This is a genomic window from Psychrobacter sp. I-STPA10, assembly GCF_021012795.1.
In the GTDB taxonomy this organism is placed as follows: domain Bacteria; phylum Pseudomonadota; class Gammaproteobacteria; order Pseudomonadales; family Moraxellaceae; genus Psychrobacter.
In genome coordinates, this window is the sequence record NZ_VFYU01000015.1 from 115,344 (window position 1) to 173,014 (window position 57,671).

Here is a 57,671-nt window from a genome sequence, read left to right on the forward strand (position 1 = left end):
TATAAAAAAATGCTTGATATGACAATATGACACCATTTTGATTGACTATCCCATTAAAAATAACAAGTCAACGTAAGACCATAAGTAAAGCAAACGAGTTTGGCAAAGAGTGGCTTTTTTTATCCCATTGGTATTAATTACACTTTGCTGTCATTTTTTACTTGCAGTTCGCCATGCAAGATTTATACTGAGAAGACATTTTTGCCTTATTTTTTATATTTGCTAAGTTTTTGCATCATATTGAGGATTACAATGAAAAAAATATTAACCACAGGCATTATGGTTGCCTCACTCAGCACGTTTTCTCTGGGTACATTAACTGGTTGTAGCACCACAACCAATACTGCCGCCATTGGTAGTGAGCGCCAGCAGCTATTATTAATATCCAGTGAACAAGTACAACAAATGTCTGCACAAAGCTATAATCGCATGCTTGCCGAGGCACGGGCAAAAGGTGTGCTTGATACCAATCCTGCTCAAGTTGCTCGCCTTAAAAGAATCGCCAATCGTCTTATCTCGCAGGCAAATACTTACCGTGATGACGCCGCTCGTTGGAACTGGGAAGTGCATACCATACGCTCAAATGAGCTCAATGCATTTGTGATGCCTGGTGGTAAAATCATGTTTTATTCTGGTATTGTTGACCGCCTAAACTTAACTGATGATGAAATTGCTGCCATTATGGGACATGAAATGGCACATGCGCTACGTGAACATGCTCGTGAACGTATCTCTGGTCAAATGGCGACACAAGCAGGCATTGGTATTGCTGCCAGTGTTTTTGGTCTATCGCAAGGGCAAGCACAATTAGCAACCATTGCCGGTGACCTTGGTATTAGCCGTCCCCACAGCCGTACTCAAGAAGCTGAGGCAGACAAGATTGGCTTAGTGTTACTTGCCAAAGCAGGTTATAATCCAAAAGCGGCCATCTCTTTATGGCAAAAAATGCAAAAAGCAGCTGGCGGTGAGCCACCACAATTTTTAAGTACACACCCATCAAGTAGCAATCGCATCGCTAATTTGCAAGCATTACTACCACAAGTCATGCCCTATTATGAGCAAGCCCGTCCCTAGTTTTCGAGCAAAACTGTCTTAATATTGAGTCAGGTTTTTGCAGTTTATACCAACGCAGCCAGTGTATAATATACTGGCTGCTTTTTTATATTATTCATTACCATAACGTCAGGGCAAAAACATTTGGAGAAGGCTATGAGTGTTGCCAATCAGTTAACCGAGTATTTACAAGCTTTAAAGCCGCAGCATTTGCAGCTTATTAATGAGTCGATGAATCATGCCGGCTATTTTGACGGCAAAGAAAGCCACTTTAAGCTCATCATCGTCAGTGATGATTTTGCAGGTAAACGTCTGGTGGCTCGGCATCAACAAGTTTATACCATCGCTGAGCCATTATTGACCTCGCAGGGTGGCTCTATCCATGCCTTAGCGATTCATGCCTATACACCTGATGAGTGGCAAGCGTTACTCGCCAGCGAAGGGCAAGCACCTGCCAGCCCGCAATGTGCAGGACAACGCAAAGCCTAATTTTATCGCAATTACCTCACTCTTAACTTATTTTACTAATTTGATATATGACCCCTCCCAAACCCTCCCCTTGAAGTAAGGGGAGGACTTAAAAGCCAGTGCCTCCCCCTGAGGAGGAATATAGCGAAACACTGTTTCGCCCCTGAAGAGCGTTAATAAATAGTCCAGTGGACTATTTTAGAGATGCAAGACGAAAAGCTGTGCTTGTAGTACAAGACAAGAGCTATGCTCGCCTAGTAAGTGGGAGGCTAGGAGGGGGTTGAAGTTGAGAGTGAGGTAAGCAACTAGAAATCAATAACCAACATTTATGATTCGTTATTAGCAAGCCCATCGCTCGCCAAAGGATTTTTATGAAACACTTACACATGCTGATGGCATTTTTGACCATCGGTTTATTTGTCTATCAAAGCTATTTGGTATTAAGCCGCAATGACCGTTTAGGCAAACGTGGCAAAATCATTACCCATATTTTTTATACCTTACTCATACTCTCTGGTGGTTGGATGCTGACGCTATTAATGTCGGTCAATGCCCCAGTACAATGGGTATTTGCAAAGATTATTTTGCTGATTGCCGCGATTAGTGCCAGTATCAAAGCATTTCGTGCTTCAGCAACCCCAGCACAGCAAAAAATGGGGATTTTTATCACTGCGGTGGCGTATGTGGGTATTTTGTTTTTGGCATTTAGTAAACCTGCCAATTTCTTTTGATGCTAAACTAACCACATGGATATAATTATCAAACAAATCAATTTGCAAGATTTTGGAGGCACAGTCATGACACAACATAAAACTTTAAGAAATGGATTAATGACAACTGCTGCGCTTATTGCCCTTACTGGCTGTGCCACCACCAGTAATATCAGCCCGCAATATGTCGCTCCCAGTACTTATCAAGGCTATGACTGTGCAGGTTTGCAACAAGAGATTAATCGTATCGATAGCTATATTGCACAAGCCAAAAAACAACAAACCACATTGGCCGCCACTGGCGTGGGGGTTGGTGTATCGGCAGGACGTTGGGGTATTTCACCCAATATTACCTTTGGTATTGGTAAAAGCAGCAACTCACAAGCCCGTGATGCCAAGCTATCTCGCTTATTTGGTGAACGAGATGCTGCTATACAATCAGCGCGCCTAAAAAAATGTGCCTTTGTTGCAGGGCAAAAAGTATACGGTGAGCAGTAAAATAGCGGTTAGCTATTTTTTAAGCGAACTGTTTGGCTCATTAATTGACTACTGACTAAACCCATTAAGCAATCCATTAAGTATTGGCTAATGACGTTTTTTTGCCAATACTTTTTTCCAACTGTCATCTAGCTCGTTGATGGCAAGCCACGGATTGATAATATCAGCAGCAATCTTTTGTTTTGCGTTCGTCAATGCCCATAGTTGTTTTAAAGTGGCAAATGGGTGTGGTCGCTCAATTAAATAGACAGGCACGCCACTGGCAATCATGCCGTCTCTTGCCACTTGATAATACCAACCAGCGATGCCCTGCGCTGTTATCCAAGCGGCAATGTTGTCTCTGCCCAAATACTGCCCAATTTGGTCATTAATTTTGTAGCAAGGTCGGCGTGGTTGCACAATACGCAATTGTACTGCCTGCTTTTCCTCTGCAAACTGCGCATCTTTATAGTGATACTCATCACCAAATTGAAAGACGTCGCCAATGCAAACCGTATCTTCGGTCATGCTTGGCATACCTGCCACCGCCTCGGTGGTGATGTTCTCCCCCAGTGTACCGACCCGTACTTTTAAGCCAAACTGAGCATTGATTTGCTCATAAGTCTCTACTGGCATTTGATGTACGGCTTTGAGTGGCCCGCCATGATGACGACGGTCGGCTTGTTCGTCTTCGATAAGCCCCATAAAATTCACTGCCATCACCCCATCAATGGGGGCTTTGTTAATGGCACTTGCCTGCTCTCGGGCAAAGGGCATGGCTTTTCCTGTACGCACACAAGTGACTGTGGCAATGGGGGTATGCGGGTCAATATTATTAAAACTGGTATGCATGTCAGCGATATTCCTTATACATATTATAAGTATCTATGAGTCCCTGCCCTATCCCATCTAGCGTAGACTGGTTACCCATTGCATGATTTGTGCGCTTGGCAATGCCCCTGATTGACGCGCAATTTCTTGTCCATGTTGAAAGGCAACCATGGTCGGTAGGCTACGAATGTTATAAGCTGCCGCCGCTTGCTCATATTGGTCGGTCTGCAATTTGGCAAAGACAATGTGCGGTAAAGATTGCGCTGCTGCGGCAAATTGCGGTGCCATCATCAGGCAAGGCTGACACCAGCTTGCCCAAAAGTCGATGATGGTGAGCATGTCATTTTTCTGCACGATTTTAGTTAGGCTTTGCGGATTTAGCACTATCGGACTGGCGGTAAATAAGGCTTGATGACATTTGCCACAGTTGGGCTGGGGGTTGCTATTGAGCTTGGCGGGGTCGATGCGATTGGTGGCAAGGCAATGTGGGCAGACAAGATGGCTGTTGGTTGCGCTGGGGTTTTGTTGGCTCATGGGGGTTCTCTTTTGCTTGATGGCTTTAAATATTGATGGTTTGGAATTTAACTGTTTTAGGTGCTTAGTATGATGGTAAGTTTAGTATGGTGGTAAGTTAAGATATTTTCTAGTTTGCCAGCTATCCTATTAGTTAAAGATTCGTAAAACGTGGCTGACATAAGGCTTTTTAGCCCCTGAGTGAGGATTAAGATAAAGCACTGCTTTATCCCTCACGCAAGAGAAAATGCCTTAAAGGGCATTTTCTGATATGCCAGTTATCCTATCGATGGTTAAAAAGTCGTAAAGCTTAGCTCACATAAGGCTTTTTAGCCCCGATAGTAGCGGTATCCTGCTCGGCTAGGCGTGTTGCGAGGGCTAGAGCTGAGACAGTGTCGAGGCAATAGCAATGTTTCAGCTCGTGCCATCGCCACGCCTAGTTGGGCAGATACAAGCGGATAGCGGGATTGGCTGCGACTGTTTTGCACCACTTTATACTGTTGTATTATAGTACGATGATACGCTAGGCTCGGCAAATATTTGTGATGTGGTGTGGGGATATTCGATGGTAAAAGGGTTGCGGTGGCTAGTGCCTAAATGGCTGCGTGAATATGCGCCAAAGCAGTTGCCAGCCGATGTGGTGGCAGGTCTGGTGGTGGGTATTTTGGTAATTCCGCAGAGTTTGGGCTATGCGGTATTGGCAGGGTTGCCGCCTGTGTATGGGCTGTATGCGGCAATTTTGCCAGTGCTGGTGTATGCGTGGGTGGGCTCAAGTAATGTGCAAGCGGTTGGCCCTGTGGCGATTACTGCCATTATGACCGCCAGTAGTTTGCAGCCGTTTGCACAGGCTGGCAGTACGCAATATGCGTTGATGGCAAGTTTGCTGGCGTTGATGGTGGGGGTAATGCTGTGGCTGGCAGGGCGGCTAAAACAAGGCTGGATTGTGCAGTTTATTAGCCGCGGGGTGTCGGCAGGGTTTGTTAGCGGTGCGGCGGTGCTGATTATACTCAGTCAGCTTAAATATGTGACGGGGGCTAAGATATCAGGTAGTACGCTGCTACAGTACGCCAGCTCGCTTACACAGCATTTGGACTCAGTGAATGTACCAACTTTGCTGGTGGGATTGACGGCTTTGGGGTTATTTTTGCTCAACCGCTATGGCAGCAGCTGGCTGTGGCAATCGTGGTTGTCAGATAATCAGGCAAAATGGGCGGGGCGTTTGTTTCCGTTATTGTTGGTGGTCACTGCGATTGTGCTGTCTGCGTTGGGGGATTGGGACAGGTTGGGTATTGCGGTGATTGATGCTGTACCTAGCGGCTTTCCGTCGTTTCGTCTGCCTTATGTGCCGTTAGTACACGATGCGCTGGATTTATTACCTACGGCAGCTTTGATGGCGTTAATCGCTTTTGTGTCGAGTAGCTCGGTGGCGAGTACTTATGCCCGCCAACGGGGGGAACATTTTGATGCCAATGAGGAGTTAAAAGGCTTAGGGCTTGCCAATATTGCTGGCGGATTTTTTCAGAGTTTTCCTGTAGCAGGTGGGTTTTCACGTACTGCGATTAATGTGGATTCGGGAGCGCAAACGCAGCTGGCAAGTGTGATTACGGTGGCGGTGATGGTCGCTGCTTTATTGGTACTGGGCACACTGATTGCGCCTTTGCCCTATGCCCTACTTGGGGCGATGATTATGGCATCTATTATTAGTTTGATAGATGTGCGTACCCTACGCTCGGCATGGCGTTATGACCGCTTAGATGCGCTGAGTTTTTTGGCGGCATTTGTGGGGGTATTGGCGTTTGGACTAAACACAGGACTGGTATTGGGGTTGATGGTGTCGTTTGCCAGTCTGATTTGGCAATCTAGCCAGCCGCATATTGCTGTGGTCGGACAGCTTGGTGAGACGGGGCATTTTCGTAATATCAACCGCCATAATGTAGTCACCTTTCGCAATTTGCTGATTATGCGTGTCGATGAGAGTTTGTTTTTTGGTAATAGTGAGTCGGTGCATAGCCAGATTCAAGCTGCGGTGACAAGCCACCCTGATGCTTGTGAGCTGATTCTGATTATGGCAGCGGTAAACCATATTGATTTGACCGCTCAAGAGATGCTGATTACTTTAAATAATGAGTTGGTGGCAATGGGTTGGCGGCTGCATTTTAGCTTTATCAAAGGGCCTGTGATGGATGTGATTGAGCAAACGCCAGTGATTGGTCAGCTATCAGGGCAGGTATTTATGAGTACGGTGGATGCGGTTAATCAGTTTGCTGATAAGAATCCATGATATGACCTAATCTGTCTTTGTTAGGTTGCTGCCTTAAATTGCTATCTTCAATTGCTGCCGCAAATTAACGGTAGCGCCGCTTAGGGATAATGGTTATTATAATCATATCTTTATCATTTGAATCATTTAATAAATAAGACTTTTATGCCTGCTAACTCTGATATTACTATTTATAAACAAATTTACCCAATCCAATGCCCCACGTTAGTACAGCTTGGCTATTGCTCGGTGATTAATATTCGCCCCGATGGTGAGTGTGAAACGCAGCCAAGTAGCGATGAGCTAGCGACTGCGGCAGAGCAAACCAACCTTGCCTATGTGTATTTGCCGTATGATTGTGACCGTTTAAGTCGGCAGACGATAGAAGCTTTTGCCAAACACTACCATGCGCTACCAAAACCCATCATGCTGTTTTGTGGTACGGGTAATCGGGCAAAACTCTTGTATCAAAGTGCGCTGATGCAAGGATTGCTATAATCTTAGTGAAATGAATAAAATAAATGAACAACCTTTTATCCACAACTTTTAATCATAATAAGGAATCATAATATGACGCATCAAGTCAGCTTTGCAGGACAAATCACCCCAGAGCAAGTACAACAAATCGCCGCTGATGGTTTTAAAACCATCATCAACAATCGCCCAGATGGTGAAGCGGCAGACCAACCAGCCAGCAGTGAGATTGAAGCGGCAGCAAAAGCGGCAGGTTTGGCATATAAAGAAATTTCCTTTGCTGGTAACGCTTTAACACAGCAACATGTGGAAGACTTTGCTGATTATTTTAATCAAGCTGAACAACCTATTTTAATGTTTTGCCGTACGGGCAATCGCTCCAATGGCTTGTATGAAGCAGCTAAACAGATGGACATGTTAGACGATTAATTTATAGATTATAGTTGATAGATTTTAGTTTATAGCGCTAAGCTAATTTTAATCCATACTGCTCACATACCCATGCCAATTGGCTACGTCCAAAGTTGGGGTGGGTGTTGGCAGCAGCAATCATTTCTATCACCACACTGGGCATTTTTGGTAATATAAACGGCGCATCTGTTGTTGTTAATGCGACCATCTGCCCCAAGCTACTGCTTGCCACCACGGTTATCCCCTGCCCTGATAACACCAAACTTTGTATCGCTCCCAAGCTGCCTGTACTACACAGCACTTGGCTGGCAATGTTATGCTGGCTCAAGCTTTGTATGGGTGCATGGTGAAAATGACAGCTTTCATCATAGAGAACCAACGGTACGCTTTGATTTTGCTGATAATATTGGCATAGCCTTTTAGTATCGCCATCATACGCCCACACCCCTGTATCTTGCTGTAAAAACAGTCCTGCCTTACTGGCTGATGAGCGTGATACAATCGCCACGTCAAGCTCGCCTGCGTCCAGCATCGCGCGCAGCTGCATCGAGTTATGACAGTGCACATGTATGGGCAGATTAGGCACACATTGATAAATAAGCTGGGTGACTTGAGGCAAAATTCCACCTGCATAATCATCAGGACAACCAAGCTGTAGCGGACGCATAATCTGACGACTGCCTTGCAACTGCCGCATAGCATCATCATGTAGGCTGATAATATGACGGGCGTAACCCAACAGAAACTTGCCCTCTTCGGTTAGCTTTAGCTCTCGCCCAGATTTGATAAATAAACGCTTGTCCGTTTGCTCCTCAAGCTTGTGCATCTTTTGGCTAACCGCACTTTGGCTACGGTGTACCTGCTCTGCTGCCCTTGTATAACTGCCTGTTTCTACCACTGCAATAAAACAACGCAATGCGTCAATATCCATCGCTCACTCCCTACTTTGCCTGCCTTATTATGCTTCCTTCACATTGTCATAATGCTTATCATACGTTGATTGTCGCATAATTTTGATAGGGCATTTCAGCATTTTGCTAATAGGTGCTATTAGAAGTTTGCGTTGGTTATCCTACTTAATGCTTGGCATACTCAAAGCTCATTTTTAAACTTCTTTAAACCATACTTCTTTCAAATAAGTAGGACAACATTATGAATAAACCTCTATTAATCATCGGTAATAAAAACTACTCATCATGGTCATTGCGAGCATGGCTACTACTCAAAATGTTTGATATAGACTTTAATGAACACCCCATTGCTTTATTTAGTGATAGTTCCAAACCCATCTTACAAGCACACTCTGCCACAGGCAAAGTGCCTGTATTGGTTGATGATGGCATTAATATTTGTGACAGCTTGGCGATTGCTTTGTATGTTAATGACTATCTAACTGATAAAAGCATTTGGGGTAATGAGAAAAACAGTAAAGCCGAACGTAGCCATTGCCAAAGTTTGGTGGCTGAGATGCACTCAGGACTGATGGGGATACGTAGTGAAATGCCAATGAATATTCGAGCCACTGCCCGTATTCAGCCAAGTAAACAATGTTTGGCAGACATTGCGAGGGTTGAGCAAATCTTTGCCCAGTGTTTGCAAAATAAGGCTAAAAGCAGTGACTTATCTGAAGGATATTTGTTTGGTGAATTTAGCGTTGCCGATGCATTTTTTGCCCCTGTCATTTTTCGGCTCAAAACTTATGCCGATGCATCAAAAATTGCCCTAAAGCCCACCACTGAGAAATATTGCGAGGTAATGCTAAGTAACCCTTATATGCAACAATGGCAAGCATTGGCATTGCAAGAAACGCAGGTCATCGCTGATGATGAAGCAGGGGAAATTGTGCGTGTGGTGGGGGTTTTGGGATAAGATAAATTATTTTATCTCATCGCCTAGAGCGTCTAATGAATGATTCAAACCGCCACTACCGTGTACCAAGATACCAGCACCAGCCACACAGTAGGTGTGATAATCCTCCACCTCAATGTTATACACCGTGGTGGTGTATAATGGATAGGCAATACCTGAGGCCTCTGCCCCTGTGTAGCCCTGCCGGTCATAATACGGATAGGCGGGGCTATCTTCGGGACTGAGTGGCTCAACATGACTATTAGGACATGCATCATCAAGTACCCAGATTTGCCCATATACGTCCACTTCTGCTTCTTTATCGCAAAAATCAATTAGGAATCCTTCTTCTGCTCCTTGCCAACCTACCATCTCTTTGCCACCTTGCAAGTAGGCATAGTCTGGACTGAACGCCTGATACAAGGGCTTGACCGAACACACGGTGTAGTATTCGTTATGAACACTACTTTTCACCAAATCACCTATCATCAGCTGATCTACCCGCTTCCAACGTGGCTCGTCATAATAGGTAACGTTAGCAAACTCGCCTACTTCGTTCACATCATCGGTATAGCCATAGACCATAAACGGATGGTTGGGGGTGACGGCTAGGTTTACATTGATATAGCCTAGACCACTTCCTAGATCTGACAGCCCCAAATACCAGATGGCTTGCGCTTCGTGCTTAAAGGTATTGATAACCCGTTTTGGCGTACGCTCCCCAATGCCGTTTTCTGGCATTGCCATGACCATGTCTCCCACCTTAAGCTCTTTGATGGGCTTCCAATAAGGAAATTCAGGTATCGATACCCATGTGCCACCAACAAAGCACGCCATATTGCTTGATTGGGTGTTGGCGATTGCCCGCCGCTTTATCTCAGCATACATGGCATTGTTTGTATTGTTTTGCATACTTATTTACTCTTAATTAAATAATATTATTTAATGATAATAACAAAAAAACCACCTTAAATAAGGTGGTTTTTTCGATTTATCTAAGTCTGTCTAAATTATACAAAACTATTACATTACTAAATATTCAAAAGCACTTAATGCACCTTCGCCCCGAAGACCGTTAAAAAACCGTCTGGGGGACGGTTTTTAGGTCTGAGCCACACAAGCTATGCTTGTGTGTGGGCTGGTGAAAAATAAATTAATGATATTACTGCATTACCAAATATTCAAAAGCACTTAACGCAGCCTTACTACCCTCGCCCATAGCAATATTAATCTGCTTAAATGGAACAGTAGTCACATCACCACAAGCAAAGATACCTTTACGGTCAGTACGGCAACGCTCATCAATCTCAATCTCACCAAAGCGGTTAACATCAACAAAGCCTTTGACAAATTCAGAGTTTGGCACAAGCCCAATCTGCACAAACACCGCAGACAAATCTAACTCTTTAACCTCACCTGTTTCACGCTCTTCATAGACGATTGAAGTTACTTTGCCATCAGTTGCCTTAATCTCTTTGGTAGCAACCGAAGTCATAATATCAATATTAGCAGTTTCATTGGCTTTATTGACTAATACTTGGTCAGCTTTTAGCGTATCGGCAAACTCAAATACAGTCACATGCTTAACGATACCTGCCAAATCCAGTGCTGCCTCAATACCTGAGTTACCACCGCCAATAACTGCCACATCTTTACCTTTAAAGAAAGGACCATCACAATGCGGGCAGTACGCCACACCATTACCGATATTTTCTTCTTCACCGGGGATATTTAGCTTACGCCATTGAGCCCCTGTTGCTAAGATAATGCTACGGGTTTCAAACTGCTCACCAGTATTTAGATGAATCGCATAATTTTCATCTTTAGTTTCTGTTAACTCTTTAACACGCACATGCTCTTTTAGATTAATTTCATATTCTTTTAGATGCTTGGCAAAGTTTGCAGACAGCTCGCTACCATTGGTTAATGGTACAGAGATTAAGTTTTCAATGTCTTGCGTATCTTTCACCTGACCACCAACACGGTCAGCCACGATGGTTACTTTTAAGCCTTTACGAGCAGTATAAATGGCTGCTGCCACGCCAGCAGGTCCACCACCGATGATGGTCACATCTTGCTGTTCTAATTGTGCCGTCTCATCATTACCGCCTGCTAGAATTTCAGGATATTGCTCTTGCAATTTTTCAATCAATTTAGCAGTGTCAATTTTACCGTTAGCAAATGGTTTACCATTTAAAAATACCGCAGGTACACCTTGGATATTATTGGCATCGACTTGCTCTTGGAACAATGCGCCATCAATCATTTCTGCATTGATGTTGTCATTAAGTAGGGCAAATTGGTTTAACGCTTGCACCACATCAGGGCAGTTATGACAGCTCAGTGAAATATATGTCTGAAACTGTAGTGGCTGAGTAATATTTTTGATGATTTTTTGAATACCTTCATCAAGTTTTAGTGTGTGTCCGCCCGCTTGCAACATTGCCAAAATCAATGAGCTAAACTCATGTCCACCGGGGATACCACTAAAGACAATACCTGTATCTTTACCTTCAGAGGTGATTTTAAAGCTGATAGGGCTAGGTAGGCTGTCATCAACCGCTTGTGGGTCAAAGTTGATTTTATCCGTGGTACCTGCAATTTTAGTTAAAAAATCGACTAATTCGCTACGTTTTTCATGCTCACCACTACCTAGAGTCATGGTGATTGGACGAGTCATATTTTCGCTGTAGCTTTTTACCGCATCTAATAAACCTTGGTCTAACATAGATAGTTCCTTATTAAGGTTGAATTTGAATATTATGATTATGAGAAGTTAAGTATTTTGTGCATAATTTATTAACAATATCTCAATAAATGAGTTGTCTTTTTGATGCATACATTATCAATGTTTTTGGAGCTTATCTCAATCAGAGAAAGTCAAACACTACAATATATAAAACAAATCATCAATAAAAATACGTTTTGTTTTTCTGATGAAAAAACTAATTTTGCCTCATAAAAAATATATGCTAGCGTCATACCATTTTTTTGTTACAATCATATTAGCAGCGGTGCTTTTCACCTTGCTTGTATAAATAAAACCAATGAAAAGGATAATATTATGTTCCATGAACATCGTGAGTTAATTAGTGAGCTAAAACAAACTGATGCCCATTTTGCCAAATTGTTTGATGAACACAATGACCTTGATAACGAGATTGATAAATTGGAGAATGATGTGGTGAAGCATGCCAGTCGTGAAGAAGAAATCGAAATCAAAAAACGGCAGAAACTACACCTCAAAGATGAGATTTATAAAATCTTAGAGAGTCATAAAAAATAAGCGATAACGATACATATTAGCACTAAAAAAACCTTATCTTCGGATAAGGTTTTTTATTGCATGGTTTATTGGGAAGACGAACAATCTAAAAAATACCATCTACTTACTATCAGTCAAACTTGTGTTGTCATAACTTTGACACATTGACCTCGTAAAGTATCAGTTCAAGACAGATATATGAATAACAAAAAATATATATAGGAATGATATAGGACAGAAAATAAGCCTATTAGGACAAGACATTTTGAAAGCAAAAAAGATCATTGCCCCCATTTTATTATTATTAGTTATTAGTGTACTGAGTGCCATTGGGTATTTATCATGGACAGCCCGACAAGTCGCACAACAAATCATCACCGTCAGCGGCTTGATTGGCTCTGAAAAAAAGGATTTTTTTGATGATCCTGAAGTACAGCGCATTTTAGCAGATGATTATCAACTGAAAGTAGAGTATGAAAGCGTTGGCTCACGCCGTATTGCTACTGTAGGTGGGGCAAAAGGGGCGGTCAATAAGTATGATTTTGCCTTTCCTGCGGGCACACCTGCCGCCGAAAAAATCAGCCGAGATTATCACCCCACTGCCAGTTATCGCATCTTTTTTACCCCAATGGCAGTTGCCAGTTGGCGACCTGTGGTTGATGTCTTACAAAAAAATGGCATCGTGCAAAAACGTACCGCTAACGCCACCAATGCAGGTTATTATGGGATTTTGGACATGAATGCCCTGCTAAATTTAATGTACACCCAAACTCGCTGGAAAGATCTGCCCAACAATCAAAGCTTTGATATCGGACGCCAAGTACTGATCAAGTCAACCAACATCACTTCATCAAACTCCGCTGCCATGTATTTGAGTTTGGCAAGCTATTTGGCAAATCAAGATCAAGTCGTTGCCAACTCTACTCAAGCAGCACAAGTACTGCCCAGTATGTTGCCCTTATTTAGTAATCAAGGATTTTTGGCAGGGTCATCAGCCACACCTTTTGAAGATTATCTGATTAAAGGCATGGGCAACTCTCCGTTAGTGATGATTTATGAATCACAATATTTGTATCAAGCCAGTCTCAATGACGGCAGTATCCGAAATGAAATGATACTGTTATATCCCGAACCAACTATTTTTACTCAGCATACCTTATTGGCAATGAATGAGGCAGGAGAAAAGCTTGGTGCCGCACTCAATGATGACCCACAATTACAAAAGCTTGCCATTGCTCATGGCTATCGCAGTAATAACACCGCTCTGACATCTGCTTTTGAGCAAAATCTAACCCAGCATAATATTGAATATATTCCAACCACCCTAACCGAAGTCATTGAAACCCCCAGTTATGATTTATTAGAGTTGATGATTAGTAAGCTTGAGAGTCAATTAAATCAATAATTGACAGGATTGACCTGATTAAACAGATTAACGTTATTGGCTGTCAATTTATGATGCCAAGTTATGACTATTGAGCATTTACCTCTTGTTTTACCATTTTGATAGTGTTGATAAAGTAGAATGACTTATGACCCAATTAGCCCCCACAACTGTCTCTATCAATCAGCGGTCACCAATAAACGAGCAAGCGCATATGCATATATTGATACCTCTTATCACAATATATGCCACAATACGGCTAAAACCCATCGGCACGATTAGCAACTGGTTATGTACTTTGTTGATGTTATTTACTGTTGTGTTGTTCAGTGGTTGCCAAGACAACAGTTCAATACAAAATACAGACGCATCACAAGATGAAATTCAAGCGGCTGATTTGGCAAATCCAAAGATATTGACCATCTTAGCAGGCTCAGAGCTGCAAGATATTGAACCATTATTACCCGACATCAAAAAAAATACTGGCATTGAGCTAAAACTACACTATAGTGGCACACTAGATGGCGTCGACAGCATCAATCAAGGCAGCTTAGTAGATGCCGCTTGGTTTTCACATGCCAAGTATTTGAGCCTAACCAATCAAAATAAAATTCATGCCCAAACCCCAATCATGCTGTCACCTGTGATTATGGGCATCAAAAAAAGCAGCGCAGAAACGCTGGGCTGGACCACGCCACAAGGTAACTTAAAAGCAGACATTACATGGCAAACCATCGCTGAAGCGTCCAAAGCAGGACAACTAAAATATGCCATGACCAATCCTGCCGCCAGTAATTCAGGCTTTACAGCACTGATGGGGGTCGCCTCTGCCTTTGCAGGGACTTCAGACGCACCCACCTCTGCGGACATCAAAAAAGTCACCCCACAACTAAAAGATTTTTTTCATGGACAAACACTCACCTCAGGCAGCTCAGGTTGGCTTGCAGACGCTTATATACAAGATCAAAATAACCTTGATGCAATCATTAATTATGAATCGGTATTGATGCAATTAAACGCCAGTGGCAAGCTAAGTGATCCTCTATTACTACTCTATCCCAAAGAAGGCATTGTCACGGCTGATTATCCACTTACCCTGCTCAATTTTGATAAAAAAGAAGCTTATGATGCGGTGGTCAACTACTTAAAAAGTACCGATGTACAACAAAAAATCCTGCAACAAACCCATCGTCGTCCTGTCAATCATCAAGTGGCACTTAGCCCAGATTTTTATCAAGGATTATTGGTTGAACTACCCTTCCCTAACTCACAGCAAGTCATTGATGAATTACTCATGGACTTTGCCAATCAGCTACGCAATCCTGCTTATGCCCTATTTTTATTGGATATTTCAGCATCTATGCAAGGTGATGGTATCAGTCAGCTTAAAAATGCGTTGCTGGCACTGACCGATGATCCTCAGGATATCGGCAATCAACGCTTTTCTCAGTTTGCAGATAATGAAGTGGTGGCACTAAAGCCATTTAATGATGAAACTTTTGAAATTCATAGTTTTTATATTTCTGATCACACCCGTCCTAAGCTACGTCAAGATATCAATGGACTTAATCCCCAAGGCGGCACTGCCATTTATAACGCTTTGCTTAATGCGTATCAAACCCTTGCGACGAGTAATAAAATTGATGCAAAAAATCGCCAAGATAACCCAGATTTGGCAAATCAACCGCCCTATTATTATACCATTGTCTTAATGACCGATGGACAAAATACCGATGGCATTGATTTTGAAGCATTTAAACAACAGTACCAAACTCTACCAATAGACACGCAAAAAATTCGCACCTTTATCGTCTTATTTGGCGATGCCGATGCAGATGAATTACAACAAGTAGCGACATTAACAAGGGGCAAAATATTTGATGGTCGTCAGGGTAATTTGGCAGCCGTCTTTCGGCAAATTCGGGGTTATCAATAAATCGTGATTTTCAATAAACTGTAGTTATTTATAACAGGCATTTATGAAAAAATTTTGGTTCTTTTTTTATGGGCTACCCAATATCTTTGGGCTAATCGGCTTACTTATCGGCTTAATAACACAGCTAATATTAATGCTGTCCTCTACTTTAGGTGGACTGCTGTACTGGCTGCCCATTTGTTTATTATTGTATGCTTTAGGTTGGCTGCTGGGGTGGTGGATACAAGATAATGACGCCAACTTACATTTTGCGCAGACCCAAACTGCGGAGCAAATAGAGCATGAATTACAACAACTGTTAGCACACATCAAACCTCGCATACCACCCCAAGCTTATGAACATGTCAAGAATATTCAAACCTCGGTGCTGTCGGTACTGCCACATCTGGTTGCAGGACAATTTGCTGACCAAAATTTATATACCGTTAAGCAAGCAGTGTTTGACTATCTGCCCACAACCTTAGAAAATTATCTGCGCCTACCAACGGTTTATGCCAATATGCACCCAGTCAATCAAGGTAAAACAGCCAAAACATTGCTGATTGAACAGCTTGCCACACTAGATGATGCCTTACTTAAAGTCACCCATAATATTTTTGCTCATGATGTGCAGGCATTGCTTGCCAATCAACGCTTTTTACAAACCCGATTAAATGATGGCTAATGCACTGGGAGTAAATCGACACCACATCAAAATAACCACTTCTTTTTATATGTATCTAAGACATTTTACAAAAGATAGGTACACTTTACTGTCTTGTCTTAGCCAGATTTATGATAAGATAATCAGATTAAATTAAATAACACCTCCTTTTTTAATATATTTATAAGTATACGGAACCCTATGAGCTGGAATGATCCAAACGCAAAGCTTGAAGCACAAAACTACGAAAACCCAATTCCCAGTCGTTTGCTGATATCGCAAACATTAACCAAGCTTGGTGAAGCCACACAACCACAGCTAGCTGCCACCTTTGGGATAGAAGATCCCGATCAGTTCGATGCCTTAGGTAATCGTCTCAAAGCCATGCTACGTGATGGTCAAATAAGCCGTGAAGGCAGACCCTATAGATACACCCCTGTTACCCAAAAAGATGTGGTATCAGGTACTATCTCCGCACATGCCAAGGGCTTTGGCTTTGTGGTATTAGACGACATGCCAGATTTATTTTTGCATGAAAAACAAATGCGTTGGGTCTTTAATGGCGATACCGTTGATGCCATCGGTACAGCGACTGATAACCGTGGGCGCACTGAAGGCTTAATTGTCAAAGTCACCGAACGTCAGCAAAACCAATTTATTGGCACACTTGATAAAGATGAAGAAGGCTATTGTGTCACCCTTGCTAGCCCCAATAATCACCAACCCATTACCGTCACTGATGAAAACGTACAAGCCATTGGCGCAAAACAAGGTCAACCTGTCAAAGTAGATATTATTGACTGGCCCAATCAACACGAATTTGCCACGGGTAAAATCGTTGAGGTAATGGACGATGACAACGACCGTGAAGTAATCATCGAAACCACCCTACTTAACTATGATATTCCACACGAGTTTGGTGCAAAAGTATTGGCACAAGCCAATGGCTACAAAGAACCCACTAGCAAAGATCTTAAGGGTCGTACTGATATTCGTGATTTACCGATGGTCACCATTGATGGCGAAGATGCACGTGACTTTGATGACGCCGTGTATGCCGAAAAACGCTCAGGTGGCAATTATCGAGTGGTGGTTGCCATTGCCGATGTCAGCCATTACGTCACGCCAAACTCTGCCTTAGATCATGAGGCCTATGAGCGTGGCACGTCAGTATATTTCCCGCATCATGTTGTCCCCATGCTCCCAGAAGTACTCTCTAACGGTCTATGCTCATTAAATCCTGACGTTGACCGTTTGTGTATGGTGGCTGATATTAAGCTATCTCGTGCAGGTAACGTCACTGGCTATGAGTTTTACCCTGCGGTGATGCATTCACAAGCCCGTTTAACCTACAACCAAGTCAATGCTTATTTTGATGACCCCAAGGATAAAGCAGTTCCTGAGTCATTAACGGGTAATAAAGACGTTAAAAAATCCATCGACACGCTACACCAGTTGTATGAAGTACTGCTGAAAAAACGTGAACAGCGACATGCGATGGAATTTGAAACCGTCGAAACCTATATTAAGTTTAATGAAGAAGGTGGCATTGATGCCATCATTCCACGCACACGTGGCGACTCACATAAGCTTATCGAAGAGTGTATGCTCCTTGCCAATACCTGTGCAGCTAACTTTGCCCTAAAGCATGATTTACCTGTGTTATATCGCAATCATGATAAGCCCGATAGTGAAAAAACCATGCGTATCCATGAATACGCCAAAAACTTCGGCATCAGCTTTCCTGAAGAAAATCCAACTCAAGAAGACTATCAGCGTTTGATTGAAGTAACCAAAGAACGCCCCGATGCCGTCAGTATCCACAGTATGCTGCTACGCTCAATGATGCAAGCAAACTATGCCCCTGAGAATATCGGACACTTTGGCTTAGCTTACGATGAATACAGCCACTTTACCTCACCTATCCGCCGCTATCCTGACTTGATGCTACATCGTGCCATCAAAGCCAAAGTTACGGGCAAAAGACAGCCTGATACCGACTTTACCTTAGCTGAAGCTGGCACACAAACCTCAGATACCGAGCGTCGTGCCGAAAAAGCCTCTCGCTTTGTTGAAACTTGGCTCAAATGCCACTATATGAAAGACCATGTTGGAGAAGAGTTTAAAGGTGTCATCACCACGGTGACTAACTTTGGACTATTTATCACCCTGACTGATTTATTCATTGATGGTCTGGTGCATATTTCTAACGTTGGCAAAGACTACTTTGTCTATGATGAAAAACAGCAACAGCTTATCGGTCAAGATCATGGCAACCTATATGGATTGGGTGATGAAGTTTTAGTCAAAGTTACCGCGGTGAATATGGACTTATTACAAATCGACTTTGAGCTAATTAAAAAACTAAAATCGAGTGCGATGAACCAAAGTAAAAAGGGACAGGCAAAAGCACAAGACAGCAGTACCAATAGCTCGAACGATAGTAAAAAACCTGCCGCTAGCAAACGCCGTAGCAATCGTGGACGTGGTACTAAAAAAAGCTCCTAAGATACCATTCTTTTAGTGATAAAAAATACCGCTATTATTTAAATAATGGCGGTATTTTTTTACGTATATTACTAGGGTTCTGTTGAACATTCATCTTTATAGGAAAAGCAGTCATACAGGGCTATGGCAAACTAATTTCTGCGCTGATTGGCAGATGATCCGACAGCTCTGACCATGGCTTGCCTGTATGCACCCATGCTCGCGTCACTTGTAAATTTCGTACATAAATACGGTCTAGACTAAAAACAGGAAATTTAGCAGGAAAAGTGGGCAGTAATTTATCATGACAGTGCATAAAGGCTTCAGTCATATTCAATGCTTGTGCCAACCGCTCACAAGAGACCTTTTTCCAATCATTAAAATCCCCTGCCAAGATTAACGGTTGCGTCTGATCAATCTCTTGATTCACATAATCTGTAATCGCTTGATATTGTTTTTGTCGATCTGACTCAAGCAAATTTAGATGCGCACATAACACCACAATGGGCACTTCCCAACCCTTTGGCTGTACTTCACAATGTAGTACACCTCGCTGTTCAAGTTTGCTCACTGTAATATTCACATTATGCTTCGGATCTAGTGGATGCTGACTGAGTACCGCATTACCATGATGCCCATGCTCATACTCACAGTTTTTACCATAACTATTTTCTAGCCCCAAATATTCACCAAACCACTCATGCTGCGATTGATCAGGAAACTCATTATACTGAACCACTCGTTTAAGGTTCTGCCCTTGCACCTCTTGTAAGCACAGGATATCAGGCTTGACTTGCTTTAATGCATCAGCAATTCCTTGAACCTTTACTAAACGATTCAGTGCAGACATACCTTTATGGATATTATAAGTGGTTACAATCAAAGTGGTATCGTTCATCATGATATTAATTTAACAGTTAAAAAATTTACACAAACTATAGCATAAAAGTACACAGATTTATCTAACCATAAATCTTTTTCAGCCACACTAAAATACCCACCGATGCAAACATCTGTATGTCTGAATTAGAATCTAGCCAATCAGATAATTAGATATTATATTTAGTTTCACTCTATACTGGCAGCCATAAAAAAAGCACTGAGTTAAACCAGTGCTTTTTCAATTCATCAGTATTGCTTAAAAAGTGGCGTAATATTAACTTAATATAAACTTAACATACCACCTAAACTTAACAGCTAGATTTTAACAGCTAAATTAATAGCGTGTAACCAATGCAATCGCTTGATCTTCACCCATAATGTCTTTAGGTAAAAACACCACATTACCACCATTGTGCATCACCAATTCAATGATTTCACCCACAGCATCATCAGTCACACCTTCAGTAGTGGCATCATCAGCAATGGCTAGTGTTTGTGCTGCTTCATCAATTTTTGCAGGTTGGATATAGCCTTGACGTACATATAAAGTCTCGCCAGCACCTTGGAAGGCTGCTTGATAAACGTCTTGCAAATCTGTACGTACTAAATCATTACCACGTGCTTTTTCAATCTCACCTAATGCCTCTTCATGTAGCTGCTTACGATAGCCTTCGATTGCTTCTGTCACACCTTCAATAATGTGCTCTGCACTGCCATCTTCTAAATCAGTCACATTATCAACAGTGGCAATGATGTTTTCTGGACGGTCACACACTTCTTTATAAAAGCTGATATTGCGAGCATCACCAACAATCACTAATGGCATTTTATGCTCACCCCACAGCTCTTGTACGCTCTTATCAACACGATTTAAAAACTCTTTTAGATAGTTGTCTTCATTAGAGGCAGCTGAGCGATCCGCACCACTGGTTGTATATAAAGTGGTATTTTCGATAGGAAATGGAATGTGCTCCATGTGGTTTTGTTCGTTATCATTTCTATCAAACTCTTGTACCACACGATCATTAGCCGCTTCGATCAAACGTGCATGTTCACGAGTAATGACCACAGTATAATAATGCACTGTGCTTGCCATATCACGTACTAAATCACGAGTAGCAAACTGATCATCAATAATGACCCGCTCTTCAGTATCTAGTGGCATTCTAACCACAACAGCATCTTCTTCACTGGCAAATATCGCCAATGTATCTAAGTTATAATTATGGTCAAGCTCATCTGTTTTTGCATGGATATTTTCTAATACTGCCGCAGCTGTACGTTTATCAAATTCATTAGTTAAACGCTCTTCTACCACTTTGAGTTGGTTTTTTAAGGCAATAGGATCTTGCTCATTTTCAGGGTGCTTACGATGGGTTTTAACAAAAACGCTTACCGCAGGATTGGCTTTGGTTTGACGTAAACTCTTTAATGTGGCTTTCATATATTGTCCTTTTTTTATGGATGAATTTATTAAACACTAAATTAACTTAGGTAGTTAACATATAAATAAATTAAAAAATATCAAAGAAATCCGTTAAAAATTATCATCAGATTTCTTTCCTCAAATCTATCAAAATAGAGTAACAGTCAGTCCACATAAATACCATAAGAGGTTTGCAAGTAAATGATAAAGGTTTGTAAAATTTATAATAATTTTCGTATTATTGCCTTTAGTTTGTTTTAACTGCCCACAGGGATTTTATCCATCATTAATACTGTAGCAGATTTAAGCTTGCAATTATGTCATGACACACCCATCATAATAAAAACGAAACCTACAAACACTTAGAACCTGTATTTACAACCCACAAATTTGCCTTGTATTACGCCATTTTAGTCTAAAAATACTCTAATTTTGGATTATGAATACAGGTTCTTATTTATCATTCATATAACATATAAATTTTAAATTTCATCTAAATCCAGTACTAAATTTTATAGAGGTTTTACCATGTCAACTTTACCAACTGCCAGCAAGAATGCTACTTCAAATACTAAAAAAAATACTGATCTTACCTCTATGTTGCATCTTGTCGATTTTGACAACATGACTCCAAAAGAGTTAAAGCAGCAAGTCACTACCGCCATCGAGCAAGCCAATGCTTTTTTGGATAATCTAGATAAACAAGATACTGATAGCCAGAGCAATATTAATATTGCAGCTCAAACAGCGTTGGCAGATATCTCTCATTTTGATCATATCAATCTGGCATTAGACCGTAGCTGGGGGGTATTATCACATTTAAACAGTGTGATGAGTAACGATGATATTCGTCATACTCACCACGAGTTATTACCACTACTTTCTGCCTACGGCACACGTGTAGGTCAACACAAACCATTATTTGAGCGCTATCAAGCCATCAAAAAAGATACCATATTCTTTAACAGTTTAGACACAGCACGTCAGCGTGCTACTGAACTTGCCCTGCAACGCTTTGAGCTATCAGGTGTTGCCCTATCAAACGAACAACAACAACAATTTGCTGATATTCAAAGCCAATTATCTACCTTATCTGCTTCATTCTCTGATCATGTTTTAGATGCCACTCAAGCATTTGCCTTGCCTTTAACAGACAATCAGCTTGCAGGTATTACTGACAGTGGACTGGCATTATTGGCACAAGCAGGTGAACAGTACAAAGCCAAGCTATTAGAAAGTAAGCAAAAAACCGAAGCAGATTTTAAAGCATTACCATCGCCATATTATGTAGCGACACTGGATATTCCTGTTTATCTGGCTGTGATGACTCATGCCAACGATCGCAGCTTACGTGAGACACTTTATAAAGCCTATGTCACTCGTGCTTCAGAGTTTGACGCACACACCAATAAAAAAGGCGAATCACTCAATAATGCTGATATCATGCAGCAAATTTTGGCATTACGTGCACAAAAAGCCCATCTGCTGGGTTTTGATAATTATGCTAAGCTGTCTTTATCCACCAAAATGGCAGACAGTCCAGAACAAGTTGAAAGCTTTTTACGTGACTTGGCTGATAAAGCACGTCCCTTTGCCCAGCAAGACTTAGCACAATTACAAGCAGCAGCACAAAAATACGGCATTGATGATATTCAGCCTTGGGATACCGCCTATTTAGCAGAAAAAGTGAAACAAGATAAGTTTCAGTTATCACAAGAACAAATCCGACCCTACTTCCCGTTACCCAAAGTCATCGATGGGCTATTTAATATCGTTAATAGACTCTATGGCATACACGCTGTAGAGTATAGCGACTCTGTATCACGCTGGCACAAAGATGTACGTTTTTATCAACTATTTGATGCCGATGACAGCCTAATCGGTGGCTTTTATTTTGATTTATATGCCCGTCAAGGCAAACGTGGTGGTGCATGGATGAGCGGCTTCCAACCTCGTTATAAGTATATCAATAGCAACACAGACAACAGCATAGATGCACAAACTTATCAACAACTACCAGTCTGTTTTATGGTTGGTAATTTTACCCCTGCTACTAGCGATGCCGAGGGTAATGAAACTCAGCCAAGTCTGCTGACTCATAATGAAGTACTCACCTTATTCCATGAGTTTGGTCATGGTTTGCATCACCTACTAACACAGGTCACGGTTGGTGATGTGGCGGGGGTAAATGGGGTAGAATGGGATGCAGTAGAGCTACCCAGTCAGTTTATGGAAAATTGGGCGTGGGACAGCGAAGGTATCGCCCTTATCAGTGCCCATGTTGATACAGGTGAACCATTGCCACAGCAAATGCTCGATGCTCTACTGGCTGCCAAAAACTTCCAAAGTGGCATACAAACCTTACGTCAAATAGAATTTGCATTATTTGATTTACTTATCCATAGTGACACGCCAGCACCAGACTATCAAGGTATCCTGCAAACCTTAGATAAGGTTAGAGATGAAATTGCCATTATGCCAACACCTGATTACAATCGCTTTGCCAATAGCTTTAGTCATATCTTTGCAGGTGGCTATGCTGCGGGGTATTATTCTTATAAATGGGCAGAATTATTATCAGCAGATGCATTTAGTAAATTTGAAGAAGAAGGCATCTTTAATCCACAAGCAGGTAAAGCATTTCGTGAGCATATTTTGTGTGTGGGTGGTAGCCTACCTGCAAAAACCAATTTTGAGACTTTCCGTGGTCGTCCTGCCAGTATCGAAGCCTTACTACGCCATAGTGGCTTTGGGCAATCACCACAAGAAGAGATGCAAAGCAATAAGGAAGTTTAATGCGCTATCAATCTAAGCGACCCAAACGCCAGTTTTTGGCTGGCGTTAAGTGTCCCAAATGTGAAGCTCTTGATAAAGTAGTACAAGTACAAGTTTTTGAGCCACAAGCAGATGAGTATATTGAATGCATTGTTTGTGGACATACTGAACGTCGTCCTGATACAATCGACGCTAAAGCTTTAGCACATAATGCCATGTCTACAGATACTACTGGCATTGTTAAATTTATCCCCTAAATAATTATTTTCACAGACAATAAAGTTATGTTTTATTTCAATAACTTATGCTGGGGTTTTATGGATTTGAATCACATCAATATATCGCTTCTATCAGATGACTTTTATTATGAAAAAAATACAATTTAAAAAAGCTAAACCTAAGAATGAATCAACAACACCTGTTGAACCCAAACCTGAGGCTGAGGGAAAGAAGAAAATACAATTTAAACTGAAAAAATCTAAACCTAAAGACAAAACAGCAGCACCTTTTGCACCCAAACCTGAAGATAAGAAAAAAATAATACTATTTATTATCTTAGTGTTGCTCATGTTGATAGGTGCTTTTTATTATATCATGACATTTTCACCCTTTGATCCACCCGAACCACAAGCTGCCTCTGCACCAGTACCAGCACAAACTGAACCAGCAGCCACCGAACCAAGTGTGGAAACTACAACAGAGACTGATACGACTGAAACTGAAGAGACCTCCTCTACAGATCAAGCTGATGCGTTAGCTGCCATCAGTGAAAACATACCCGATCCTGATTCCATCTTAAATGCAGAGATTCCCGAACAACCTGAGCTTGCCAAAGAAGAGATTGACCGACTCAAAGACATAGATGATAGGCTTAAAGAACAAGAACAACTGTTAACACAACAATTAGAAACGATTAATGACATTAATAATAAAAAAGAAGAGCAAATTGCCTTACTCGAACAGCAAATTGCACAATTAGAAGCACAACAAACTCAATAAAAACGAAAGCTGCTAGTAATACACTATTATTAGCAGCTTTTTAGCAGTTTTCTCATAACATTCATATTAATATTTGATTGTGAATAATAAAAACAGAAAAAGGGAGTAGCAATGATGGCAAATATGCATCTCATCCATGCCCCCTTATTACAAAATCCTGCCCCCTTATTGGTATTACCACTAAATAGCGCAGGCATTATCCTAGACCCTATTTTGGCTCGCTGTAAAACACTGTATTCTGATAATTACCTCAACTATCGCCGCGCCTGTATTGATAAATCATTAACAGTGGGCGATTGCTTATTGTATCAACGTCAGCAAACCACATTGGGTTTAAATGCCAGTAGCAATCATAATCAGCCACGCCATATTGCCAACCTAATAGTAACAGACCACCCCTATCACCCAATCCGCAAACTTTGGTTAAGCCAGGCGTTAGAAGCTTTGCATACCCAGTTATATCCACTGATACGCTATGAAGGTTTACGCCATATAGCGATATTTGCGCGTCCTCTGTTATATACTGATTATGATAATTCAATAGAAGCTACTGACGGCAATACTGCCACACCATTGACCTCGGCAACATCAGCCGAACTGAGCGTCCCTGTATTAGACTGGCACGATGATATTTATCCACTAATCCAAGATAGGTTAAAAGATTTACCCAAGTTGAGAATCAGTGTACATGTACCAAGGGATATTGAAATTTAAGTGTAAAGTATAAGTCTTAATCAATCAGACACTTTTTTAAGTTCTCTTTATTTTGATAATCTCCATTATCAATCACTTGATAGACTCTTTGTTTAAACATCTGCAACTCTGCTAAAGCTTTTTCTAGCGCTTGCAAAAACTCTACTTTATCAAGACATATTTTTATCTTCACATCATCTGCAAACTCAACTTCATATCTGTCTGTATAATCACTCAATTCAATATTATTACCATTAAACCGATAAAAAATATGTGGGTGTCCTATACAAAGTGGTTGCCAGTCTTTTGAACTATCAAATGATTCATATAAAATTTTTTGCCAATTATGATAGTCATTAATATCACTACAACATTGCGGTTCAATAATTTGCTCATTAATCTCAATTTTTAATCCACCATCCAATGGTAATAAATGCTCTGCATAATTCTCAGGTAATATATCCTGAATATGTACATCAATGATGTCTTGTATTAACTCATCATATAATTGTGAAATAATGAGATAAAAGTCTTCCTCATACAGTTCTGTTTTCCTAACGGCATCTAATAACGAACCTTCCGCATAGATTTGCGTTAACAAATTTTTTTTATTACTGTACTCAGTAAATGGCAGACGTATAACAAACTCAAAAAATGCCAATTTCAATCACTCCTGTTTCTATAACGGCTTTATTTTATTTTTATAATTCTGCACAAAAAAATCGCCTTACCATTATTAAACGGTAAAGCGGCTTTATCATACAATTTAAGTGGCTAAAACACTTATTATTGATTATTAATCTTGCTCAATACCTTTCATGGTCAATTTAATGCGTCCACGGTTGTCCACATCTTGTACCAAGACTTTAATGGTCTGACCTTCTTGGATATAATCTGAAACATTTTCCACACGCTCATCAGCGATTTGTGAGATGTGTACTAGACCATCTGTATTTGGTAATACAGTCACAAATGCACCAAAATCAACAATACGAGCGACTGTGCCTTCATAGACTTTACCAACTTCTACCTCAGCAGTAATCGCTTCAATCTGACGAATCGCTTCTTTAGTCGCTGCTTTGTTTTCACCAAAGATACGAATCGTACCATTATCATCAATATCAATGACCGCACCTGTATCTTCCGTCAACTGACGAATGGTTGCACCGCCTTTACCAATCACATCACGGATTTTATCAGCATTGATTTCAATCACTGCATAGTTCGGTGCATGCGCATTGATTTCTTTACGGCTGCTAGGCAACACTTCGTTCATCGCATTTAAGATATGAATACGACCCGCATGTGCTTGTTTTAGTGCCTGCTCCATAATCTCAGCATTGATGCCTTCAATTTTAATATCCATCTGCAAGGCAGTGATACCGTCTTTTGAGCCAGCGACTTTAAAGTCCATATCACCTAAGTGATCTTCATCACCTAAGATATCAGACAATACGGCAAAGCGATCGCCTTCTTTGACCAGACCCATGGCGATACCTGCAACTGGTGCTTTTAATGGTACGCCTGCATCCATCAATGCAAGGCTTGCACCACAAACTGACGCCATTGATGATGAACCATTCGATTCAGTAATCTCAGATACCACACGAATCACATACGGGAAGCGGTCGCTATCTGGTAGCATCGCTTGCACCCCACGACGTGCCAAACGTCCATGACCGATTTCACGGCGTTTAGGTACACCTTCACGACCTGTCTCACCCACTGAAAAATGTGGGAAATTATAATGCAGCATAAAGTGGTCTTGCAGCGTGCCTGCCAAAGAGTCCACCATATGTACATCACGGGTATTACCCAAAGTGGTGGTTACCAATGCTTGCGTTTCACCACGAGTAAATAACGCTGAACCATGTGTATAAGGCAACACACCGACTTGAATATCAAGCGCACGTACTGTCTCTAAATCACGACCATCAATACGCGGTTTACCTGACAAGATATTATCACGCACGATGCGGTATTTTAGCTCTTCATAAATCTCTTTAATTTTGGCTTCATTATTCGCAAACTCTTCAGAATCTGCCTCACCTGCTAAGCTTTCAATAGCTGCTTGTTTAATCTCATCAAGCTTAGCATAGCGTGCTTGCTTATCAGTAATAGTATAAGCCTCAGCGATTTGCTCACCAAACTGGGTGGTTACTTTTTCTTCAAAAGCAGCATCTAAAGTTGGTGATACAAACGTTTGTTTTGGTGTACCCACCTCTTGAGCCAATGAAGCAATATTATCAATCACAATTTGCTGCTGCTCATGACCATATAATACCGCACCCAGCATCTGATCTTCAGACAACTCTTTGGCTTCTGACTCAACCATTAATACCGCAGATTTTGTACCTGCCACCACCAAATCCAAATCACTGCTTTCAAGCTCAGCAATGCTTGGGTTTAATACATATTCGCCATTAATAAAGCCAACACGAGCTGCACCAATAGGACCATTAAATGGTGCATCTGAAATGGCGAGAGCCGCTGATGCACCAATCATGGCAGCGATGTCTGCATATTGTTTTTTGTCAGATGAAACAACTGTTGCCGTAATTTGAATCTCATTGACATAGCCTTCAGGAAATAAAGGGCGAATTGGACGGTCAATCAAACGAGAAGTTAGTGTTTCAAACTCACTGGCTCGACCTTCACGCTTACCATAGCCACCAGGAATTTTTCCCGAGGCATACATTTTTTCTTGATAATTAACCGTTAATGGAAAGAAGTTTTGTCCTTCTTTGGCATCGGCTTTGACTACCGCAGCGACTAGAACAGAAACTCCGCCCATGTGTACTAAAATAGAATTGGCTTGACGTGCCATACGCCCTGTCTCAAGCACAACCTTTTGGTTGCCATACTGAAATTCACGCGTGATTGTGTTAAACATTGTCATATAATTTTCCTAATTGTGATGATATTACTAAAATAACCGATACTTTATTGTTACTATCAATTTATATATAAGCTTTATTTTCTTATACAATAGCCATTAATAAACAAACTATCCAATACATAAATAAAAAAATACATCTATGATAGATTGGATATAAACTCGTATGAGTTTATACAATGAAAATATCAGTCAATAAAAAGGCAGTCTGATACACATAAATCAATAATAATTGATTAGCCCCTAACGCTTTCACTCTTGCTATATTTTATCTCAATGGCACATAACCACCTAAAAGCAAAAGCGTTAGAAGCCACGCTTATCAAAACTTGCCTTCACCTATTTTACAGATAATTGTTGCTGTTGACCAATTTATCGCTAAACCCATAGACTCAGTCCAACAACAAAATTGATCCTGATTCATTTCATATAATCAAAGAAGTCTAAAACAGCTATAAAGCGACCGAGTGAAGATAGTACGGTTGTACAGCAAACGAGGGCCACACCGTCGCTGTTTAGTAGTTCTTTGACTTTACTTGCTGGCTCTATAAAACGATAAAAAAAGACGGTGTGAAATGAATTCCACACCGTCTGCATATCAGCTAAATAGAACTACTCGCAAATTAGCGACGTAGACCTAGTTGACCAATCAAAGTCGTATAACGATTTAAATCTTTACCTTTTAGGTAGTCAAGCAATTTACGGCGTTGGTTTACCATACGGATAAGACCACGGCGGCTATGATGATCCGCTTTATGCTCTTTAAAATGCCCTTGAAGATCGTTAATACGAGCAGTCAATAACGCAACTTGTACTTCTGGTGAACCAGTATCGTTTTCGCCACGTTGGTATTGAGCAATGATTTGTTGACGATCAGTATTAGTTAACATAATTTTCTCCTGCGATGCGGTGATAAAAATGCTTACCAATTAGGGTCAACCCTGCATCACAAGAGAAGACCTAGATGGCAAACACGAATAGGACTGAAGATTATAACAAAAAGCAGCTAGCAGTGATAGAAGTTTTTACTCCTGCTTGTTAATAAGCCATCAAAATAGACATCAAAAATCATATATCAAAAACGTTTGGTTGATGTCTTAAATCCTCAATTAAATAAACCTAGCTCAATGCTTTGTCTATAGCAGCGACAAAGTCCGCAATGTCGTCGGGTGTGCGTGAAGTAATCAAATTGCCATCTTGCTGCATCGCCTTATCTACAAAGGTTGCACCTGCATTTTCTAAGTCTATTTGTAGCGTTTTATAAGCAGTCAAAGTCTTACCTTTAGCAATACCAGTATCGACGAATATCCATGGCGCATGGCAAATAGCAGCGATTGGTTTACCAGCTTGGTTAAACTGTTTCACTAACTTTTGAGCTGCTTTATCAAAGCGCAGAGCATCGGCATTCATCGTACCACCCGGTAATGCCAGCGCATCATAATCATCTGCCTGAGCATCTTTGGCAAACAAATCAGCACTAAAAGTATCTGCTTTATCTATATGATTCAGCCCCTGTAGCGTTTTTTCATCATGGGTGGTGATTAATACTGTCTTATAACCTTTGTCTTCAAGTTGATTTTTTACATCCACATATTCAACTTGCTCAAAGTCAGTATCTAATAAAAATGCGATGGTTTTCATAATAAGCCCTTATTTTTTCATAGATTTTTATGTTTACACTTATCAGTATAAAGCAAAAATAAAGCACTCATAGAGGGGTGTTGCAAGCAAATGTGTGGGGCTGTAAATTATGTAGAAGCAAGGTAACAAGGCAAAGAAGCTTACCAACTCTATTACAGATTAAAAATTAAAGATTGAGCATTTTCTTTGGCTGCAAGCGACCAGATCGGCTCAACGCACCCAAGCCAACAAATTCACCTGCCTCATTTAATAGGCGAATATCATAAGCAAGCTGTGAATCATCTGTCTGTGACTTCGCTTTCTCTATCGTAACAAGTTTGTTTTGAGCACTGAGATATTGATCAATATCCGTATTCATTTGTGCAATGACATTAAGACGCTGCCCAAGGCGCAAACGCTCACATTGCTCGCTACTAAGCGTCAATGTAGGTACATCTTCAATACATGCATCACTAGGCAATAAACGCTCAAAACGCTGCTGTAAATTAAGCTGTGCTAATTGAGCCAAATCAATCGCTTGCGTAACATCAAAACTGCCAACACTGCTACGACGTAAGCTGATTAAATGCCCGACACTGCCCAATGCTTTGGCAATATCTTCACCCAAAACTCTAATATAAGTCCCTTTTGAGCAGGTAACTTCAAGACGCATACTATCAACCGATAGTTGCTGTAATTGCAGAGAAAAAATAGTAATCGCACGGCTAGGACGCTCTATTTCAATGCCTTCTCGGGCATATTCATACAACTTTTTGCCATCTTTTTTTAGCGCTGAATACATTGGTGGTATTTGCTGCTGCTTACCTAAAAACTGCTGAGTTATCTCTAATAAGTCAACAGCTTGCCAATGAGGTAATGCACATTCATAAATAACCGTCCCCTCAGCATCACCTGTATCTGTTTGCTGCCCCAGTTTAATCACTGCCTCATAGCTTTTATTGGCATCAAGTTGATAGTGGCTAAACTTAGTTGCCTCACCCAAACAAATGGGCAACAACCCTGTTGCCATTGGATCTAATGTACCCGTATGACCTGCTTTGCGGCTGTCATGTTGCGGCGACTGAAACAGATACTTAACTTTGGATACCACTTGCTGCGAGGTCATACCCTTTGGTTTATCAATGAGTATGACACCAGATACGCGTTGTTTTTGCTTAGCGTGCTGCGTTTTTTTCATGTCCTACCTTGTTATTCACAACAAATCACTACAGACTGATTATTTTTCAACCGTTTCGCTCGTGTCATTAGTATTATTGATATCGCTGCTATCACTATTTTGCTCAGCCAGTTCTGCGTCTGCTTGTGTTTTTGAAACCGCTTTGTTAATAAGCTCCATCATATAGTTGCCTTTTGCCGTCACTTCATCATAATGAAAGCGCAAACGAGGTGTGGTACGAGTTTTTAAGCGATGACTAAGCTCAGTACGCAAAAACCCTGCTGCATTATTGAGCACTTTTAGGCTTTGCTCATGGCTATATTTATTCATATCATCATTCAGCTCAGGTTCCATAATGGTGACATAAATATCAGCATAGCCTAAATCTGAGCTGACTTTAACGCTTGAGATGGTCACAAAGCCAGTCAAACGTGGATCATTAAGATCATCACGAATAAGCACGGCTAAGTCTCTTTGAATTTGATCCGCCAAGCGTTGCATACGTTGGTTCATGTTATGTCCTTAATTTTTCTTTGGTAAATTGTTTTTAACTGCTACAAAATAAAATTATATTTTTTAAAATAAATTCAAGTATTTTGATTAAGAAAAAAGACCTAGCAGGATTGTCCTGTTAGGTCTTTTACAAAAACAGGGAGAACTTAATTAAATGGTACGTTGGATCTCTTGAATTTCAAAGACCTCAATCTTATCACCCACTTCCACATCATAGCCACGTACAGCAAGACCACACTCCATACCAGTACGCACTTCATTCACATCGTCTTTAAAGCGGCGAAGTGATTGCAACTGACCAGTAAAGATTACTTGTTCATCACGTAGTACACGAATTGGTTTGTTGCGATAAATCGTACCTTCAACCACCATACAACCAGCAGCTGCACCAAACTTACTTGAGCGGAAGACATCACGTACTTCAGCCACACCAAAAATTTTTTCACGATGCTCTGGCGATAACATACCACTCATCGCAGCTTTTACATCATCAATCAATCCATAGATAACGCTGTAGTAACGAATGTCTAAACCTGCATCATCAGCTTTGCGTCTAGCGGCTGTATCGGCACGCACATTAAAGCCGAGCAATACCGCTTCACTAGATTCAGCCAAGGTGACATCAGACTCAGAAATAGGACCGACACCAGAACTGATGACTTTTACCTTCACTTCATCGGTAGATAACTCATCTAAAGCAGCTAGTAGGGCTTCAAGCGAGCCACGTACATCTGTTTTTAAAATGATGTTTAAGAAAGACACATCACCTTGTTCCATCTGCTCAAACATACTCTCTAAACGCGTCTTGTTCTGACGCTCAAGTTGACGCTGACGCTCACGATTACTACGGAATTCAGCTACTTCACGTGCTTTTTTCTCATCAGATACTACCAAAAACTCACTACCTGCAGCAGGCGTATCAGATAAACCTAATATCTCTACAGGAATAGAAGGTCCCGCTGTTTTGATACGTTTACCAGTTTCATCCATCATGGCGCGCACACGACCATAGAATTCACCAGCCAATACCAAATCACCTTGATTTAAGATACCTTTTTTGACCAATAAACTAGCAACCGCACCACGTCCTTTCTCTAAACGTGATTCAATGACCACACCTTGCGCTGCACCTTCGGTTGGTGCTTCAAGCTCCATCAACTCAGCTTGTAAGCTAATAAGCTCTAGTAACTCATCAATGCCTTGACCAGTTTTGGCTGATACTTGTGCCATAGGCGTATCGCCACCCCAAGCTTCTGTCACTAATTCTTTGGCAGTGAGCTCATTTAATACTTTATCAGGATCAGCAGATTCTTTATCAATCTTATTAAGAGCAACAATAATTGGCGTACCAGCAGCACGAGCATGATCAATCGCTTCTTCTGTTTGTGGCATCATGCCATCATCAGCAGCCACCACCAAAATTACAATATCTGTTGCCTGTGCACCACGAGAACGCATCGCTGTAAATGCTGCGTGTCCTGGAGTATCTAGGAAAGTGATAACCCCACGATCGGTTTCCACATGATACGCGCCCACATGCTGAGTAATGCCACCCGCCTCACCTGACGCAACCTTAGTCTCACGAATCTTATCAAGCAGTGATGTCTTACCATGATCCACATGACCCATGATGGTGACCACTGGAGGACGAGTCTGTACATTACTGCTATGCTGTTCAACCGCTTCTTGTAAGTCATCTTCAACTTTGGTATCACTAACCAGTACTGGATTATGACCCATCTCTTCCACGATTAAACTGGCTGTCGCTTGATCAATCTCATCAGACTCACTCGCCATCTCGCCCATCTTCATCAATAATTTAATGACTTCACGGGCTTTAACAGCCATACGCTGCGCTAAGTCTGAAACAACAATTTGTTCACCAATTTCAACATCATGAACAATTTTTTCGACTGGCTTTTCGAATTTATGCTGTGCTGCTTGTGAAGACTTCAAACCATGACGGCGATTTTTAATCTCACGCTCTTCTTGCACTTTACGGCGACGTCCACGAGCTGCAGTACTATTAGAGCCACGCTTAATTTCACGGCGCTCTTTTTCAAATGACTCTTCTAAAGCAGCACCTACCAAACCTTCAGCAAGTGGTTCATCTTTACGTACTTCAGCAACAGGCTCTTTATCAGAGTATTTTCCTGCCATTTTACGCATCTCTTCAAGCGTTTTTTTCTGTGCTTCTTCTGCTTGTTTACGACGCGTTTCTGCTTCAATTTGACGCAGACGTTCTTCTTCTGCCTCACGTGCTTTACGAGCTTTACGCTCAGCAGCCGTTTCAACTTTCGGTTTAGTTGGAGCAACTTTTTTCTTTGGTTTAGCTTTGGCAATTTCTTCTGCTTTGCTACCTTTTTTCACCACAACCGTGGCAGTGACCTCATCATCACCACTATCAGAAGATGACTTGCTACCCAAACTTGCTCGCATCGCTGCCAATGTCGCCGCTTGACGTTCTTCAGCTTCTTTTTTGGCCTGCTCACGTTTTTTTGCTTCTTCAGCTGCGCGAATCTTCGCTTCTTCAGCCGCTTTTTCACGAGCAGCTATCTGTTCTGCAAGTTTGTTAGGGTCAGGCTTTTCAAAGACCTTTTTCTTGCGCACTTCAACGTTGACGCTTTTTGATTTACCTGATGAGCCTGTTACTCGAGCGGTACTGGTTGTTTTTGCTTTTAAACTGATACGTCGTTTTTCTTGCTGACCATGGCTCTGCTTTAAGTAAGCCACCAATTGCTCTTGCTCAAGCTCGGTGACTATGTCATCCTCGCCACGAGCAGGCAATCCAGCATCAAGCAGTTGCTTTTTTAATGCACTGACTGATTTTTTTACCATGTCTGCTAATTCTTTGACGGTTTTGTCTGCCATTGTATAGTCACCTATTATTCTTCATTAAACCAAGATTCACGTGCTTTCATGATAAGCTTTCCTGCTGTTTCATTATCCAACCCATCAATATCTTCTAGGTCGAATACAGCTTGTTCGGCTAAATCATCTAGGGTAATAATGTCTTTTTGTGCCATTTTATAAGCCCAATCGACACTCATTCCTTCTAGATTCAAAAGCTCATCGCTCGGCTCTTTCATATTTTGCTGTCTGACTAGTTCATCTGCGATCACGACTTCTTTTGCGCGCTCTTGAATCATTTCAATCGCATCATCATCTAGCCCATCTATGTCATAAAATGTATCAAATGGCACGTATGCCACTTCTTCAATACTGGTAAAACCCACATCTACTAAGGCTTGTGCCAAGTCTTGATCTACTTCTAAACGCTCATAAAATAAATCAATATAAGCCTGTGTTTCGTTCTTTTGACGCTCTAAATACTCTTCTTCAAGCATCATGTTCAATCGATAGCCTGTTAACTCAGAAGCAAGACGAACATTTTGTCCCTGCGAGCCAATGGCTCGTGCTAACTGATCATTGGCAGAAAATACAATATCTGCTGTCTTTGCATCTTCATCAAGAATGATGCTGTTCACATCAGCTGGCTCTAGCGCACTGATAATATACTGGGCTGGGTCATCTGACCAAACAATCACATCAATACGTTCACCATCAAGCTCTTGTTGTACCGCTTGAATACGTGTGCCACGCATACCAATACAGGCACCAACTGGGTCAATACGATGATCATTGGTTTTTACCGAAATCTTTGCGCGTACACCAGGCTGTCTAGCAACACCACGCACTTCAATAATCTGCTCAGCAATCTCAGGCACTTCTTTTTGCATGAGTGCTGCTAACATATCTGGATGCGTACGTGACAGTAGTAATTGTGCGCCGCGATTATCACGGTTTACATGGTATAAAATTGCATTGATGCGTGATTTTACTCGAAGCTGCTCACGTGGCAACATTTGATCACGCGATAAATAGCCTTCTGCATTATCACCTAAATCAATGATAAAACCATCACGAGTCTGTTTTTTGACTTCGCCATACATCATCTCACCCACACGTGGCTCAAAGGCATCGGCAATTAAAGCTCGCTCTGCTTCACGAATCTTTTGGATAATCACTTGTTTGGCTTGTGTAGCAGCAATACGACCAAATTCAATAGATTCGATTTGCTCTTCTTTTATATCACCAATTGACCACTCATTTTCATCAAGGTCACTAATAGCAAGTTGACAAGCAGGCATTTCATGATCTTCATCCGCAACCACTGTCCAGTAACGGTAAGTATCATAATCGCCAGTTTTGCGATCAATTGCTACGCGTACAGCAACTTCTGGTTGATCAGTATACACCCGCTTTTTGGTAGAAACGACCAAAGCTTGCTCAATCGCTTCAAAAATATCTTCTGGGTTTAGCCCTTTTTCATTACTGACAGTTTCTACTACCGTTAAAATTTCACGACTCATGCCACACCTATCCTCACATCTCAAAGTTTTGTATCATTACATCAACCATCAACTATGTACTTGTCTCTTCTTGCTCAATATCAAATTTACTTTTATTAAAAGTAATTCAACCCTCTTTGTTATTTAAATCATTATTAAAACGCATTAATTAATGTACTTAAATATCACAAAGTAATAGATAATGACACAAGCCTTTATACAGATGACTGCAACAGATATCTTTACTATTTATCAATCTTATATCTGACTTATACTTGATATATCAAATTAGCTTTATCAATATTACTCAAAGCAATATCAAACTTTTCGCCCTCTACTGTGGTAATAAGCAACTGTTTATCATCTAAACTTTCAAGTATACCAGATACTTTGCGACGTTTACTTTGACCAGAACCAATCGCATGGATCAAGCGTAAATTAATTTTTTCACCCACATAGTCAGCCATTTGCTTAGCATCAAAAAAGGCACGATCAAGCCCAGGTGATGACACCTCCAGCACATATTCACCAGCAATGGGATCATAAACTTCTAACACACCACTGACTTGATGAGTCACCGCCGTGCAATCTTCTATTGTTACTTGCTTACCTGCTTGCTTTTGTTCAGGCAAAGCTTCAATATATATACGTAGTAAAGAGCGTCTACCTTGTGGAATAAACTCCACTCCCCACAATGCCACGTCACAAGCAGCCACGGCAGGGGCAACAATCTCGGTAAGCTCTGTCACTTTTGTGGATAATTTCATAGTTTTGTTTTCATTAATGTCATGACTTATTTAAACTTTAATCAAATAAATTTTTATATAAATTCATATAAATAATTTAGTATCAAATATTATGGTTATGAACATAGCCAGTTGGTTTTATCCTAAATGATTATAACAAACTTCTATTAGTGTACCTAGCCATTAACCTATGTTAAATGTACTTTATTTTACTATGCTCAAGATCATTTTATTCTGTATTAGTAATCAATACTATGATTTGTTATGCCCCTACCAGACATTATAAGCATGGTAACTTAAATCATTTGATAGTGAAGTTTAATGATGCAGAATCAAGTCACAGTTATTATCATTCTTAAGGCTTTATAGATGACTTAAATTTAAATATAGATAAGATAGCAGCTAACTATAAGTACAATACAATGTCAAAAACTTTCTTTTTTTCTTGTATTACAGACCTATAAGTTAACTACCTAGAGCAATCTAACATAAAATAGATACAAAAAAACCCACAAACAATATGGTGGGTTAATTAAAAAAACACATATTTAGAAAGTGGTAGCGGGGGCTGGATTTGAACCAACGACCTTCGGGTTATGAGCCCGACGAGCTACCAGACTGCTCCACCCCGCATCAATCTAGGTCGGTAATTATAGAGACATTTTTAGAAGTTGTCAACTTATAATTACTTTTTATTTTTTAATGAATGATCAGCTAATTACTAATTATTAGAATACAACAATAACTGACTATAATCTACAATTCACCAAAACTATAGATCAATCTTTGTTATCATATAAAACAACAACATTATTAAACTAAAACTAGTTTTTTCTAGTCTTAGAATAAAATAAATGGTGCGATTGGAGGGACTTGAACCCTCACGGCTTGCGCCACTACCCCCTCAAGATAGCGTGTCTACCAATTCCACCACAATCGCTTTTTATATTAAAACAGGCGCATATTCTACGCTGATTTGGACACCTATGCAAGTATACACTCTAGGATATATTTCTATAAAATATGAAGAGACAGCTAAGAAGCAGGTGTCTCTGTCGTTGTTGATGCTGGATCTACTGGTGCAGATTCAGAATCACTTAATTCCGTGTCTGCAATAGATAGGGTTTCTACTGGCTGTAATGTATTTTGAGCGATTGCCTGTTTGCGTGCATGTACTGCTAACGTTAAACTGGTGATAAAAAAAGTCACTGCTAATGCAGCAGTGGCTCGAGTCAAAAAGTTGGCTGAACCTGCAGCACCAAAAACCGTGCCTGATGCACCAGCACCAAAAGATGCCCCTGCATCTGCGCCTTTACCATGCTGAATGAGTATCAAACCAATCATGACAATAGCCACAATGATATGGAGGGCTAAAATTACTGTAAACATGAATCACCTTAAAAAGTTTGCCATAATTAAACCTAGATTAAACCTAGCTGGCAGTTTATGAGCCAGATAAATTAGTTAGGTTCTGCAAAAGCTTGAGCGATGGCAACAAAACTCTCTGCTGTCAGTGCAGCACCGCCGACTAAAACACCATCAATTTGTTGACTACTTGCAAATACCTGAGCATTCTCAGGTTTGACACTACCACCATATATAATAGGTGTTGATTTTAAATAATCACTCATTGTACCAAGTACATCTCTTATTTGAGCATGTATCTGTGTCACCACTTCTACTGTGGGTATCTTACCTGTGCCAATTGCCCATACAGGCTCATAAGCAATGATAAGTTGTAAGTCTAATTTATCTGTTGGTTTTTCTTGAGCAGCTTGGATAGCTAAAAAATCATAAATTACTTGTAATTGTTTATTAAGTACTTGTTGTGTTTGTCCTGCATCATACTCTGCTTCAGTTTCACCCACACACAATATTACGCCAAGATGATATTGCTGGCAGTGTTGCAGTTTTTGTAATAATAATGCATTAGATTCAGCATAATACTCACGTCGCTCAGAATGACCAAGTATCACCCAGCTAACACCAATGTCTTGTAGTTGTTTGGCAGATACATCACCTGTATAAGCTCCTGTATCTGCTGTCATCGCCGTCACATCTTGGGCTGCCATAGTAATATGTGATGTGTGCATTTGTGTAGCAAGGGTCGCTGTATATAACGTACTCGGCGCAACCACTATCTGACAATTGCTCAGCTCAGTTGTCTGCTCTTTAATATCATTAGCCAATACTAACGCCTGTTGTAGCGTTGCAGGATTTAGCTTCCAGTTTCCAATTACCCAAGCAGACATAGCTATTTCACTTCTCACAGATTAATGAATTTTTATGCAAAATTATATAGTCGATACAAGATAATACTGGTACGAGGAAGTCGAGCAAAGGTGTACATATAGTACTGCGAGCGAGACTGACAACGTAACAGTTTTGTATTGGTTCGACTATAAATAATAACAACCATCATTTTGACTGGTTAATTAACTAAAAATTAGCTTACTCATTTTAACAAATCAGATATTATAGCAAATTTTACTCAGACATATAAACTTTGTAGCTTCGTTTCACTATGCTAAAGTAATATTTTTTCTACTTGTAACATCAAATCAGCTCATCCTCAAGACACCTCTTTATCATATAAAAAGAGGCAGCACTTGTATAAAGCAGCAATATGGGGTTAAATACTTTAATTAAAATACAAATAATACATAATACAGATATTTATATATTTAAGTAAGTTTAAGGAGAGAGCATGTCAGCCCCAATGAGCTTTGGCGGTTTAGCACATCGATTGGTACAAGATGGACTGATTGCAGAAGATGTCATGCAAAAAGCATTATCAGAATCCCAGCAACAGCAAACCAGTCTCATATCATATTTAGTAGATAATAAGTTGGCTGCTGCTGATAAATTAGCATGGGCAGTGGCAAAAGAGTTTGGTGACCCCCTCTTTGATATTGATCAACTGAATAAAGACATTGTACCAATGGATTTGGTGAGTGAAAAAATTATTCGCAAATATAATGCATTACCCATATTTAAACGAGGGCAGCGTCTTTTCGTTGCCATGAGCGATCCCTCTCGTTTGGATGCCATAGATGCAATACAATTTAATTCTCGTTTATCTGTACAAACGGTTGTCGTAGAAGACAATAAATTAAAAAAATACATAGAGTCCAAACTCACTAGCTCTATGGATACTTTTAGCGACTTTGATGATGGCGATCTATCAGTTGATGTTGAAAACAGTGATGAGAAAACAGATAATGAGGCAGGCTCTACTGGTGAAGAAGCTCCTGTGGTTAAGTTTATCAATAAAATGTTGGTCGATGCCATTCGTATGGGAGCATCAGATTTACATTTTGAACCCTATGAAAAAACCTACCGTGTACGCTTTCGTATTGATGGGGTCATGCAAAAAATGGCATCTCCCCCCGTGCAACTTGCCAATAAAATTGCCTCACGATTAAAAGTAATGTCACAAATGGACATCTCCGAGCGACGTATTCCTCAAGATGGACGTATCAAGTTGAAAGTATCGAAAAATAAAGCCATTGATTTTCGTGTCAACTCTTTACCTACCTTATTTGGTGAAAAACTGGTATTACGTATCTTAGATCCCTCTTCAGCCATGTTAGGAATCGATGCCTTAGGTTACGAGCCTGATCAAAAAGAGATGTTTTTAGAGGCGCTGCATAAACCTCAAGGTATGCTACTTATTACAGGCCCCACTGGCTCTGGTAAAACCGTCTCTTTATATACCGGGTTAAACATTTTAAATACTGAAGAAACCAACATTTCAACCGCTGAAGATCCCGTAGAGATTAATTTAGAAGGCATCAATCAAGTCAATGTCAATCCTAAAGTAGGTCTCACCTTTGCCAGTGCACTAAAATCTTTTTTACGTCAAGATCCTGATATCGTTATGGTGGGTGAGATTCGAGACTTAGAAACTGCAGAGATTGCCATTAAAGCAGCACAAACTGGACATATGGTGTTGTCTACCTTGCATACCAACTCTGCACCAGAGACTTTAACCCGTCTGCGTAATATGGGTGTGGCTTCTTTTAATATTGCCACTTCTGTCAACTTGGTCATTGCACAGCGTCTAGCCAGACGATTATGTAAAAACTGCAAAAAACCCACAACAGTTCCTAAACCAAGTTTACTTGAGATGGGCTTTACTGAAGAAGACTTATCTGATCCTGACAACATCATTTATGAACCCGTTGGCTGTGCTGAGTGCCGTGAAGGATATAAAGGACGTGTTGGGGTTTATGAGGTGATGAAGATTAACGAGGACATTTCTCGAATTATTATGGAAGATGGTAATGCCATTGCAATTAAAGATGCCGCATTAAAAAATGGCTTTCGGGATTTGCGCCGCTCAGGTATTTTAAAAGTATTACAAGGATTAACCAGCATTCAAGAGATGTACCGAGTAACTTCTGAATGAATATCAGAACAACTTTAAAATATAAAATAAATACTACATATAGGATTATTTACTATATTCGTTTAAAATAAGGATATGTATCTAATAGGTATTCGCATGATATAAACCAATATGTGATATGCCAACTAACCTTCAAGAACATAAAAAAAGATAAAAAATAGAGGACAGCAGCATGGCAAAAGCTACCACTGATATGTTATTAGATTTTGTCTATGATGGTACCAACCGTCGTGGACAAAAAGTAAAGGGGGAAACGACCAGTCGTAGCATGGAGTTAGCCAAGGCACAACTGCGCAAACAAGGCATCACTGTACGTGCCATTAAGAAAAAACCCAAACCTCTGTTTACCTCTAAAAAGAAAATTAAAGCACTCGATATCGCCATTTTTGTACGCCAGCTTGCCACCATGATGAAAGCAGGCGTGCCTTTAACCCAGTCATTTGAAATTGTTGCTGACTCTTTAGACAATCCTTCGATGAAAGATTTGGTTTTAAAAATTAAAACAGAAATCGAATCTGGCAGCACCTTTGCGGCAGCTCTACGTAAACATCCTCGTTATTTTGACGATCTATTTTGCTCTTTAGTCGAGTCAGGAGAGCAATCTGGAGCGTTAGAAACCATGCTTGAACGCGTTGCCACTTATAAAGAAAAAAGTGAATTACTAAAAGCGAAAATTAAAAAAGCACTTAAATATCCGATTGCGGTGATTGTGGTTGCCATTATTGTCACCATCATTTTATTGGTTAAAGTTGTGCCAGTATTTGCTGAACTATTTAGCTCTTTTGGCGCTGAACTACCAGCATTTACCCAAATGGTAGTAACTATGTCAGAATGGATGCAGTCGTGGTGGTTTGTTCTAATTATAGGCATTGGTGCAGCTATTATTGCTTTTAGTGAAGCCAAAAAACGCTCCAAAAAATTTCGTGACTTTTTAGATCGCTTGGTTTTAAAAGCTCCTATCTTTGGTAACATTGCCTATCAAGCGGTGATTGCTCGCTTTGCTCGTACACTATCCACCACCTTTGCTGCAGGTGTCCCCCTTATTGATGCCCTAGACTCCACTGCAGGTGCCACCAATAATGTGGTATTTTATAATGCCACCCAGCGGGTCAAAGAAGATGTGGCCACAGGACAACAGTTACAATTTGCCATGCGCAGCACCAATTTATTTCCTAGTATGGCAATCCAAATGGTGGGTATTGGTGAAGAAGCGGGTAGTTTAGAAGAAATGCTAGATAAAGTAGCTACTTATTATGAAAATGAAGTGGATAATGCGGTTGATGGACTGACCAGCTTAATGGAGCCCTTGATCATGGCTGTGCTAGGAGTATTAGTTGGTGGCTTAGTCGTTGCCATGTACTTACCTATCTTCCAATTAGGGCAAGTAGTTGGTTAATAAGGTTTAATTATGCAATTTTGGCAGCTACTACAAGATAATACCTCCCTCGCATTAGTCCTATTTGGTGTATTAGGGCTATGTGTGGGCAGTTTTTTAAATGTTGTTATTCATCGTATCCCCTTAATCATGACATATGAGTGGCGTAGTGGCTCTGTCGATTTATTAACTGAGCAAAAAGACATCGCAGTAAGCCTACTTGAGCCTATCCAAGCCATCGTTACTCAAGATACGGCCATCAATTTAAGTCACCCTGCTTCACGTTGCCCTCACTGTGGTCATGTTATTCGCTGGTATGAAAATATTCCATTAATCAGTTGGCTAGTACTAAAAGGTTGCTGTTCAGATTGTCAGCAGCCAATTGGCATACGTTATCCACTGGTTGAGCTAACAACAGCACTGCTAAGTATGTTGGTCATCTATCAACTTGGAGTTACCTTGCCTGCATTGGCAGCTTTGCTATTTGTGTGGACGCTACTGGCATTGATTGGCATTGATCATGATACCCAACTGCTACCAGATCGTCTCACTTTTCCTTTAGCAGGATTAGGACTGGCTGTAAATTCACAAGGCTGGTTTATCAGTCCTACCCAATCTATTTGGGGACTGATTATCGGATTTTTATCCTTATGGATAGTGGTCAAGATCTTTTATCTTCTCACCAAAAAACAGGGCATGGGACAAGGCGACTTCAAATTATTAGCCGTACTCGGTGCATGGCTGGGTCCGATGATGCTACCATTTATCATTCTACTCTCATCTCTTTTAGGCTCAGTAGTGGGTGTGATATTAATGCGTAAACATGGTGAAAGCCGACCATTTGCCTTTGGCCCTTATATTGCCATTGCAGGCATCGTGGCTTTATTATATGGTCAAGATATCATGTCATGGTATCTTGGGCGGTACTAATCAACATAGAGAATAAGACTTGTTCTGTTTCGTAAGTAATCCTGACAGTATTAAGTGTAATTTTTTTAAATTTTATTTTAATTTTACCCTGTATAAAAGGTGATTATCTCCAAATCTATCACTTATTCCCATTTCCTAGCTAATAATCAATCATAGCCATTAGTTAACAGCCATGAAAGGATTAATATATCATGCCAACTTTTTCTGACACCACAACTGAGCAAGCCCCACAAGTATTTAATAAGCCACAACAAAAGAGACTGGTGATTGGAGTAACAGGCGGTATTGGAAGTGGTAAATCAGTAGTAACCAAATGGTTTGAGCAACAAGGCATTGAAGTGGTTGATGCCGATGATATCGCTCATCAAATTATGCAAAAAGGTAGCCCCACACTGGCTAAATTGGTGACCAAGTTTGGTAACTGGATACTCACAGAAAAAGGAGAGATGGATAGAAAAGCAGTTAGACAACATGTTTTTACTTATCCTGATGCCCTGATGACCTTAGAGAGTATCACCCATCCAGCCATCCGTCTTGAGGCAAAACGGCGATTGGCACAGACAAAATCAACCTATGTCATACTATCTGCACCTTTACTGCTTGAAGGCGCAGAAGCAGGTCTGGCGAATCTCTGCCATCGTATTTTAGTCATTGATGCACCAGAGTCACTGCAAATTGAACGTGCCAGTAAGCGCGATAAACAAACCATAGAAAAAATTAAAGCCATTATGGACAACCAGCTCAGCAGAGAAGACCGCACCAATCAAGCAGACGATATCGTTATCAATGATGGTGATCTAAATAATCTCTATGCTCAGCTTCAACCTTTACACAAAAATTATCTAAGTATGGCAAATATGCCTCTTTCTATGTTCGCTCTTTGTTAAGTAGTTAAGTGGTTAAGTGGTTAAGTGGTTAATTTACATTGATGGCATCAATGCGATTGCTGCTTTGTTCATCGCCCAAAATGCTGATCTGATCTGGCCATAATAAGAACCTGTATTCATAATTCATAATCCAAAATCAGGGGAGTTTTAAACTAAAATTGCGTAATACAAGGCAAATTTTGGGGCGAATAGTCACTCTATTTAACCCAAAATTTAACACCGTAGTACGTCTATTTTAGGTAAAAAGCCACCATTATGGGTTGTGAATACAGGTTCTAATTGTGACTTAGGATGGATGGCGTTGTCTGCTAATCTCATATAATGCCATACCTGTCGCCACGCTAACGTTCAGACTTTGCAAATTGCCATGACTATTGCCGCTCATGGGAATATAAACCAGCTCATCACATTTGTCTGTGGTCAATCGGCGCATACCATCGCCTTCTGACCCCATAATCAAGGCAACCTTGCCAGTAAAATCACATGCTGGTAATGGTTTTGCAGTAGCTTCTAATGCGGTACCAAATACAAAAACACCAGACTTTTTAAGCTGCTCAATACAGCGAGATAAATTTGTCACTGCAATCACAGGAATAATCTCTAGTGCACCAACGGAGACTTTAGCAACGGTAGCCGTCAAGCTAGCAGAATGATGTTTGGGACAAATAACCGCATCTACACCCATTGCTACTGCGGTACGCAAACATGCACCCAAATTATGTGCATCGGTGACTTGATCTAAAATTAAAAACAAACAATCATCTTGCTCACTAATGCTTTCAATCTTACTTTCATCTGCAAAAGCTTTTGGGGTTGCATGTAACACCACACCTTGGTGTTGCGGGCTATGACATAAGGTAGCCAATTTATCTTTTTGTGCATATTGAATGCTTACTCCCATCTGCTCTGCCATTGTCTTGATCTGATGAATCTGGCTATCTGCATTGTCTTCTTTACCAGACTCTTGGTAAGACGGTTGTAAAAATAAAGCACGGGCTGCCTCAGGACGCTGCTGCAATAATGCTGCCACTGCATGAATACCATAAAAATAAGTGGGCTTCGCCATATTAATGATTATCCTTTAAAATCAATTACTATCCTTCAAGATGACAGATATATTGTACTATTTGCTCAGTACGTAGCACAAAATGACTATGACCAGCCACCATAAATGCTTGCCCTGCTCTATGGTAGGTAAAGGTATCCTCACCAGCAATTTTGACTTCACATTCACCAGTTAAGATCTCAATACGCTCAGAGGTATGGGTCTCAAATTGGTATTCTGTAATGAGCTCATCACAGGGTAGTATGACCCCCAACATCTTTTTACTTCCATCACCAAATAATACTGTATGACTGCTACAGCGTCCGTCATAGGAAATATTGGCATTTTTTACCACAGAAACGTGGTCATACGTCGTTGATGGCATAGTGACATCCTTTAATTCTATAATAATATAAAAGTTAATACCCAAACTGACATCTACGATATCTCATAAACAGATAATTAATATAGCGGATTAATACAATCTTTGATTACTAAAAACATGAATGTACATACTACAATACGCTGAACAAGTCTGCTAAAGTGAGCTTGTTTTTTTATACAAGCCATGCGTCTTGTATAAATGATTAAATTTGTCGTTTGTGGATAAAGCAATGCTAACATAATATTGCTAAATATTTGCTACCGCTTTTTATTTTTTTATCAAAAGTACAAGATTGTGGTTATCCAGCGACTTAAAGCATTGCTCATATCTGCTATATAGAAAATTTATATCTAAACCTATTATGAATCGTTTAACTGAGAAGAGACCATGTTGACCTCCTTAACCTTACAAAATTTTGCATTAATTGAGCAGCATGAGCTTAATTTTTGTACAGGGTTTAATGTGATTACAGGCGAGACTGGCGCAGGAAAATCGCTGTTATTAGATGCCTTATCTTTATGTGTTGGGGGGCGCAGTGACAGTGGCATGGTACGACATGGGCAAACATCTGCTGAGATTTATGCCCAGTTTGATGCGAGCTCTCCTGCCATTACTGCATGGTTTACAGACAACGAGCGTGAACTGCCTGAAGATGACTCCTTACTGATTCGCCGCCAATTAAATGCCCAAGGACGCTCAAAAGCGTGGCTCAATGGCACACCTGTGAGCTTAGCTGAGCTAAAAGATTTGGGCAGATTACTGGTGAATATCCATAGTCAACATGCACAGCAAGCCTTATTAAAGCCGCAATTTGTGGTGGAATGGCTTGATAAAATGGCAGGTTTACAAGACATGGCCACACAAACAGCAGCTTTATATCAACACTATCGCAAACAACAGCGACAAGCAAAAGAATTGGCAGATGCTGCCACGCATCGTCAAGACCGTATTGCTTTGCTTGAAAGTCAACTGGCTGAAATTACCCCTTTACTTAATATTGATTTTAAGCAAATTGAGGCTGAACATGAGGAAGTATCCAACCTTGAAAGCCTTATGCAAGAAGCCAGTCAAGCACTGTATTTGCTCGAAAATGATATGGATAATGGTAATGATGCCATAGATGTGATGGGACAGCTTGGGCGTGCCATCAAAATATGTGATAGCCAAAGTAGTGTCAGTCAAACATTTGCGCAAGCATCTGAACAGCTCTATCTAGCACAGCAACAAATTAGCGAAGCCGCCAGTTTACTCGCTGATTATGCCGAACAACAAATGCCTGACCCTGAACGTCTTGAACAACTTAACGAACTGGTAAGTTTGGCGCACCGCCTCTCTCGTAAGCATGGTCTGCCAACTGCTGAGCTTATTGTTGAAGCAGTACAGTGGCAAACTGAGCTAGAGTCGCTGCAAAATCAGCCCAGCAGCGATGTGATGCAAGAGCAAGTCATACAAGCTAAACAGCGCTTTATTAAAGCAGCACAAGCACTCAATACAGCTCGAATGGCAGCTGCACCTAAAATATGTGAGCTTCTAGTGGCAGGTCTGCAACCTTTGGCACTGCCTAATGCACAATGTTGCTTTGATTTTTATGAAAAATCGCCTGATAACTATAATGCACAAGGCACACATGATATTGAGTTGATGTTTAGCGCCAATGTGGGTATGCCGATGCAACCATTATATAAGATTGCCTCTGGGGGCGAGCTATCACGCATGGCGTTGGTAATGCAGGTATTATTAGCAACTCAGTCTACACAAACAGATAACCAACATAATAATGAACGTCAGCCGATGTTGGTCTTTGATGAGGTTGATGTGGGTATCAGTGGTGCAACGGCGCAAGTGGTGGGCGGATTGTTGCGCCAATTAGGGCAGCAACGGCAATTATTGGCAATCACCCATCAAGCACAGGTGGCATCACAGGCGCATCAGCACATTTTGGTACAAAAACACCATGATACCCAAACCACAAGCTCGCTATCGGTACTGACAGGCGATGCACAGGTAGATGAGTTGGCACGCATGTCTGGGGGTGTTACCATTACTGAGGTGACCCGTGAACATGCCCGCAGTTTGTTGGCGGATGTGACGGGTAGATAACTTATATCAGTTGGCAATCCTTACAGCCCTCACTCCCCCTACTCTTTATCTTTAACACTTTGATATGATACTTTGTTATCAGAGTGCTTTGATATATCAACGCTTTGCTTTGATTTTAAAATTTAATTATTTGGTACTGACTTCTTATGGTAAAAAAAAGCAACCTCACTCATCATTTTTTGATTGCCACCCCTAAAATGCCCGACCCACGTTTTAATCGTACCTTGGTGTATGTGTGTCGCCACGACCCACATGGGGTACTTGGATTGGTGGTCAATAAGCCAATTTTAGATGCCAATGTTGGTAAATTGCTTGAGGATTTGGATATTGAGGTGAAAGACAGTTGTGTGATGGGAGATACAGCACTTGAGGGGGGTCCTATGTATCCTGAGATTGGTTTTGTACTCCATACGGGGCAACCACAGTGGGCATCGTCATTTGCGATTTCGGAAAATAGTTGTATTACCACCAGTCGTGATATTCTACAACACATTGCACAGGGGCAAGGGGTGGGACATTATCATTTGTGCTTGGGTCATGCCAGTTGGCGTAAAAATCAGTTAGAGGCTGAGATTGCTCAGGGTGATTGGCTGGTGTGTCCTGCGGATTTGTCGTTGTTGTTTGAGATACCTTTTGATGAGCGTTGGCATCAGGCGGGTGAAAAAATTGGCGTACATTTGGATTTTTTAAGTGATGATATTGGTCATGCTTAGGGTGAATAATGTGATGCCAGTGGCTTGGGTAAGGCTTTTTAGCCACGATAGTAGCGGTATCCTTGCCTTGCCAGTGGGTATGCTGACTTAGGCTGAGTGGGGTGTCGAGGCAACAGCAACCTGCTCAGCCTGTAGGAAGCAACCCACTGGTCAGGTAAGATACAAGCGGATAGCGTGATTGGCTACACATAAACAATAATAATAGGACTTACGCAGTTTTAAAGATTGTTGGCGACTGGGTATCATTTACTCGCTGGCTGTACGTAGTTCTAGAGGCTCAATATAATCCCCAGTCGTTTTATAAGACAAATATCGTACTTTTACGTAAGTCCTAAATAATAATAATTTTAATAATACAACTTAACTAGGTTGAGAAAATGGCAATTGAGCAAGAGATGCTGACACAACATACCGCCCCAGATAAGATGACAGATAAGACGATACTGGTGTTGGGGCTGGATTATGGGGTCAAAAAAATGGGCATGGCACTCGGCAATGAGTTGACTGGAGATGCACGTCCGTTTGAGATTTTGGCGATGAATAATGGTCAGCCAGATTGGGATAATTTGCTTGGAATCATTGCAACTTGGGGCATTGGCATTGTGGTGGTGGGGCTACCGCTGAATATGGACGGTAGTGATTCGATGATTGCTAAGCGGGCACATAAGTTTGCTCGACGCTTGGCGCATCGGTTGACTGAGCATCATTTGCCTGTGCGGGTGCGAATGTATGATGAGCGTTTGACCTCGGTCTATGCGCGTGAGTTGGCGTGGGAGTTGGGACTGATTAAGTCGCCTCATCAGCCGATTGATGATGTGTCGGCGTGTTTGTTGTTAAATACGTATTTTTCAGACACAAGTAAAGCAGTTGAGATTGCGATGGGTTAGTGATTTTGTCGATATTTATAAGGGTCTGTTGAACTTTCACCCCGTCAGGCTAATATCCACAAGGATTACAGCTATTTTTTACTTTCATGTAAAAATTGGCTAAATTTGCCTTATTCTACGTTAATGAACTGGTTAATATCTCGATATTACCTACGTTCATTGCCTTGACTAAGTCACTGTTTGTTAAAATTAGTTTCTCAATTTTTCCTATGAAGATGAATGTTCAACAGACCCAAATTTATCGCACCTTTAGTCGTTGTTTAATAGTTGTTGTTATTTATTATTGTGCATTGGATATTTTGGAATTTTTATGCCGTCACCACAAAATCAGTCACACCCTCATCAAGAGCATCAAGAAGATGCGCCTATCGCAGGCTTTGTGCCGTTAGCGATTGCACGTATTCGTGAGGCACAAAAACTCAATCGTGTGGCGGTCATTTTGGTGTGTGTGGCGTTGGCGTGTTTTATGTTTTTTGGCACGCTGGCATCAGTGCCCGCTTTTCGTGACAGTCGCTTGATGTATTTGTTGTTTCATTATTTGCCCTATGCGTTGGTGGGGTTGTCCATTCCACTATCACTATATGATGCGTTTATTATCCATCGTTATCGTTTAAATCAGCCGTCCATTTTGCTGTTAAGTGTGGGTATTGCGTCTACGTTGCTGGTGGTGTGTTTGTTGTGGCAATTAGAAAATTGGCTGTGGTTGGCAATGGCTGCATGGATTGGCATAGCATTTTTGTTTAAAGCCAATTTTAAGCGGTTTTTTAATTTTTTACAGGAACAGTCACAAAATCCCTTACAGAATCAACCTCAAGAACCGTCCACAGCCGATACGCAAAGCGTTTCCAGTGATTAGATAATGAGTTTATCTGTCTTTTCTTGCTAACCCAATAAGACAAAACCCTATATCCTATATAAAAACAAGTTAAAAGAGCTAAATATGAGCCAGCTATCAAACGAAACTGAGTTAACCATTGACCATTATTTGGATACGCAAGGGCTGATTTGCCCAGAGCCAGTGATGTTATTGCATAAAAGTATCCGCCATGCCGAAGCGGGTGAGTTGATTGAGGTGTTGGCAACGGACCCTGCAACCACACGAGACATTCCAAATTTTTGTCGCCATTTGGGGCATCAACTGTTAGTGCAACAAACTTTAGCGCAAACATTGGATACAGATAGTACAAATAACATGAATAATATGAATAACATGAATAATATCAGCCACTATCGCTATGTGATTCAAAAAAAGCAGGCATGATAAACATATCATCAAGAGATGATAAACCGACTATCAAAACATTTAAAATGTTGAAAGTATTGATATTAAGAGCATTGAGAAAATTATGAGCCGAGTGCGTGCCCTACAACCTCGACAGCCTAAGGCGTTGGCGGTGGACGAAGAGCCTGAATATATCACTGAATTTCGTCAAGCAATGCTGGCACGTGGGCTGTCGACACGTACGCGTAATGCCTATGTGCGTGATTTGCGCCATTGTGAGACCATGTGTCCCAAAGCATTGACTCGTTGGGACGATACCGACGTTTTGCACTGTTTAACCAGCCTACAAAAAGCGGACAAAACGCCACGTACACAGGCACGAATGCTGTCAAGTTTGCGTCAGTTTTATCTGTGGATGGTGGGCAATGAACGCCGAGAAGATAACCCTTGCGCCCGTATCAAAGCCCCAAAGATTGGACGGGCTTTACCAAAGGATTTATCCGAAAGCGATGTCGAAAATCTGCTGGGTGCGCCAGATACCAGTACCGCTATTGGACTGCGTGATAAAGCCATGCTTGAGGTGCTGTATGCTTGTGGTCTGCGGGTGTCTGAGTTGATGAATTTGTCACTTGAGCAGGTCAATCTGAATGCAGGTTGGCTACAAATTACGGGGAAGGGTAATAAAACCCGTTTGGTGCCATTGGGTGACTATGCCAATATGGCACTGAGTGATTATTTGACCCACGGACGAAGGGATTTGGTGGCACACCTAAAAGCAGGTAATTGTCAGGCGGTGTTTTTGACCACTCAAGGGGGCTATATGACTCGGCAAAACTTTTGGTATATGCTCAAAAAATACGCCAAAGTAGCGGGCATTACTAAGGATATTTCTCCACACACACTACGCCATGCTTTTGCTACCCATCTGCTCAATCACGGTGCAGATTTGCGTAGTGTGCAGTTATTATTGGGGCACAGTGATTTATCCACCACCCAAATTTATACCCATGTGGCGACCGCTCGCCTACAAGCGTTGCATCAAGCGCATCACCCACGCGGTTAGCTGTTAGTACGGGTAGTATTAAATAATTAGTAATTATCCCCTCCCCCTGATGTAACTGTATGTAACTTTAATATTTAACCTCAATAACAAAACCAATCAGCAGATATTTTTATGACAACCACTCCGCATAATACCTCAACCACCTCTTCCATTGATGCCCTTTTTAATGAGGATACAACGACCATTCATGAAGACAATCCAATCCATGATCATGATATGAATGAGTTAACTCAGTTATTAGAAAATACGGTGTTTGAGAGCTTTGATGAAGGGCTGTATATCGGCATGATGTCAGGCACCAGCCTTGATGCCCTTGATGCGGTGATTTGTCGTTTTAATCCAACTTCAGCGCATAACAATGCAAATATAGAAGATAAAGGCCATAATCATAAGCAAACGACTGGGTTATCATTACAACTGCTTGCTACTCACTCTAAACCTCTCCCCAATGAGTTACGTACGGTATTGTTGGCATTGTGTCAGCCAAATGGGGTGGCAAATTTGTCGCCAGCGTTTATTAACAGTATTGCCAGTCTAAATAAAAAGACAGATAGCCAAAATGAGTTACTGAGTGAGCTAGATTGGTGGGGCTGGGCAAGTAGGCACTATGCATTGTTTGCCAGTGAGGTAGTGGCTGAATTACTCAGTCAATCTCAAACAGACAGTGAAGAAGTGATTGCCATTGGTTGCCACGGTCAAACGGTACGCCACCGCCCACAACTTGGATTTTCACTACAATTGGTCGATGCCAATTTGCTTGCCGAATACACAGGCATGACTACTGTCAGTGATTTTCGACGCCGTGATATGGCGGTGGGTGGACAAGGCGCACCACTTGTGCCTGCGTTTCATCAAGCGTTGTTTTGTCACCCAACCCAAACCCGAGTGGTGCTCAATCTTGGTGGCATTGCCAATTTAACCTTATTGCCACCTTTAACAGCAAATACAATCAATGAGACAAACAAAACCACTCAAGCAGGTATGAGTCAAGTCATTGGCTTTGATACCGGTCCTGCCAATTTATTATTAGATGCATGGGCACACAAGCATACTGGCAATCCTTATGATGCAGGGGGTGAGTGGGGGCGTTCAGGGCAAATCATACCTCCCCTATTAAGCCAATTATTAACCCATGCTTTTTTTGCTCAACCTGCACCCAAAAGCACAGGACGAGAGGACTTTAATCTGTCATGGCTTGAGCATCAGCTAGAAATTTTTGCTCAAACACATACGGATAACTTGTTAAGTCCTGCCAATATACAAGCAACTTTGACTGAGTTAACCGCTATATCGAGCAGTGAGCAAATTATGTATTGCCTATCGGCTAATAAGTTACCAAAAGAAACTGCTACAGTGTATGTATGTGGTGGCGGTGCTTACAATGTGTATTTGCTGGAGCGTCTTAAGTTTCATTTGCCCAATGTTAGCATAGAGACGACACAAAGCTTAGGGCTTGCACCTACTTGGGTCGAAGCGGTGGCATTTGCATGGCTTGCCCGCCAAACCATCATGGGAGAGGTAGGTAATTTGCCTGCGGTTACAGGCGCAAGCAAAGGCGTGGTATTAGGACAGGTGTGTTTTGCTTAGAATACATTTACTGGGATAGTGGTGACGGTAATAACAAGGATAGGATATAAAAATGAGCCAAAAAAATAGTTTACGCTTGTAAACTGGTGTTTTTTTTAAAAAGTCATGCTAAGATGGAAAATATTTTATGCAACCATTTGTTTCATTTTCCATCCGCTATTTATTGAGAGTATTTCTATGACTCAGGGCAACATGATTCACAGTAATCAAACACAGCCACAGACCAAACCACCCCATCATCAGCGTCCTGACTACCAACGAGTTGTCATTACTGGTATGGGTGCAGTAACTCCATTAGGACTCACGGTAGAGACTACATGGCAACGCTTACTGGCGGGTGAAAGTGGTATTGATACCATTTCTCACTTTGATGCCACGGATTTTCGCGCGCAGTTTGCAGGTACGGTCAAAGATTTTGACGCCAAAGATTATATGAATGCCAAAGATGCACGCCGCTATGATGAATTTATGCACTATGCCATTGCCGCTGCCAGTATGGCACTAAAAGATGCGGGCTTTATTGGCAGTGTCGATGCACAAAACACCCCCGTTACTGGTGTCGATGCTGAGCGTTTTGGGATTGTACTTGGCTCAGGCATTGGTGGGATTCAAACCATTGAAGACAGCTGTGATACCCTACAAAACAAAGGGCCAAAGAAGGTCTCTCCCTTTATCATTCCAGGGACAATTGTCAATATGCCCGCAGGACTGGTCGCCATTAAACATGGCTTAAAAGGACCAAATCTTGCCACAGCAACTGCTTGTACCACTGCCACTCATGCTATCGGACTTGCTGCTCGCTTAATCGCTTATGGTGATGCCGATGTTATGCTCGCTGGGGGTAGCGAAAAAGCCTCTAGCCCACTGGGCATGTCAGGATTTGCTGCCATGCATGCATTATCGACTCGTAACGATGCACCACAACAAGCCTCACGTCCATTTGACAAAGACCGTGATGGTTTTGTCTTAGGTGATGGTTCGGGGGTTTTGATTTTAGAGAGTCTGGCACATGCCAAAGCGCGTGGCGCAACCATCTTAGCTGAGCTTGCAGGCTTTGGTATGAGTGATGATGCCAGCCACATTACCGCTCCTCCCGAAAATGGTGAAGGCGCTGCCCGTGCGATGAAGCACGCTTTAAATGATGCAGGTATTGATGCCTCTCAGGTAGGCTATATCAATGCACACGGTACCAGCACGCCAGCAGGAGATGTTGCCGAATCACTGGCGATTGAAAGTGTGTTTAGTGAAAATAAAAATGATATTTTGGTGAGCTCTACCAAGTCTATGACAGGGCATTTATTGGGTGCAGCAGGAGGTATTGAAGCCATCTTTACGGTGCTTGCATTACAAAATCAAATCATTCCACCCACCATTAATTTAGATAATCCAGATGAGCAATGTCGTCTTGATTATGTGCCACATACCGCCCGTCAAGTCAGTGGTCTTGATTATGCGTTGTCTAATAGCTTTGGCTTTGGTGGCACCAATGGCTCATTGGTTTTTGCCCGTTGGTCTGAAGCCACCTAAGCACCTAAGCTACCCAACCACTTTACTTTGATGTAGCTCATTAAGCTTTCATAACGCTTTTGTACTTGAACCCCCCTATTATGCTTGCGTATGATAAGGGGGTTATTTTTTATCCTCGATTTTTATAATTTATTGGAATACTCATGTCAGAATACACATTTTCGCATCAATTCTCCCAGCGTTGGTTGGCTGCTCCACAAAAAGTTCGAGATGCCATCGTGCACGAACTTGAAGATATTATCACCCTATTAGATAGTGAAACTGACCTTGATAGCTTTGAATTTCGCCAGCCTGACCTTGACGCCCATATCAATAAACTGTATGCCGAAGATGAAGCACAAAAGCAACAAGAACAACACCAACCTGAAACCGCCCAAACAGACGCACTTAAACAAGATAAACATAATGAAAGCACGTTAGCAATAAAACAACAGGAACATATAGAGGATACAGCAACTCAGCTATTAGAGTCACAAACGGATACTGCTCAACCAACCCTAACACCAACAACCATAGTGAGTGAGACGGACAATAGCATACAGTTAGAGGACAACAACGAATATACTGGTATCATCAGTATTACTAACACTAATGATATTGATATTGACAATAACCCAAAAGATGTTTGTAACAAAGACACGCCAACAGAAGAGATTGCTGTCAAAGACATTGACACACAACAAGATATACCACAACCAGAAACCATGTCAGAAGGAAGCTCTCCAGTAACAACAGAAGCTCTTGTCCTTGAGCTAGAGAGTCGTATTGATGACTATTTGAGTGAACAAATGGCACAGCTCTCTGAAGAATTAAAATTATGGTTAAGAGATGAGGTTAAACGTCAGCTTGATAATAAAGAGTAGTAATTTTAGAGGAATTTACCATTTATATTGATATATTGATGATAAATTAACAGGGAAATACAGCAGAGGCATTATTTAAACTTAATTAGCCGATGCTATTACTATGACACCTAAGTGTATAGATAATAAATCTAGCCTGCGTTTGCAGTGGCTGTACTTGCGACTGCGCCAGTAAGGCTTCACGTTTTGCAGGTGCTGCTCTATAAGCATAAGGCGTCATGGTAAGTAAATCTGCCAATGCGTCAGCATTTAATGACAATGAACATTGTACTTGCTCGCTCGATAACAGCGCAAAAAAGGGCGCAAGTTGGGTTAAAAATTTATCTGAATCATGGGTTCGCACTTGCTCAAACAACCCTGCACGCATACTGGCAAGATGCGCTTCATCGGGTTTGGCAATCACCAATATGCCACCAACTTTGAGTACCCGAGCAAACTCAGTGGGTAAAATGGGACTAAAAATACTACTGATGCCAATCAGACTGGTATCAGCAATAGGCAATTGTGCGGCACTGGCAACCAATGGATAAATAACAGGACGCTGCTGTGATAGATACCCTAACCTACCTGTTTGTTTCAGCGTTTTTGCCAAACAACTCACCGCAGGTTTGCTAATATCAACCGCTAATAGCGCATCAAGTGTATCAATTTGCGCCATTGCCTGAGTGTAATAGCCATCACCACAGCCCACATCAAGCCAAATATTAACCTGTGATTTTTTGTATTGTTGAGTCGCTTGTTGGTGACTGCTTTTTGGTTGCTGGGCAATATGTTTTTTTATCTGTAGCATCACAGCATCACGCAAAGGTTGATAATAACCTTGTGCCAAAAAACGCTGACGGGCAGCAATAGAGTCTGCTGAATCACCCGGTGCTTTGGATTTTTTTTGCTGCACAGGTAATAAATTAACATAGCCTTGACGTGCCACATCAAAAGGGTGCTTGGTCTGCTTAGCATTCATGCTACCATCACACTGCCATGTTTTTTTGTCTATTATCAACGGCGATTGGCAATGTGGACAGCGTAAACTATGGCTATCGGCTAATACGTTCATGCTAGCATCACTTCTATTAGCGTAACTTCAACGTCATCAATCCAAGCACAACCAAGACGATGGCAATAATCCAAAAACGAGCCACAACCTGCGTCTCTTTCCAACCCAACTCTTCAAAATGATGATGCAAAGGTGCCATCAAAAAGATACGTTTTTTACGCAGTTTATAAGAGCCAACTTGCAGCATCACTGACAACGCCTCAACCACAAACAGACCACCCATAATTGCAAAGGCAATTTCTTGACGTGTCATCACCGCAATTGTACCTAGCATTGCACCCAATGCCAACGCTCCCACATCGCCCATAAACACTTGCGCTGGGTGCGCATTAAACCATAAAAAGCCCAAACCCGCGCCAATCATAGAGCCACAAACGATGGTCACTTCTGAATTGTAGGCAATATAAGGAACGTGTAAGTAGTCTGCAAAGCGGGCATCACCTGAAACATAAGCAAACACTCCCAATCCTGCTGCCACCAATACCACCGGTAAAATTGCCAAGCCATCTAATCCATCGGTTAAATTGACTGCATTAGAAGCACCATTAATGACAAAATAGGTAAAAAAGATAAATCCTAAGCCTAAAGGAATGGTAGAAAATGGGATTACCCAGTGTTTAAATACTGGAAATAATAAATCTTGCATGGCATTGGTGACTGCCACATCTGGCTGCTGTGACGCAATAAAGTATAATGCACCACCAGCAAATAATGCCCCCACAGATAGCCAAAAATACTTTTTGCGTGCAATTAACCCTTTGGGGTTTTTATATTTAATCTTTA

At 41.2% G+C, this 57,671-nt stretch carries 53 protein-coding genes and 2 tRNA genes (1 of these 55 only partly in view); 30 read left to right on the forward strand and 25 right to left on the reverse strand.

Annotated elements, in window-relative coordinates; all coding sequences use genetic code 11:
• Nucleotides 1–252: 252 nt before the first annotated feature.
• The 4 genes from FHK89_RS07410 (at nt 253) to FHK89_RS07425 (ending at nt 2,729) form a co-directional block, all read left to right on the forward strand.
• Entirely contained in the window at nt 253–1,074 is an 822-nt protein-coding gene (locus tag FHK89_RS07410; protein WP_230658658.1) for a M48 family metallopeptidase, read from the forward strand.
• 135 nt (nt 1,075–1,209) lie between these two features.
• Nucleotides 1,210–1,542, forward strand: a complete 333-nt coding sequence (locus tag FHK89_RS07415) for a BolA family protein (RefSeq protein WP_230658660.1) — start codon at nt 1,210–1,212, stop codon at nt 1,540–1,542.
• Nucleotides 1,543–1,892: 350 nt separating this feature from the next.
• Complete coding sequence (locus tag FHK89_RS07420; protein WP_230658662.1) at nt 1,893–2,252, forward strand: SirB2 family protein; 360 nt, start codon at nt 1,893–1,895, stop codon at nt 2,250–2,252.
• Nucleotides 2,253–2,318: 66 nt separating this feature from the next.
• The gene (locus FHK89_RS07425) at nt 2,319–2,729 is read left to right on the forward strand and encodes a hypothetical protein (RefSeq protein ID WP_230658664.1); all 411 of its coding nucleotides are present in this window, start codon (nt 2,319–2,321) and stop codon (nt 2,727–2,729) included.
• An 87-nt stretch (nt 2,730–2,816) separates the two neighbouring features.
• Here the strand turns inward: FHK89_RS07425 and FHK89_RS07430 are convergent, their stop codons facing one another.
• From FHK89_RS07430 to FHK89_RS07440, 3 genes are all read right to left on the reverse strand, one after another.
• Entirely contained in the window at nt 2,817–3,560 is a 744-nt protein-coding gene (locus tag FHK89_RS07430; protein WP_230658666.1) for an MOSC domain-containing protein, read from the reverse strand.
• A 57-nt stretch (nt 3,561–3,617) separates the two neighbouring features.
• Complete coding sequence (gene trxA, locus FHK89_RS07435) at nt 3,618–4,073, reverse strand: thioredoxin (RefSeq protein WP_230658668.1); 456 nt, start codon at nt 4,071–4,073, stop codon at nt 3,618–3,620.
• A gap of 308 nt (nt 4,074–4,381) precedes the next feature.
• Nucleotides 4,382–4,540, reverse strand: a complete 159-nt coding sequence (locus FHK89_RS07440; RefSeq protein ID WP_230658670.1) for a hypothetical protein — start codon at nt 4,538–4,540, stop codon at nt 4,382–4,384.
• 77 nt (nt 4,541–4,617) lie between these two features.
• Here FHK89_RS07440 and FHK89_RS07445 point away from each other — a divergent pair, with 77 nt between their 5' ends.
• From FHK89_RS07445 to FHK89_RS07455, 3 genes are all read left to right on the forward strand, one after another.
• On the forward strand, nt 4,618–6,333 hold the full coding sequence (locus FHK89_RS07445; RefSeq protein WP_230658672.1) for a SulP family inorganic anion transporter: 1,716 nt from the start codon (nt 4,618–4,620) through the stop codon (nt 6,331–6,333).
• A gap of 144 nt (nt 6,334–6,477) precedes the next feature.
• Nucleotides 6,478–6,810: a beta-lactamase hydrolase domain-containing protein gene (locus tag FHK89_RS07450; RefSeq protein ID WP_230658674.1), complete on the forward strand. Its 333-nt coding sequence runs from the start codon at nt 6,478–6,480 to the stop codon at nt 6,808–6,810.
• A gap of 72 nt (nt 6,811–6,882) precedes the next feature.
• Nucleotides 6,883–7,215 carry a TIGR01244 family sulfur transferase gene (locus FHK89_RS07455; RefSeq protein ID WP_230658676.1) on the forward strand — a complete coding sequence of 111 codons (333 nt, stop codon included), beginning with the start codon at nt 6,883–6,885 and terminating at the stop codon, nt 7,213–7,215.
• Between the two features lie 37 nt (nt 7,216–7,252).
• On the opposite strand, the gene FHK89_RS07460 is transcribed toward FHK89_RS07455, so the two are convergent.
• Nucleotides 7,253–8,128: a LysR family transcriptional regulator gene (locus FHK89_RS07460; protein WP_230658678.1), complete on the reverse strand. Its 876-nt coding sequence runs from the start codon at nt 8,126–8,128 to the stop codon at nt 7,253–7,255.
• A 221-nt stretch (nt 8,129–8,349) separates the two neighbouring features.
• On the opposite strand from FHK89_RS07460, the gene FHK89_RS07465 reads away from it, so the two are divergent.
• Nucleotides 8,350–9,066, forward strand: a complete 717-nt coding sequence (locus FHK89_RS07465; RefSeq protein ID WP_230658680.1) for a glutathione S-transferase family protein — start codon at nt 8,350–8,352, stop codon at nt 9,064–9,066.
• Nucleotides 9,067–9,072: 6 nt separating this feature from the next.
• Here FHK89_RS07465 and FHK89_RS07470 read toward each other — a convergent pair whose 3' ends face one another.
• Nucleotides 9,073–9,957 carry a Hint domain-containing protein gene (locus tag FHK89_RS07470; RefSeq protein ID WP_230658682.1) on the reverse strand — a complete coding sequence of 295 codons (885 nt, stop codon included), beginning with the start codon at nt 9,955–9,957 and terminating at the stop codon, nt 9,073–9,075.
• 250 nt (nt 9,958–10,207) lie between these two features.
• Nucleotides 10,208–11,773: an alkyl hydroperoxide reductase subunit F gene (gene ahpF / locus FHK89_RS07475; protein ID WP_230658684.1), complete on the reverse strand. Its 1,566-nt coding sequence runs from the start codon at nt 11,771–11,773 to the stop codon at nt 10,208–10,210.
• A gap of 336 nt (nt 11,774–12,109) precedes the next feature.
• On the opposite strand from ahpF, the gene FHK89_RS07480 reads away from it, so the two are divergent.
• The 5 genes from FHK89_RS07480 (at nt 12,110) to rnr (ending at nt 18,781) form a co-directional block, all read left to right on the forward strand.
• Entirely contained in the window at nt 12,110–12,331 is a 222-nt protein-coding gene (locus tag FHK89_RS07480; protein WP_230658686.1) for a YdcH family protein, read from the forward strand.
• A 244-nt stretch (nt 12,332–12,575) separates the two neighbouring features.
• Entirely contained in the window at nt 12,576–13,715 is a 1,140-nt protein-coding gene (locus FHK89_RS07485; RefSeq protein WP_230658688.1) for a hypothetical protein, read from the forward strand.
• A 127-nt stretch (nt 13,716–13,842) separates the two neighbouring features.
• Nucleotides 13,843–15,630 carry a vWA domain-containing protein gene (locus tag FHK89_RS07490; protein ID WP_230658690.1) on the forward strand — a complete coding sequence of 596 codons (1,788 nt, stop codon included), beginning with the start codon at nt 13,843–13,845 and terminating at the stop codon, nt 15,628–15,630.
• A gap of 43 nt (nt 15,631–15,673) precedes the next feature.
• On the forward strand, nt 15,674–16,294 hold the full coding sequence (locus FHK89_RS07495; RefSeq protein WP_230658692.1) for a hypothetical protein: 621 nt from the start codon (nt 15,674–15,676) through the stop codon (nt 16,292–16,294).
• Between the two features lie 180 nt (nt 16,295–16,474).
• Nucleotides 16,475–18,781 (forward strand): ribonuclease R, encoded by a 2,307-nt coding sequence (gene rnr, locus FHK89_RS07500; protein WP_230658694.1) that lies wholly within the window; start codon nt 16,475–16,477, stop codon nt 18,779–18,781.
• A gap of 121 nt (nt 18,782–18,902) precedes the next feature.
• On the opposite strand, the gene FHK89_RS07505 is transcribed toward rnr, so the two are convergent.
• Both FHK89_RS07505 and FHK89_RS07510 read right to left on the reverse strand, forming a co-directional pair.
• Nucleotides 18,903–19,658 (reverse strand): endonuclease/exonuclease/phosphatase family protein, encoded by a 756-nt coding sequence (locus FHK89_RS07505; protein WP_442966567.1) that lies wholly within the window; start codon nt 19,656–19,658, stop codon nt 18,903–18,905.
• Between the two features lie 318 nt (nt 19,659–19,976).
• A complete protein-coding gene (locus FHK89_RS07510) occupies nt 19,977–21,086 on the reverse strand; it encodes an AOC03_06830 family ribosome hibernation factor (RefSeq protein WP_230658698.1) in 1,110 nt (369 codons plus the stop codon).
• 579 nt (nt 21,087–21,665) lie between these two features.
• On the opposite strand from FHK89_RS07510, the gene FHK89_RS07515 reads away from it, so the two are divergent.
• The 4 genes from FHK89_RS07515 to FHK89_RS07530 all read left to right on the forward strand — a co-directional run bounded on the left by FHK89_RS07515 (nt 21,666) and on the right by FHK89_RS07530 (nt 25,556).
• Nucleotides 21,666–23,864, forward strand: coding sequence for a M3 family metallopeptidase (locus tag FHK89_RS07515; RefSeq protein ID WP_230658818.1), 2,199 nt, complete (start codon nt 21,666–21,668; stop codon nt 23,862–23,864).
• Nucleotides 23,864–24,100: a YheV family putative metal-binding protein gene (locus FHK89_RS07520; protein ID WP_230658700.1), complete on the forward strand. Its 237-nt coding sequence runs from the start codon at nt 23,864–23,866 to the stop codon at nt 24,098–24,100. Before FHK89_RS07515 ends, FHK89_RS07520 begins: the two co-directional genes overlap by 1 nt.
• A gap of 109 nt (nt 24,101–24,209) precedes the next feature.
• A complete protein-coding gene (locus tag FHK89_RS07525) occupies nt 24,210–24,842 on the forward strand; it encodes a hypothetical protein (protein ID WP_230658702.1) in 633 nt (210 codons plus the stop codon).
• A 114-nt stretch (nt 24,843–24,956) separates the two neighbouring features.
• Entirely contained in the window at nt 24,957–25,556 is a 600-nt protein-coding gene (locus FHK89_RS07530; RefSeq protein WP_230658704.1) for a hypothetical protein, read from the forward strand.
• A gap of 16 nt (nt 25,557–25,572) precedes the next feature.
• On the opposite strand, the gene FHK89_RS07535 is transcribed toward FHK89_RS07530, so the two are convergent.
• The 13 genes from FHK89_RS07535 to tpiA form a co-directional block, all read right to left on the reverse strand.
• Nucleotides 25,573–26,196: a hypothetical protein gene (locus FHK89_RS07535; protein WP_230658706.1), complete on the reverse strand. Its 624-nt coding sequence runs from the start codon at nt 26,194–26,196 to the stop codon at nt 25,573–25,575.
• A gap of 135 nt (nt 26,197–26,331) precedes the next feature.
• Nucleotides 26,332–28,434, reverse strand: a complete 2,103-nt coding sequence (gene pnp / locus FHK89_RS07540) for a polyribonucleotide nucleotidyltransferase (RefSeq protein WP_230658708.1) — start codon at nt 28,432–28,434, stop codon at nt 26,332–26,334.
• A 620-nt stretch (nt 28,435–29,054) separates the two neighbouring features.
• Nucleotides 29,055–29,324: a 30S ribosomal protein S15 gene (rpsO, locus tag FHK89_RS07545; protein ID WP_442966569.1), complete on the reverse strand. Its 270-nt coding sequence runs from the start codon at nt 29,322–29,324 to the stop codon at nt 29,055–29,057.
• A 226-nt stretch (nt 29,325–29,550) separates the two neighbouring features.
• Entirely contained in the window at nt 29,551–30,072 is a 522-nt protein-coding gene (locus tag FHK89_RS07550) for a type 1 glutamine amidotransferase domain-containing protein (protein WP_230658710.1), read from the reverse strand.
• Nucleotides 30,073–30,238: 166 nt separating this feature from the next.
• Nucleotides 30,239–31,249 (reverse strand): tRNA pseudouridine(55) synthase TruB, encoded by a 1,011-nt coding sequence (gene truB, locus FHK89_RS07555; protein ID WP_230658712.1) that lies wholly within the window; start codon nt 31,247–31,249, stop codon nt 30,239–30,241.
• A gap of 39 nt (nt 31,250–31,288) precedes the next feature.
• A complete protein-coding gene (locus FHK89_RS07560) occupies nt 31,289–31,741 on the reverse strand; it encodes a ribosome-binding factor A (RefSeq protein ID WP_230658714.1) in 453 nt (150 codons plus the stop codon).
• 150 nt (nt 31,742–31,891) lie between these two features.
• Nucleotides 31,892–34,612 carry a translation initiation factor IF-2 gene (infB, locus tag FHK89_RS07565; RefSeq protein ID WP_230658716.1) on the reverse strand — a complete coding sequence of 907 codons (2,721 nt, stop codon included), beginning with the start codon at nt 34,610–34,612 and terminating at the stop codon, nt 31,892–31,894.
• Between the two features lie 14 nt (nt 34,613–34,626).
• Nucleotides 34,627–36,114 (reverse strand): transcription termination factor NusA, encoded by a 1,488-nt coding sequence (gene nusA / locus FHK89_RS07570; RefSeq protein ID WP_230658718.1) that lies wholly within the window; start codon nt 36,112–36,114, stop codon nt 34,627–34,629.
• Between the two features lie 248 nt (nt 36,115–36,362).
• Nucleotides 36,363–36,860 (reverse strand): ribosome maturation factor RimP, encoded by a 498-nt coding sequence (gene rimP, locus FHK89_RS07575; RefSeq protein ID WP_230658720.1) that lies wholly within the window; start codon nt 36,858–36,860, stop codon nt 36,363–36,365.
• Nucleotides 36,861–37,395: 535 nt separating this feature from the next.
• A tRNA-Met gene (locus tag FHK89_RS07580) sits at nt 37,396–37,472 on the reverse strand.
• Nucleotides 37,473–37,694: 222 nt separating this feature from the next.
• A tRNA-Leu gene (locus tag FHK89_RS07585) sits at nt 37,695–37,779 on the reverse strand.
• A 95-nt stretch (nt 37,780–37,874) separates the two neighbouring features.
• Complete coding sequence (gene secG / locus FHK89_RS07590; protein ID WP_230658723.1) at nt 37,875–38,228, reverse strand: preprotein translocase subunit SecG; 354 nt, start codon at nt 38,226–38,228, stop codon at nt 37,875–37,877.
• A gap of 71 nt (nt 38,229–38,299) precedes the next feature.
• Nucleotides 38,300–39,091 (reverse strand): triose-phosphate isomerase, encoded by a 792-nt coding sequence (gene tpiA / locus FHK89_RS07595; protein ID WP_230658725.1) that lies wholly within the window; start codon nt 39,089–39,091, stop codon nt 38,300–38,302.
• 455 nt (nt 39,092–39,546) lie between these two features.
• Here tpiA and pilB point away from each other — a divergent pair, with 455 nt between their 5' ends.
• From pilB to coaE, 4 genes are all read left to right on the forward strand, one after another.
• Nucleotides 39,547–41,250, forward strand: a complete 1,704-nt coding sequence (pilB, locus tag FHK89_RS07600) for a type IV-A pilus assembly ATPase PilB (RefSeq protein WP_230658727.1) — start codon at nt 39,547–39,549, stop codon at nt 41,248–41,250.
• A gap of 172 nt (nt 41,251–41,422) precedes the next feature.
• On the forward strand, nt 41,423–42,646 hold the full coding sequence (locus FHK89_RS07605; protein ID WP_230658729.1) for a type II secretion system F family protein: 1,224 nt from the start codon (nt 41,423–41,425) through the stop codon (nt 42,644–42,646).
• A gap of 12 nt (nt 42,647–42,658) precedes the next feature.
• Complete coding sequence (locus FHK89_RS07610; protein WP_230658730.1) at nt 42,659–43,555, forward strand: prepilin peptidase; 897 nt, start codon at nt 42,659–42,661, stop codon at nt 43,553–43,555.
• Between the two features lie 191 nt (nt 43,556–43,746).
• The gene (gene coaE, locus FHK89_RS07615; RefSeq protein ID WP_230658732.1) at nt 43,747–44,442 is read left to right on the forward strand and encodes a dephospho-CoA kinase; all 696 of its coding nucleotides are present in this window, start codon (nt 43,747–43,749) and stop codon (nt 44,440–44,442) included.
• A gap of 286 nt (nt 44,443–44,728) precedes the next feature.
• On the opposite strand, the gene rlmB is transcribed toward coaE, so the two are convergent.
• Both rlmB and ppnP read right to left on the reverse strand, forming a co-directional pair.
• Nucleotides 44,729–45,508 (reverse strand): 23S rRNA (guanosine(2251)-2'-O)-methyltransferase RlmB, encoded by a 780-nt coding sequence (rlmB, locus tag FHK89_RS07620; protein ID WP_230658734.1) that lies wholly within the window; start codon nt 45,506–45,508, stop codon nt 44,729–44,731.
• A 28-nt stretch (nt 45,509–45,536) separates the two neighbouring features.
• Complete coding sequence (gene ppnP, locus FHK89_RS07625) at nt 45,537–45,872, reverse strand: pyrimidine/purine nucleoside phosphorylase (RefSeq protein WP_230658736.1); 336 nt, start codon at nt 45,870–45,872, stop codon at nt 45,537–45,539.
• A 387-nt stretch (nt 45,873–46,259) separates the two neighbouring features.
• Here ppnP and recN point away from each other — a divergent pair, with 387 nt between their 5' ends.
• The 9 genes from recN (at nt 46,260) to FHK89_RS07670 (ending at nt 55,834) form a co-directional block, all read left to right on the forward strand.
• Nucleotides 46,260–47,972, forward strand: a complete 1,713-nt coding sequence (recN, locus tag FHK89_RS07630; protein WP_230658738.1) for a DNA repair protein RecN — start codon at nt 46,260–46,262, stop codon at nt 47,970–47,972.
• 146 nt (nt 47,973–48,118) lie between these two features.
• Complete coding sequence (locus FHK89_RS07635) at nt 48,119–48,685, forward strand: YqgE/AlgH family protein (RefSeq protein ID WP_230658740.1); 567 nt, start codon at nt 48,119–48,121, stop codon at nt 48,683–48,685.
• A gap of 377 nt (nt 48,686–49,062) precedes the next feature.
• Nucleotides 49,063–49,572, forward strand: a complete 510-nt coding sequence (ruvX, locus tag FHK89_RS07640) for a Holliday junction resolvase RuvX (protein ID WP_442966568.1) — start codon at nt 49,063–49,065, stop codon at nt 49,570–49,572.
• Between the two features lie 310 nt (nt 49,573–49,882).
• Nucleotides 49,883–50,428 (forward strand): hypothetical protein, encoded by a 546-nt coding sequence (locus tag FHK89_RS07645; protein WP_230658742.1) that lies wholly within the window; start codon nt 49,883–49,885, stop codon nt 50,426–50,428.
• 84 nt (nt 50,429–50,512) lie between these two features.
• Nucleotides 50,513–50,833, forward strand: coding sequence for a sulfurtransferase TusA (tusA, locus tag FHK89_RS07650; RefSeq protein WP_230658744.1), 321 nt, complete (start codon nt 50,513–50,515; stop codon nt 50,831–50,833).
• An 85-nt stretch (nt 50,834–50,918) separates the two neighbouring features.
• On the forward strand, nt 50,919–51,857 hold the full coding sequence (gene xerD, locus FHK89_RS07655; RefSeq protein ID WP_230658746.1) for a site-specific tyrosine recombinase XerD: 939 nt from the start codon (nt 50,919–50,921) through the stop codon (nt 51,855–51,857).
• A 111-nt stretch (nt 51,858–51,968) separates the two neighbouring features.
• Nucleotides 51,969–53,444, forward strand: coding sequence for an anhydro-N-acetylmuramic acid kinase (locus FHK89_RS07660; RefSeq protein ID WP_230658748.1), 1,476 nt, complete (start codon nt 51,969–51,971; stop codon nt 53,442–53,444).
• A 177-nt stretch (nt 53,445–53,621) separates the two neighbouring features.
• The gene (gene fabF, locus FHK89_RS07665) at nt 53,622–54,971 is read left to right on the forward strand and encodes a beta-ketoacyl-ACP synthase II (protein WP_230658750.1); all 1,350 of its coding nucleotides are present in this window, start codon (nt 53,622–53,624) and stop codon (nt 54,969–54,971) included.
• 143 nt (nt 54,972–55,114) lie between these two features.
• Nucleotides 55,115–55,834, forward strand: coding sequence for a hypothetical protein (locus tag FHK89_RS07670; protein ID WP_230658752.1), 720 nt, complete (start codon nt 55,115–55,117; stop codon nt 55,832–55,834).
• An 85-nt stretch (nt 55,835–55,919) separates the two neighbouring features.
• On the opposite strand, the gene FHK89_RS07675 is transcribed toward FHK89_RS07670, so the two are convergent.
• Both FHK89_RS07675 and mraY read right to left on the reverse strand, forming a co-directional pair.
• Entirely contained in the window at nt 55,920–56,888 is a 969-nt protein-coding gene (locus FHK89_RS07675) for a putative RNA methyltransferase (RefSeq protein WP_230658753.1), read from the reverse strand.
• A 16-nt stretch (nt 56,889–56,904) separates the two neighbouring features.
• Nucleotides 56,905–57,671, reverse strand: the 3' portion of a protein-coding gene (gene mraY, locus FHK89_RS07680; RefSeq protein WP_230658755.1) for a phospho-N-acetylmuramoyl-pentapeptide-transferase. It continues 355 nt past the right edge of the window; 767 of the gene's 1,122 nt are visible here — the last part of the coding sequence; the start codon falls outside the window, past its right edge; its stop codon occupies nt 56,905–56,907.

What these genes read in the sequence shown, in the direction of transcription:
- FHK89_RS07410 (WP_230658658.1), top strand. Translation starts at nt 253, where the DNA reads ATGAAAAAAATATTAACCACAGGCATTATGGTTGCCTCACTCAGCACG.
- FHK89_RS07415 (WP_230658660.1), top strand. Translation starts at nt 1,210, where the DNA reads ATGAGTGTTGCCAATCAGTTAACCGAGTATTTACAAGCTTTAAAGCCG.
- FHK89_RS07420 (WP_230658662.1), top strand. Translation starts at nt 1,893, where the DNA reads ATGAAACACTTACACATGCTGATGGCATTTTTGACCATCGGTTTATTT.
- FHK89_RS07425 (WP_230658664.1), top strand. Translation starts at nt 2,319, where the DNA reads ATGACACAACATAAAACTTTAAGAAATGGATTAATGACAACTGCTGCG.
- FHK89_RS07430 (WP_230658666.1), bottom strand. Translation starts at nt 3,560, where the DNA reads ATGCATACCAGTTTTAATAATATTGACCCGCATACCCCCATTGCCACA.
- trxA (WP_230658668.1), bottom strand. Translation starts at nt 4,073, where the DNA reads ATGAGCCAACAAAACCCCAGCGCAACCAACAGCCATCTTGTCTGCCCA.
- FHK89_RS07445 (WP_230658672.1), top strand. Translation starts at nt 4,618, where the DNA reads ATGGTAAAAGGGTTGCGGTGGCTAGTGCCTAAATGGCTGCGTGAATAT.
- FHK89_RS07450 (WP_230658674.1), top strand. Translation starts at nt 6,478, where the DNA reads ATGCCTGCTAACTCTGATATTACTATTTATAAACAAATTTACCCAATC.
- FHK89_RS07455 (WP_230658676.1), top strand. Translation starts at nt 6,883, where the DNA reads ATGACGCATCAAGTCAGCTTTGCAGGACAAATCACCCCAGAGCAAGTA.
- FHK89_RS07460 (WP_230658678.1), bottom strand. Translation starts at nt 8,128, where the DNA reads ATGGATATTGACGCATTGCGTTGTTTTATTGCAGTGGTAGAAACAGGC.
- FHK89_RS07465 (WP_230658680.1), top strand. Translation starts at nt 8,350, where the DNA reads ATGAATAAACCTCTATTAATCATCGGTAATAAAAACTACTCATCATGG.
- FHK89_RS07470 (WP_230658682.1), bottom strand. Translation starts at nt 9,957, where the DNA reads ATGCAAAACAATACAAACAATGCCATGTATGCTGAGATAAAGCGGCGG.
- ahpF (WP_230658684.1), bottom strand. Translation starts at nt 11,773, where the DNA reads ATGTTAGACCAAGGTTTATTAGATGCGGTAAAAAGCTACAGCGAAAAT.
- FHK89_RS07480 (WP_230658686.1), top strand. Translation starts at nt 12,110, where the DNA reads ATGTTCCATGAACATCGTGAGTTAATTAGTGAGCTAAAACAAACTGAT.
- FHK89_RS07490 (WP_230658690.1), top strand. Translation starts at nt 13,843, where the DNA reads ATGACCCAATTAGCCCCCACAACTGTCTCTATCAATCAGCGGTCACCA.
- FHK89_RS07495 (WP_230658692.1), top strand. Translation starts at nt 15,674, where the DNA reads ATGAAAAAATTTTGGTTCTTTTTTTATGGGCTACCCAATATCTTTGGG.
- rnr (WP_230658694.1), top strand. Translation starts at nt 16,475, where the DNA reads ATGAGCTGGAATGATCCAAACGCAAAGCTTGAAGCACAAAACTACGAA.
- FHK89_RS07505 (WP_442966567.1), bottom strand. Translation starts at nt 19,658, where the DNA reads ATGAACGATACCACTTTGATTGTAACCACTTATAATATCCATAAAGGT.
- FHK89_RS07510 (WP_230658698.1), bottom strand. Translation starts at nt 21,086, where the DNA reads ATGAAAGCCACATTAAAGAGTTTACGTCAAACCAAAGCCAATCCTGCG.
- FHK89_RS07515 (WP_230658818.1), top strand. Translation starts at nt 21,666, where the DNA reads ATGTTGCATCTTGTCGATTTTGACAACATGACTCCAAAAGAGTTAAAG.
- FHK89_RS07520 (WP_230658700.1), top strand. Translation starts at nt 23,864, where the DNA reads ATGCGCTATCAATCTAAGCGACCCAAACGCCAGTTTTTGGCTGGCGTT.
- FHK89_RS07525 (WP_230658702.1), top strand. Translation starts at nt 24,210, where the DNA reads ATGAAAAAAATACAATTTAAAAAAGCTAAACCTAAGAATGAATCAACA.
- FHK89_RS07530 (WP_230658704.1), top strand. Translation starts at nt 24,957, where the DNA reads ATGGCAAATATGCATCTCATCCATGCCCCCTTATTACAAAATCCTGCC.
- pnp (WP_230658708.1), bottom strand. Translation starts at nt 28,434, where the DNA reads ATGACAATGTTTAACACAATCACGCGTGAATTTCAGTATGGCAACCAA.
- FHK89_RS07550 (WP_230658710.1), bottom strand. Translation starts at nt 30,072, where the DNA reads ATGAAAACCATCGCATTTTTATTAGATACTGACTTTGAGCAAGTTGAA.
- truB (WP_230658712.1), bottom strand. Translation starts at nt 31,249, where the DNA reads ATGAAAAAAACGCAGCACGCTAAGCAAAAACAACGCGTATCTGGTGTC.
- FHK89_RS07560 (WP_230658714.1), bottom strand. Translation starts at nt 31,741, where the DNA reads ATGAACCAACGTATGCAACGCTTGGCGGATCAAATTCAAAGAGACTTA.
- infB (WP_230658716.1), bottom strand. Translation starts at nt 34,612, where the DNA reads ATGGCAGACAAAACCGTCAAAGAATTAGCAGACATGGTAAAAAAATCA.
- nusA (WP_230658718.1), bottom strand. Translation starts at nt 36,114, where the DNA reads ATGAGTCGTGAAATTTTAACGGTAGTAGAAACTGTCAGTAATGAAAAA.
- rimP (WP_230658720.1), bottom strand. Translation starts at nt 36,860, where the DNA reads ATGAAATTATCCACAAAAGTGACAGAGCTTACCGAGATTGTTGCCCCT.
- secG (WP_230658723.1), bottom strand. Translation starts at nt 38,228, where the DNA reads ATGTTTACAGTAATTTTAGCCCTCCATATCATTGTGGCTATTGTCATG.
- tpiA (WP_230658725.1), bottom strand. Translation starts at nt 39,091, where the DNA reads ATGTCTGCTTGGGTAATTGGAAACTGGAAGCTAAATCCTGCAACGCTA.
- pilB (WP_230658727.1), top strand. Translation starts at nt 39,547, where the DNA reads ATGTCAGCCCCAATGAGCTTTGGCGGTTTAGCACATCGATTGGTACAA.
- FHK89_RS07605 (WP_230658729.1), top strand. Translation starts at nt 41,423, where the DNA reads ATGGCAAAAGCTACCACTGATATGTTATTAGATTTTGTCTATGATGGT.
- FHK89_RS07610 (WP_230658730.1), top strand. Translation starts at nt 42,659, where the DNA reads ATGCAATTTTGGCAGCTACTACAAGATAATACCTCCCTCGCATTAGTC.
- coaE (WP_230658732.1), top strand. Translation starts at nt 43,747, where the DNA reads ATGCCAACTTTTTCTGACACCACAACTGAGCAAGCCCCACAAGTATTT.
- rlmB (WP_230658734.1), bottom strand. Translation starts at nt 45,508, where the DNA reads ATGGCGAAGCCCACTTATTTTTATGGTATTCATGCAGTGGCAGCATTA.
- ppnP (WP_230658736.1), bottom strand. Translation starts at nt 45,872, where the DNA reads ATGCCATCAACGACGTATGACCACGTTTCTGTGGTAAAAAATGCCAAT.
- recN (WP_230658738.1), top strand. Translation starts at nt 46,260, where the DNA reads ATGTTGACCTCCTTAACCTTACAAAATTTTGCATTAATTGAGCAGCAT.
- FHK89_RS07635 (WP_230658740.1), top strand. Translation starts at nt 48,119, where the DNA reads ATGGTAAAAAAAAGCAACCTCACTCATCATTTTTTGATTGCCACCCCT.
- ruvX (WP_442966568.1), top strand. Translation starts at nt 49,063, where the DNA reads ATGGCAATTGAGCAAGAGATGCTGACACAACATACCGCCCCAGATAAG.
- FHK89_RS07645 (WP_230658742.1), top strand. Translation starts at nt 49,883, where the DNA reads ATGCCGTCACCACAAAATCAGTCACACCCTCATCAAGAGCATCAAGAA.
- tusA (WP_230658744.1), top strand. Translation starts at nt 50,513, where the DNA reads ATGAGCCAGCTATCAAACGAAACTGAGTTAACCATTGACCATTATTTG.
- xerD (WP_230658746.1), top strand. Translation starts at nt 50,919, where the DNA reads ATGAGCCGAGTGCGTGCCCTACAACCTCGACAGCCTAAGGCGTTGGCG.
- FHK89_RS07660 (WP_230658748.1), top strand. Translation starts at nt 51,969, where the DNA reads ATGACAACCACTCCGCATAATACCTCAACCACCTCTTCCATTGATGCC.
- fabF (WP_230658750.1), top strand. Translation starts at nt 53,622, where the DNA reads ATGACTCAGGGCAACATGATTCACAGTAATCAAACACAGCCACAGACC.
- FHK89_RS07670 (WP_230658752.1), top strand. Translation starts at nt 55,115, where the DNA reads ATGTCAGAATACACATTTTCGCATCAATTCTCCCAGCGTTGGTTGGCT.
- FHK89_RS07675 (WP_230658753.1), bottom strand. Translation starts at nt 56,888, where the DNA reads ATGAACGTATTAGCCGATAGCCATAGTTTACGCTGTCCACATTGCCAA.